29 protein-coding genes and 2 pseudogenes (1 of these 31 only partly in view) are annotated in these 46,967 nt (G+C 55.9%); 16 read left to right on the top strand and 15 right to left on the bottom strand.

The features are described from left to right. Positions 1 to 96: 96 nt before the first annotated feature. The 4 genes and pseudogenes from B5E60_RS07560 to B5E60_RS14480 form a co-directional block, all read right to left on the bottom strand. Positions 97 to 846: pseudogene (locus tag B5E60_RS07560) on the bottom strand (IS256 family transposase); the annotation flags it as partial. Positions 847 to 1,332: 486 nt separating this feature from the next. Beyond that, positions 1,333 to 3,708 (bottom strand): hypothetical protein, encoded by a 2,376-nt coding sequence (locus B5E60_RS07555; protein WP_087310891.1) that lies wholly within the window; start codon positions 3,706 to 3,708, stop codon positions 1,333 to 1,335. Between the two features lie 3 nt (positions 3,709 to 3,711). Continuing rightward, positions 3,712 to 6,174 carry a P-loop NTPase fold protein gene (locus B5E60_RS07550; RefSeq protein ID WP_143260688.1) on the bottom strand — a complete coding sequence of 821 codons (2,463 nt, stop codon included), beginning with the start codon at positions 6,172 to 6,174 and terminating at the stop codon, positions 3,712 to 3,714. Between the two features lie 771 nt (positions 6,175 to 6,945). Then, positions 6,946 to 7,427: pseudogene (locus B5E60_RS14480) on the bottom strand (metallophosphoesterase); the annotation flags it as partial. Positions 7,428 to 8,281: 854 nt separating this feature from the next. Here B5E60_RS14480 and B5E60_RS07540 point away from each other — a divergent pair. Beyond that, positions 8,282 to 8,839: a flavin reductase family protein gene (locus B5E60_RS07540; RefSeq protein WP_087310887.1), complete on the top strand. Its 558-nt coding sequence runs from the start codon at positions 8,282 to 8,284 to the stop codon at positions 8,837 to 8,839. Positions 8,840 to 8,860: 21 nt separating this feature from the next. Then, complete coding sequence (locus tag B5E60_RS07535; RefSeq protein WP_087310885.1) at positions 8,861 to 11,608, top strand: AAA domain-containing protein; 2,748 nt, start codon at positions 8,861 to 8,863, stop codon at positions 11,606 to 11,608. A gap of 451 nt (positions 11,609 to 12,059) precedes the next feature. Here B5E60_RS07535 and B5E60_RS07530 read toward each other — a convergent pair whose 3' ends face one another. Together B5E60_RS07530 and B5E60_RS07525 are read right to left on the bottom strand one after the other, a co-directional pair. Further along, positions 12,060 to 12,629, bottom strand: coding sequence for a 6-carboxytetrahydropterin synthase (locus tag B5E60_RS07530; RefSeq protein WP_087310883.1), 570 nt, complete (start codon positions 12,627 to 12,629; stop codon positions 12,060 to 12,062). Positions 12,630 to 12,648: 19 nt separating this feature from the next. Next, positions 12,649 to 13,056, bottom strand: a complete 408-nt coding sequence (locus B5E60_RS07525; RefSeq protein WP_022307318.1) for a Fur family transcriptional regulator — start codon at positions 13,054 to 13,056, stop codon at positions 12,649 to 12,651. Between the two features lie 307 nt (positions 13,057 to 13,363). Between B5E60_RS07525 and B5E60_RS07520 the strand changes: the two genes are divergently transcribed. The 3 genes from B5E60_RS07520 to B5E60_RS07510 are packed head-to-tail and all read left to right on the top strand — an operon-like array spanning position 13,364 to position 16,503. Next, positions 13,364 to 14,263: a cytochrome c biogenesis protein ResB gene (locus B5E60_RS07520; protein ID WP_087310881.1), complete on the top strand. Its 900-nt coding sequence runs from the start codon at positions 13,364 to 13,366 to the stop codon at positions 14,261 to 14,263. Positions 14,264 to 14,295: 32 nt separating this feature from the next. Next, entirely contained in the window at positions 14,296 to 15,078 is a 783-nt protein-coding gene (locus B5E60_RS07515) for a cytochrome c biogenesis protein (RefSeq protein WP_087310908.1), read from the top strand. 33 nt (positions 15,079 to 15,111) lie between these two features. Further along, entirely contained in the window at positions 15,112 to 16,503 is a 1,392-nt protein-coding gene (locus B5E60_RS07510) for a cytochrome-c peroxidase (RefSeq protein WP_087310880.1), read from the top strand. A 110-nt stretch (positions 16,504 to 16,613) separates the two neighbouring features. Here the strand turns inward: B5E60_RS07510 and B5E60_RS07505 are convergent, their stop codons facing one another. Continuing rightward, a complete protein-coding gene (locus B5E60_RS07505; RefSeq protein ID WP_087310878.1) occupies positions 16,614 to 16,997 on the bottom strand; it encodes a winged helix-turn-helix transcriptional regulator in 384 nt (127 codons plus the stop codon). Between the two features lie 263 nt (positions 16,998 to 17,260). Here B5E60_RS07505 and acgA point away from each other — a divergent pair, with 263 nt between their 5' ends. The 6 genes from acgA to B5E60_RS07475 all read left to right on the top strand — a co-directional run bounded on the left by acgA (position 17,261) and on the right by B5E60_RS07475 (position 24,476). Further along, complete coding sequence (gene acgA / locus B5E60_RS07500; RefSeq protein WP_087310876.1) at positions 17,261 to 17,449, top strand: ACGX-repeat peptide; 189 nt, start codon at positions 17,261 to 17,263, stop codon at positions 17,447 to 17,449. Positions 17,450 to 17,556: 107 nt separating this feature from the next. After that, the gene (locus tag B5E60_RS07495; protein WP_204246451.1) at positions 17,557 to 18,096 is read left to right on the top strand and encodes an ester cyclase; all 540 of its coding nucleotides are present in this window, start codon (positions 17,557 to 17,559) and stop codon (positions 18,094 to 18,096) included. Between the two features lie 9 nt (positions 18,097 to 18,105). Beyond that, positions 18,106 to 19,128 carry a radical SAM/SPASM domain protein, ACGX system gene (acgM, locus tag B5E60_RS07490; RefSeq protein WP_087310874.1) on the top strand — a complete coding sequence of 341 codons (1,023 nt, stop codon included), beginning with the start codon at positions 18,106 to 18,108 and terminating at the stop codon, positions 19,126 to 19,128. A gap of 6 nt (positions 19,129 to 19,134) precedes the next feature. After that, entirely contained in the window at positions 19,135 to 19,713 is a 579-nt protein-coding gene (locus tag B5E60_RS07485) for a nitroreductase family protein (protein WP_087310872.1), read from the top strand. Between the two features lie 430 nt (positions 19,714 to 20,143). After that, positions 20,144 to 21,103: a phosphoribosylaminoimidazolesuccinocarboxamide synthase gene (locus B5E60_RS07480; RefSeq protein ID WP_087310870.1), complete on the top strand. Its 960-nt coding sequence runs from the start codon at positions 20,144 to 20,146 to the stop codon at positions 21,101 to 21,103. Positions 21,104 to 21,359: 256 nt separating this feature from the next. After that, positions 21,360 to 24,476: a glycoside hydrolase family 2 TIM barrel-domain containing protein gene (locus B5E60_RS07475; protein WP_087310868.1), complete on the top strand. Its 3,117-nt coding sequence runs from the start codon at positions 21,360 to 21,362 to the stop codon at positions 24,474 to 24,476. A gap of 160 nt (positions 24,477 to 24,636) precedes the next feature. Here B5E60_RS07475 and B5E60_RS07470 read toward each other — a convergent pair whose 3' ends face one another. From B5E60_RS07470 to B5E60_RS07435, 8 genes are all read right to left on the bottom strand, one after another. Further along, complete coding sequence (locus tag B5E60_RS07470; RefSeq protein WP_162611607.1) at positions 24,637 to 26,901, bottom strand: family 20 glycosylhydrolase; 2,265 nt, start codon at positions 26,899 to 26,901, stop codon at positions 24,637 to 24,639. A 34-nt stretch (positions 26,902 to 26,935) separates the two neighbouring features. Further along, positions 26,936 to 28,516: a sulfatase family protein gene (locus tag B5E60_RS07465; protein ID WP_087310864.1), complete on the bottom strand. Its 1,581-nt coding sequence runs from the start codon at positions 28,514 to 28,516 to the stop codon at positions 26,936 to 26,938. Between the two features lie 92 nt (positions 28,517 to 28,608). Continuing rightward, positions 28,609 to 29,859, bottom strand: a complete 1,251-nt coding sequence (locus tag B5E60_RS07460) for a BT_3987 domain-containing protein (RefSeq protein WP_087310862.1) — start codon at positions 29,857 to 29,859, stop codon at positions 28,609 to 28,611. Between the two features lie 13 nt (positions 29,860 to 29,872). After that, complete coding sequence (locus tag B5E60_RS07455; RefSeq protein ID WP_232009093.1) at positions 29,873 to 31,003, bottom strand: glycoside hydrolase family 18; 1,131 nt, start codon at positions 31,001 to 31,003, stop codon at positions 29,873 to 29,875. Between the two features lie 20 nt (positions 31,004 to 31,023). Further along, positions 31,024 to 32,607 carry a SusD/RagB family nutrient-binding outer membrane lipoprotein gene (locus B5E60_RS07450; protein WP_087310860.1) on the bottom strand — a complete coding sequence of 528 codons (1,584 nt, stop codon included), beginning with the start codon at positions 32,605 to 32,607 and terminating at the stop codon, positions 31,024 to 31,026. 15 nt (positions 32,608 to 32,622) lie between these two features. Beyond that, a complete protein-coding gene (locus tag B5E60_RS07445) occupies positions 32,623 to 35,949 on the bottom strand; it encodes a SusC/RagA family TonB-linked outer membrane protein (RefSeq protein WP_087310858.1) in 3,327 nt (1,108 codons plus the stop codon). 201 nt (positions 35,950 to 36,150) lie between these two features. After that, a complete protein-coding gene (locus B5E60_RS07440) occupies positions 36,151 to 37,110 on the bottom strand; it encodes a FecR family protein (protein WP_087310856.1) in 960 nt (319 codons plus the stop codon). Between the two features lie 95 nt (positions 37,111 to 37,205). Then, the gene (locus tag B5E60_RS07435) at positions 37,206 to 37,799 is read right to left on the bottom strand and encodes an RNA polymerase sigma-70 factor (RefSeq protein WP_087310854.1); all 594 of its coding nucleotides are present in this window, start codon (positions 37,797 to 37,799) and stop codon (positions 37,206 to 37,208) included. Positions 37,800 to 38,105: 306 nt separating this feature from the next. On the opposite strand from B5E60_RS07435, the gene B5E60_RS07430 reads away from it, so the two are divergent. From B5E60_RS07430 to B5E60_RS07410, 5 genes are all read left to right on the top strand, one after another. After that, entirely contained in the window at positions 38,106 to 38,660 is a 555-nt protein-coding gene (locus B5E60_RS07430; RefSeq protein WP_087310852.1) for an RNA polymerase sigma-70 factor, read from the top strand. A gap of 84 nt (positions 38,661 to 38,744) precedes the next feature. Further along, complete coding sequence (locus B5E60_RS07425; RefSeq protein WP_087310850.1) at positions 38,745 to 39,770, top strand: FecR domain-containing protein; 1,026 nt, start codon at positions 38,745 to 38,747, stop codon at positions 39,768 to 39,770. Positions 39,771 to 39,976: 206 nt separating this feature from the next. After that, positions 39,977 to 43,516, top strand: a complete 3,540-nt coding sequence (locus tag B5E60_RS07420; protein ID WP_239403267.1) for a SusC/RagA family TonB-linked outer membrane protein — start codon at positions 39,977 to 39,979, stop codon at positions 43,514 to 43,516. 11 nt (positions 43,517 to 43,527) lie between these two features. Continuing rightward, on the top strand, positions 43,528 to 45,009 hold the full coding sequence (locus B5E60_RS07415; protein ID WP_087310846.1) for a SusD/RagB family nutrient-binding outer membrane lipoprotein: 1,482 nt from the start codon (positions 43,528 to 43,530) through the stop codon (positions 45,007 to 45,009). 27 nt (positions 45,010 to 45,036) lie between these two features. Beyond that, positions 45,037 to 46,967: the 5' portion of a DUF5689 domain-containing protein gene (locus B5E60_RS07410; RefSeq protein WP_087310843.1), read on the top strand. It continues 166 nt past the right edge of the window; 1,931 of the gene's 2,097 nt are visible here — the first part of the coding sequence; the start codon lies at positions 45,037 to 45,039; the stop codon falls past the right edge of the window.

Genomic DNA, 46,967 nt, shown 5'->3' with positions numbered 1-46,967 from the left:
TGCTCCTTGCAGTATTGAACTATCTCTGCGATTCCTTCTCGTGTAAGCATCTTTCCTTTTTGGCGCGAAGTTACCGCTCTTGAAATAAATTCACTATACGCACTTCACCAGTTGCTTACGTTGTAGCGGCGTCCCGGGAAAGACCGCACTGATGACATCCTCCAGACCCTTCAGCCCGTCGGCACACACCAGGCCGATCTTCCGAACGCCTCGTTCCTGCAGTTCTGCGAGCATCTCGCCCCAACCCAGGGCGCTTTCCGTGGGCTTATTGAAGATCCCCAACACCTCGCGCCGCTTGTCTTCTCGCACGGCGAGCACTACATAGAAAGCTTCTGTTTCTACGCTCCGCTTGCGGTGGATCTTCATGTGTACGCAATCGATGAAGACGATCGGGTAATAAGCCTCCAAAGAGCGCGTGAGCCATTGCGAGACATCTTCTCGGAGGTAGTCCAGCATTCGCGAAATGCTCGCCTTGCTGTAGTGCTCGCCATAGATATCCTGGAATACCTCGCCAACTTGTTCCTGCGTAAGTCCTTTCGTGTAAAGTGTTCCGGCAAGACGTTCGCATTCGTCTTCCTGATGGCGAAGGATCGCCAGGATCCGGGGATGAAAGTTCCCGTAGCGATCTCGGGGTATCCGGAACGTCAGCGTACGGCCATGACCGTAACTATGTCCCGGGCGAAAGCCGTTGCATTTATTTCCCGATGCGGAGTTTTCCCGGAGATATTCCCGGCGCTCCGAGACCATCATACTCTCCAACAAGATCTCCAACAGATCCTGAAGGCCATTTTCCCGCTCCGAATGTTTGCATATTAATTCGGAAAGTTGTTCCTTTGTCAACACCATAAGTCTACTCCTTTTTTAGTTTTTGTTGGTTCGTCACTACAAATCTAAAAAATCTGTAGACTTTTTTATTTTACCTTCCTTCAGACACACTCTTTGAAACAGTATCTTTTCGTGTAAGCATTTTTTTGCGCGAAGATACCTCGCGTGGAATAAATTCGCTACACGCACTTCTCCGGTTGTTTACGGATACAAAACAGGGAAAGATTGTCTATCTCGCATTTATGAGAATCTGGTGGAAGTGAACCCAGCCAGTTCAGAATTGAGGTCAGACAGCACGATAACTGGCTATTCTGTTTTCGAACAGGCCCAAGAGCGTATCTTAACAACCTCATTATTTAAAGTTCTTTGGCAATATTGATAACTTAACAAAGGTGTTTTAAGATATTGAAGAACCCCAGGCAGCTCCAACAAATGATTTGACACAGTTTAGTTTACATTACCGTCATTGCTAAATCTAAGAAAGTTTTACTCAAAATTTATTTGTTTTCAACTATCGATAGGTCTCTGTGGCAAAAATCGACTATTTTCGGCATTTTTACGTATTTCTCTAATGTATTTAACAACATCAGTATCACTGACTCCCATAAGCTTTGCTGAATTTGCATACAATGAATATTCGTTGCACAAGGATGTTGAGAATATCCCTTTATCATCCGTGTTGATACTGGCAGCAATACCATTCTTGATGAAATAATGGATAGTATGTTCCTCATATTTATCTATCGGCCCTATTACGACATTGGACGAAGGATTAGTTTCTATTGTAATACCTTTTTCTATCACTATAAATTGCAAGTATACTTGCAATATAGATGCTACCTCAACAATTTCTGGAAGATATGTATAAGTTTCTATTGCATTACCTTTCTCCCATACTTCTTTACTTGTAAAGAATTCATGGCATAATGCAATTGCATTTTTATTCTCTCTCGCTTGTTTACAAGATTGATCTTGACATAGAGATGCACGTCCCCAATAAGAATACTGGCCTATCGGATCAAAATTATCACTTCTGAGCATCATTGACATATAATATGCGTCAATATTGAAAGGAATGTGATAACCAATTTTTTCATAAATATCTGACATCTTTTCTTCTAACTTTTTAGAAAAGTTAGCTGACATTTTTCCTCCATTCAATGCCATAGTTTTGTATATCCAAGCTAATGTATCCAATAGTCTTTGACGTGACATGATAGTTTGATATCCTCTATGCTCATAGTATTTTGAAGCGGAAATCCCCAACGCTATCGCATGTCCCAAACGACTCCCATTGCCTAAGTGTAAAAAACGAATGGCATCATCTATTGCTTTCAAGCCATCACATAGGTCATAAAAATCTTCACCAACATGATAAGTAAAATTTGTTATACCTCTTAAACGAGCATAACGATATATTTGCCCAAATACTGCCGGAGAGCAATCTATTTCTGCCCCTGCAGCATCAATACCTACAATTTTATATACAGGTTGGGGATACGATATAGCATCATAGCGTTTTTGGGCATCATTTAAAATCTTATCTATTTCATTTCGATATTCTTGGCAATAATTATATCTTGAGCCATAATATTTTTTATGTACGACTTGTTCACTCTGTTTAATAAAATGAATGATATATGTTAAATTACTATCGTTTATATCAGAACGAACAGAACCATCAATGCTCTTTCTTACATCTTGCTCAGGAATTTCAATTGGGGTAACACGAGCCTCCATTTTATCTGCAGTATATGGCCGTATTGAGGATTGAATTGCATATAGGGGAAAGATATTTTTGTAATCATCTGAGCAAAATTTGGTTTTTCTAGATTCATACATTTTGAAATTTTCAAATCCGACCAATGGATTAGTCTGAATGAACTCTTTTCGCACTCTTATCTTCAAAGCTATATAGAGAAAGAATAAATCTGCTAATTTGATTACTTGTGATTCCTCCTTGAAATAACGGGAAAAAAAATTATATAACAATTCCCGTTCACCACTATGTATCGCATATATGTTAGAAGAGGGCTTTCTCAAGATAGCATACTCGTGAGTAATGTTAAAAATTTTATTATCATCTGTCTGATAACTTCTAATACGGCTCTCAACTTCGACTAAATACTTGGTCCTACATACATCATCGTCTAATATTTTAAGAGTTTCCGCATTGGACGCTGCAGTTTCCTTTCCATTGAGAGTCTCAAATATATGAAGTCTAAGGATAGCTGCCATCTGCACAATCTTACGAAATTCAACGTTTTGCTGATCTCTGCGGTATTGAATTTGCTTATCTGCCATATATAGAACCTTACGATAATCATCATCCCTATTTAGCAGCCTATTCATAAAATCCATCCATGTCAATTCAAAGACATCTGCCGATGCCTTCAAATGGGCATGTGTATCGCATACCCCCAATTCTAATTCTACATTGATCTTTGAATGGTTATGAGAGATAATGTTTGGCCAATCAAATGATGAGATTGGAGAATTACCTCCCGAATTATGGTTAAATGCCAAGAATGCTGTTGTTAGTAAATCTTCTCCCAACAATAAAGTAAGTTCACGCCAATCTTGAAGCCTATTGAATTTCACAATAGGTATACCTGTATCATTTATTAGACACTTCGTCGCAAATTTATTTAGAAGATTCAGCATATGATGCCATTTCGGGGTTTCCCCACATTGACATTCTTGCTTAATATATTCTTGCAAACATCGTAGTTCACTCTTTGTAAATGCCCTTGCCTTCCATGATGCCAACTCAACAAAATCCCCTGTTATAAAGGAATTAGTATGATTTTTGATATCAGCATACAAACTATTGACATCTAAGTCATAAAACAATGTGCGTATGGCGGGAACAAGTAGTTTCATAACTTAGCGTCTTTGAACTTCCTCTATAACTTCAATTATGTGTGCACGAGAATTACGCTTATCTGGAAACTTCTCCTTCCATTCTTTACGAGAAATCTTTTGGTAGATTTGAGGAAGTGCTTTGCTCAAAGTACCGAGAATTGTACTTTGTGCATAGTCCCTAGCTGTAAAGAGTGATGCTATAATGTTTTCAACTTCGTTCTGACGACCAAAAATTGCCTCAAAAGCGTCGTGGTTACAAGACTCGAGAAAACTGCAAATGACATTCAAAAACTTAAACTGAATCTGATATGGTTCATCCTCCTTACTTTTAGGATATGTACGCATACCTGATTTTGTTATTTTATTATAGAACTCTTTGATACATATCTTATTCTGACTGGAATAACTATCGAAACGACCAACTCGTATACGTTCGGACAATGCATTCAGTACCTCTGCATTACGCAACACTGCATCAGAAAGAAATCCATGCATTTCATTATCATACTCTCGGTCATTATTAGTAATCATTTTAGACAATAGTGACCAATCATGTCGTTTAGCGAAATCATAAATGGATAAATTATCATCGGTCTGGTTGAAATATACATCAAATCGATTATATGTATTCTTTAAGTTCAGCACATTATAAAATGGAGATAATACATCAAATACCAGATTTTTGATAGTTGAATGAAATGGCATCAAATAAGATGGCTCGAACGCATTTCGTTTTAATTCCCACGAGTCAGTTTTCCTTTTAATGTTAGCCAATCTTGATATTGTCAACATAAAAAATTCAACCATTTGAAATCTTTCTTTATAACTATCATCTATCTGATCTTTATTATGACCAAGACTTTGTATCTCTGCAATCAGAATATCTCCATTTATCAATTTACAATCTCTACTCTGATTTTCATCTCCTTGAATGCTCTGGGGAGGGAGCACTTCATCGACTTCAAAAGAAAAGTATCGACCATTAACAAGTTTTTGCATTTTATTTGTGTGTTCAAACATTACATCTGAAGAGTATATTTCACCAACCTTCTCATTGTTCGCCGGTTCTGGATAATGATTATTATTAATATCCTCAGTTACAAAGTCATAACATTCGTACATCTTTATAGAATACAATGAACGCACAAAGAATACAAAAAGCTGAAGCTGCATATCACTCTCATCTTGATCAAGATACTCTAGTATGCGCATAACATCGCCTAATGAGATATTATAAGCATAATTAGAAGGATCAGCGATGAATTTAAACTGATGGCTGTTTTTGAGCACATCAAGTGTCATTAAATTAGCCACTACAGCTTTGTTGAAAGCTAAATCAGATTCTATACTTATAAGTTTATGAGCTATATGTCTATATTCTGCAGACAATTGTTGTGTCCAAGTGTAGAAAAAGTACTGTTTAAACTGTTTCTGGTTTTGTTTATGCTCTGCGAGATGTTCTTTGTCTCGTAAAGGCATTCTATACAGCATATGCAATAGCTGACGTAAGGAACGAAGCGAAGATGGAATAATAAGGGAATTTCGTCCCCGGCTATTATAAAACAAATAACCCGTTTTCCAAAATATTGAATGAGTAACAGCCTCCTTGACAGAATGAAACTCATCATAATCCACTCCATTAGAATTTGTATAAATTAGTTCATTGTCACAATAGTCTTCCAATAACGGCATATTTACACGACTACTAACAGGAATCAGTTTTGTAACGTATTTGACAGCCATTTCGTGTCCTTCTGCACTATCAACATTTTGGCTATTTTCAAGATAGTGTTGAACAGCATCTATCAACTGCTCTACTTTTACGCTCAGCATAATGATGCACCTATCGTTGGTTAAATATTTACGGATATGTTCTGACATTATGTAAGCTCCTTGAATATTCAAATCCAAGTCATCAACAACTATAATGAGATATTTTTTATTAACATATTCCAAAAAGGTTGCAAAAAGTTTCTGTATACTATCTTGAAGAGACAATCCTACTGACAATGCCTCCAATTCTTGAAGGCCATCATAATAATGTTCTTTATCTTCTGGTTTAGCAAGGTATTTCAAATAAATCATAACCTTGTTAAATTGACTAACTAGATTATTACGTTCACTATCAGCGTATTCATCTTTCTTTGCCTCAGAAGATAGTACAGAATACAAGCTACCAACAACAAGCTCAATTATATTATGCGTATCATCAAAGAACGATGGATCAATTTCCTTTAAGAAAAAACAATCATTAAGGTCACGTTCGCATTTTGACTTAAAGCTCATCATGCAAGAGGTTTTGCCCGTTCCACGATCACCACAAAAACTAATTATATTGTTATGTTTTCTTGCTTCAGCATCTGCTAATAAAGCATTAAAAATTTTTTCTGCAAGAACATATTGGTTGCTAAACACAGAGTTTTCCATGTCTTGCGACTCAATTATGGGTTGATTTTCTTTGCCGTCTTGAAATGTTAGTTTCATATCACTATTGGAATAATGTACTTTTATAAACTATAATTGGAATATTTCTTCATAATTAACAAATATAGCGAAAAGATTTGAGCACACAGAAGATTACGACCTTATATATTACCTTTAGTGCAAAATATATTTGATTCAATCAAACAGCAAGAATATCTTCACTTTTACCTATCCTGGATAATTCTACTACAAGGATGAAGTCTCTTCAGTAGAAAGTTGTCAAAAGTCAATTTTTAACCAATTATTGGCACTAATTTAAATAGTGCCAATAATTTGAGTGCTGCTAATATACTGGTAAGTTTATAGTTCTTTTCGATGAAGGCTTATTCTTTTCCCCAGCAACTATTCTGCAATGGAGACAATCACCGAGCATTACACCAGAGCCAGAACCTGATTAGCATCGTCTAAGCATTCGTATTCCCATGTCAGTTCATAGGCCGTACCCTCTCCCATATAATTATGATAAGAATATGATAAGAATCGGAAACCAGCCGTACGTAACTCTCTTCACGCAATATTCTTAGGAGCTTTCGGCTTCGTATATCACGTCGTATACCAGTAGTGGCGCTCCTGCCTTATACAAGACGGCAGCTACTTCGATGGCCAATCTGGCATTGGCAAAATAACTGTTGGGAACGACAATTTTCCACCCCAGCAGCCGTTTATTTGAAACAAAGATGTTCAGGCATAAAAGACCACGTTCGCCATAATGATCTGTAGCGAACAGATGATAAAACGGGTCTGTTCATGGTCTGTGAAACGAAATGTTCATTAAACCCCAATAAACTTGCCCTGATTAAATCCACTCGCAAGTTGTTCGTTCTCGAAACCGTATCCCATCTGGTTACATATTATACGTTATACGAGGCTCGCCAACCACAGTGTCAATGTTGGTATGCAAATGCCCGTGAACCCTGGCATCGATCCTATCACCGGTAATCAAGTCTCCATATTCACTGGCAAGGTGCTCTGTTCAGCATGGCCCTCCTATGATGCGGAACAACCCCCGAAAAGTCGACAGATGGTGCGTAACCTCCACAATATGGGCCGCCGCACTCTCTTTAGACACTTTTCTTGATAAAATTGATACAGGTCCCATGCATCAGTTGAACTCCTCCGTCTGCAGCTGCTTCACGTCGTACTTAATCTGCCGGAAGTCATTCATGCCTTTCCACGAAATATTCGTCATTCGGGTTGATCCGCGGCCATAGCGCACTTAGGCCGAAGTCGGTGTCATCGATGCGGATAACCTGATACCGACTCTTTCTACGGTATCTTTATTGTTATTCAAAACATACACACATCGTCATTTACTTATCTTTTCACGATCATTTGTTACGTAAAAAAATTATAAGTTAGAAGATTGGGGGAATTTCTCTGAATTTAGTTGACAGTTAGGAATTTTACATTTTTACAAACAAATAGCACTTATTATCTCACACTTTTTCCAACGAATCAGCCCCTCTTTAAACTCTTTGCCTTGAAATTAACAACTTTACTTTATCCCCGTATTTATACGCTTAATCAAAGTAAAGGCAAAATATAGGAAGAAAAGAGATGGCTTCGCCATGGAAAATGGTTTCAGCCATTATTCTTTTGGCTGTGAAACTATAAGTGACCCGGGAGTAAAGGCCAGCCTTCCTTCAGTCCGCTTAAGATGACGATCAACAATCCTGAAAATATCTGTGAATTCATCCTCAATTTTACAGCATATTTTGGCGAAATAGGCCCCGATATACCCTAGGTTAGTCGGGGCACCCAAGGGCTGTTTTGGCTTCTTTTCCCCCTGTTTGAAGAGAGCCGATGAAAAAACGTTAAATCTTTGATTTTTCGCAAAAAACAAGTAAATATTTAAGATCTTCTCCTTTTAAACCATTAAATAACCAATAGCAATATAATAGTGCATCGAAAACAAATGAGACAACACCTTGACAAAATAGCTTCAGCCATTTTCTATTTTAATACGAATCCGCCCACAACATCCCAAAATAGTCCATCTTTAGGAGAATAATTTCGTAACATCCGGTTCAAATCAAGATTCGGATTTTGCCAAGTCGTTAAATTCTTGTAATTTTCGTAAAATTTACGACTAATTTCACGAAGCAATATGAAAAAAGACTTTGGATCGAAGAGCTGGCTCTACCCGATGCCCGTATTGATCGTAGCAGCCTACGACGAGCAAGGTGTGCCCAATGTCATGAATGCCGCCTGGGGTGGCATGTTTACCGATGAGACAATCGGAATCTGCCTCTCCGCAGGACATAAAACCACGAAAAATATCCTTGCGACACGTGCCTTCACCGTCAGCATGGCTACGGTCGATCAAGTGGCAGCCTGCGACTATGCGGGTATCGTCTCCGGGAATAAAGTCCCCGACAAATTCGCCCGGGCGGGATTTCATGCTACTCCTTCGGCGCACGTCAATGCCCCGATGATCGACGAACTGCCCATGACGCTCGAGTGCGAACTTCTCTCCTATGACCCCGCAAGCTGCCATCTGACAGGACGTATCGTCAACATTTCGGCCGACGAAAGCATTCTGACCGACGGACAAATCGACCTGCGTAAGTTGCGCCCGATCAGCTTCGACCCCATTCATCTCGAATATATTGAATTAGGGGCTACGGTCGACAAGGCTTTTTCCTGCGGCAAGAAACTAAAATAGCGAGACCTACTGCTATTCAGGATGTACGATCCTCGGGAAAACCGGATTATCATCGACGGAGAGGATAAAACCGACTCCGTCGAACGCTGTTGGTACACCTCAAGGCCCAACCGCTGCCAGGTCATTTTCTGCCATTTCCCGAAGACCTACTCCTATGTCCCAAGTAAAGTGTTGTGGCTGAAGGATCCCGTGGTCTTTGATCCGCAGCATTGCCATCTGCTCCACAAAGGCCGCCGGATAGAGCCTATCTCCTACATCGCCGCTTTCCAACAAGGCTCGCGGCGATTCTGGTATGTGGAATACGCCAACGGCACCGGAGCCCACTACAAGGGATCGGAGGTCGAACTCGTTCGATCGTGCTTGGAGGAACCACCCGCACAGGATCGCTTCGCCTATCTGCGCGACGTGGCGGAACTCAACCCGCTGGAGACCGACGACGGGCAGAAACTGCTGCTGATGCAGTACCAGAAGATCGACTTCGTCTCCGACCGTTCGGCGGCGGCCCTCTACCTGAATCTCGGCAAGGGCTCGCCCCGACAATCCCCCGTTCCACCGCTCATCTACCCTTTCGGGTGCAACGCCAGCCAGCAGAGAGCCATCCAGGCAGCCTTCGGGAATCAGATCAGCATCATCCAGGGCCCTCCGGGAACCGGCAAGACGCAGACGATCCTCAACATCGTGGCCAATCTTGTGGTGCAGGAGAAGACCGTGCTGGTCGTCTCGAACAACAACTCGGCCATCGAAAATGTGGTCGAGAAGCTGGAGAAGCAAGGGCTGGGATTTCTCACTGCCCTGCTGGGCAGCCGTGAGCGAAAGACGGCCTTCGTCGAGACACAGGCCATCGAGAAGTCCATCCCGGCCGAGATCGACTCGTGGTATTCGGCCGAAACCGACTCTCCGGAGTTCCTTCGCACCATCCAGTCCGAGGCTGAATCGTTGCAGACGGTTTTCGAACGACAGGAGCGGCTGGCTCGCGCCCGACAAGAGTTGACGGGACTCCAAATCGAGCAACTCCATTTCGAGCAGGAGACAACGATTGACTCATCCGTCACGCTTCGTCGGCAAATGCCGTCGGCCCGGCTGCTGATGCTGTGGAACGAATTGCAGGCCGCCGTCGAATGGCAGCCGAACGGACTCTTCGACCGATGGCGCGACGCGGTCCGATGGTTTTTGCTCAAACGCCGGATTCGTCGCCTCTTCGACGGATTTCCCCGCCATCCGGAGCGGCAGGATCTCCAGCGGTTGATCCCCCTCCTCCAGCGCAGTTACTACCAGGTTCGGCAGGAGGTGCTCACGGCGGAGATCGACCGGATTGAAAAGCAACTTGCCACGTCGGATGCTCCGGCGATGGTGGCCCGGCTGAGCGACGACTCAATGCGCTACCTGCGCAGCCGACTGGCCGCCCGCTATGGCAAGGGACACAAGCGACCGATTTTCCAGCACATCACCCCCGAGCTGCTCAAGGAGTACCCCGTCGTGTTGAGCACGACCTTCTCTTCGCGGTCGAATTTCCGGGCGGAGACGCTCTTCGACTACGTGATCATGGACGAAGCCTCGCAGGTGTCGTCCGAAACAGGGGCATTGGCGTTGATGTGCGCCCACAATGCGGTGATTGTCGGCGATTCGATGCAGCTGCCCAATGTCATCACCGATGCCGACCGGCTCCGCATACAGGCCATCGCCGCCAAACACGCGATCGATCCCCGCTACGACTGCGCCGCGCTGAGTTTTCTGGAGTCCGTCTGTCGGGTCTTTCCCGAAGCGCCTCAGACGCTGCTGCGCGAACACTACCGCTGCCACCCGAAGATCATCAACTTCTGCAACCAGCGCTTCTACGGCGGGCGCCTGCTGATCATGACCGAGGATCACGGCGAACCCGACGTCATCACGGCGTGGCGGACTGCACCGGGGCATCACGCGCGGGGAGCGTTCAATCCCCGCGAGATCGAGACGATCCGGCGCGAGGTACTGCCGTCACTCCCCTGCGAGCAGACCGAAATCGGCATTATCTCTCCCTACAACGAGCAGGTCAACGCGCTCCATCGTGAGCTGGGCGGAGGCATTGACGTGGCCACGGTCCACAAGTTCCAGGGACGGGAGAAGGAGGCCATCATCCTGTCGACCGTCGACGATCAGATTACCGCCTTCACGGATGATTCCAATCTGCTGAACGTCGCCGTATCGCGGGCCAAGCGGCAATTCACGCTCGTCACCTCGAGCAACGAACAGCCCGACAGCCGCAACATTGCCGATCTGCTGGCCTACATCGACTACAACGGCGGCAAGATCACGGAGAGTGCCATCCATTCGGTTTTCGACCTGCTCTACGAACCCTACGCCGAGGCGCGGCGGGAATTTCTCAAGCGACACCGCCGGATCTCGGAGTTCGACTCCGAGAATCTGACCTATGCCCTGTTGGAGCGGGTGCTGGAGGCCGACCCGGCATTCCGGCATCTGGGTGTCCTCTGCCACCAACCGCTGCGACAACTGATCCGCGACTGGACGCTTCTCGACGACGAGGAGCGCCGCTATGCCTCGAACGGTGCCACACACCTCGACTTCCTGATTTACAACCGGGTGAGCAAACGCCCCGTCCTGGCTGTCGAGACCGACGGCTACCAGTTCCACAAACAAGGGACCCGCCAATCCGAACGCGATCGGATGAAGGATCGCATCCTCAACCGCTACAGCCTTCCGCTGCTGCGCCTCTCAACTACGGGCACCGACGAAGAGTCCAAGATCAAAGATCAACTATCGAAAATTGTTTAATAGATTCAGCAGCAATCTCACTATCAAAACAGAACAACCAACCGACTCATAGAACATTCAACGCAAAGCAATCCGTTCTCCTAACAAGCCCTCTTCAGCCCGCCAAAGTCTGAAGCACACCGCAACCTGCTCCTCTCGTGCGCAACTAATACATTCTGCATCAAATCCAGTTTCGTCCTCAGAGACTTGACTCTCGCCGCAATCTGTATCGTCACCTCACCTGGATTTAAGGCATCAACTGCTAATATGTTATTCATAGATGCCATCTACATCCAACAACGAACAAAATATTATTCTTTATAAAAAATCCATATTCCTCCTGAAATAATATTTTTCCCCAATAGTTGACCACGGCGGAAAGGCCATGACGTCCAGAAAAAATTGCGCCCTGAATAAAAAAGTCGGGTCCCGAAATTCGGAACCCGACTACCCTATCCACAGAGTGTGACGACTACTTCTTCTTGCGATACCCGCACTTCGGACATACACCCTCCTCGTTGAGTGCAACGCCGCACAGCGGGCAGCGGTCGATGTCGTTCTTGGTCACGAACTCAGCCGAGGCCGCATTCACACCGCTCGTGAAGGTGATCTTGGCGATATTGAGCTTATCCTTCAGCAGATCGTAGACAATCTTGATCATCCCCTCAACCGTCAGCGTCTCCTTCGTGACTACCAGACGGCAATCGGGATAGGCCGTGGCCAGCTCCGTCTTGAAGGCCGGACCCTTCATCTTGTTCTGCGGGTGTCCGTTGCGGATGCCCTGCTTCTCGTAGACGTCCAGAACGGCCGGCAGCAGCGGATCATCCTCGCGCAGAACCAGCGCATGATCGAAATTCCGGAGCACGTCCCACGCTACCTTCTGAATCTCGTTGCAGGGGTAAACCATGTTCACACCCGCCTCGATGCTATCCTCCACCTCAATGGTCAACTGTCCCGTGTGGCCGTGGAGATACTGAGCCTCTCCTTGAAAACCGTAGAAACGGTGTGCATACTGCAGATCGAATGTTGTGATACTTCTCATAACAAATTGCGGTTTTAAGTTAGACATTCTTTTTCAGTGTTACCTGTACCTGTACTTTACCGATCTCCTCCGTCGGGAAGTGTTTGCGTTCGAGGTATTCGCGGATCAGTTGCGAAAGCTCCGGGTCCGCATAGTCCTCGATCGACTTGCCGTCGAAGAGGTGATGGTGCTCCGCCACCGTGATGTCGTAGTAGCACTTCCCGGTGTCGGGGTGATAGATGAACGACAAAATGTTTGCCGAACGGAAGCTGTCCAAAATCCGATAGATGGTCGAAACGGTCACCTCCTTGTTGCGGGACTGAACCCGTTCGATGATATCCTCCACCGTGGCGTGGCGCAGCTCCTGCATCGCCTTGTAGACCTCGCGGCGCTGCGGGGTCAGCTTCAGCCCCGCCTCCTTGATTCTTTGCAGTCCTTCGTTGTTCATCGTTTTGTTTCTTTCTCTGGTGCAAACATAATGCAAATAATTCGCAATTGCAAATATTTCGCATTTATATTTTCGGATTTAGGGTAAGATCCCCTTCAGACACACCTACAGCCGCCCTGCGGATTAAGCGCACCAACAGACCATCTTCCCGATTTCGAAGTTTGCCAACTGCCACAATGCTTGTTGCCGCCTGCACGGACAAATTCCTCCAATCGGCAGCCCTTTTATCCTCCGAAACGCACTATTTGGAGTAACCGGGTAAACGATATTTTTTTATATTTGCGCCGATTAGATAGATGACCGACATATGAAATTCGAGGCTAAACATCTGTTCATCCTGCTGTTGCTGCTTTCGGTGGTGATTCAATGCGCGTTCGGCAACTTCCCGTTTGCCTTCTTCGCCTTCCCGCTGGATGCACTCATAGCCCTGCTCTGGATTGCAGGAATGGTGTATGCCTATAAGGAAAACCGCTCGTCGCGCTTCGTTCAGATGTGGCTCTCGCCGCAATGCACCTACTGGACGCTGGGCTGGCTCATAGCCGGGAGTCTGGTCATCGGGCTCTTCCCGCAGCTCTCGGCCGCGGAGGCTGCCGAACGTTCGGGGCTGCTCGCCCGGCTGGGTTGCTACCACTTCACCACCTCCTGGATCTTCGTGGTGGGGCTCTTCGCCCTGCTGACCCATCTGGGGATGATCACCCTGCGGCGAGGCTTCCGCCCGGGGCGCAACCGCTGGCGCTTTATCCTCAACCATGCCGGGCTGTGGCTGGCGCTCTTTGCCGGCGTGGTAGGAAGCGCCGAGGAGCAGACGCTGCGCATCCCGGTCTTCCGCGACCGTCCCAACAACGAGGCCGTCAGCGAAGAGGGGGCCAAGATCTACCTGCCGAAGGAGTTGCAGTTGAACAATTTCACGGTGGAGCACTACGCCAACGGCACCCCGCGCCACTTCTTTGCCGAGATCTCGATCGACGGAAAGCCGGCCCGACTGGAGGTCAACCACCCCTATGCGGCCAACTGGGCGGAGGACTACTACCTGACCTCGTACGACGTGCAGTCGGAGCAGCCGCGCTACTGCGTGGTGCAGATCGTACGGGAGCCGCTGAAATACGTCATGTGGCTGGGCGTGGTCATGATGCTGTGCGGAGGCTGCCTGCTGTTTCTGGCCGGCCCGAACAGACAAAATAAGGAACTTTGTGAAACATCGCGGTGACGAAAGACGTATTGTAAAAATATGCGAGTATGATGTTCACGTGGGATAATTTCGAATGGTTTGCGCTGGTCTCCATCGTGCTGTGGGCAGCCGGCGCTGGGGTGGCGTTGTTCAGCAGGGAACGACGCCGCTGGGCCATTCTGCTGACCGCTCTGGGTATGCTGGTCTTCGCGACATTCATTGCGGGGTTCTGGCTCTACATGCAGCGCCCGCCGCTGCGCACGATGGGGGAGACCCGGCTGTGGTACTCCTTCTTCATGAGCGTATCCGGACTACTGACCTACCTGCGGTGGCGCTACCCCTGGATCCTCAGCTTCTCGACGGTGGTGGCGACGGTCTTCGCCCTCATCAACATCCTGAAACCCGAAATCCACGACCAGACGCTGATGCCCGCCCTGCAAAGCCCGTGGTTCATCCCGCATGTCACGGTCTATATGTTCTCTTACTCGGTATTGGGGTGCGCCTTCATCCTGGGTTGCATGGGGCTCATCAAACGTCGGGCCGACTACCTCGAAGCAACCGACAAGCTGGTCTATACCGGACTGGCCTTTCTAACCGTCGGCATGCTCACCGGTTCGATCTGGGCCAAGGCGGCATGGGGCCACTACTGGAGCTGGGACCCGAAGGAGACCTGGGCCGCGGCGACGTGGGCGGGCTACCTGCTGTATGTCCACCTGCGTCTGTTCCGCAAAAATGCCTCGCGGCCGCTCTACTGGATTCTGATTGTCTCGTTCCTAGCGCTGCAGATGTGCTGGTACGGGGTCAACTACCTCCCGGCGGCCCGGCAGAGTGTTCACATGTATTCACGTTCTTAGTTATATAAACTGTTTAATTTTAATTCATTTGTTATGAAAAAAGGCTCAAAGATTATTCTATCCGTGCTGGTAGTGATAATCGTGCTTTGCGTCGTCTACCGGCTGGTGAACAAGGCACCGTCGGCCGACCTCGAAAGCAATGCGCAAATGGAGCAGATCGTGGCGAGCAGCGGATGTATTTCCTGCCACTCGGCCGATCCGAAGCTGCCTTTCTATGCCAACTTCCCGGTAGCGGGCAAGCTGGTGCAGGAGGATGTGCGGCTGGGCTACCGTTCGTTCGACATGGCCCCGATGATGGAGGCGCTGAAGAACGGTGAGAAGATCAACGAAGTGGACCTGGCGAAGGTCGAGAAGGTGATTGCCGACGGAACGATGCCGCTGGCCAAGTACTACCTGGTACACTGGGGTGCGTCGCTGACGAACAAGGAGACGCAGATGGCGCTTGCATGGGCCAAGTCGCAGCGTGAGGCCTTCTACCCCAACCCGCTGGCCGACCAGGAGTGGGCCAACGAGACGGTGCGCCCGATTCAGGATTCGATTCCGGTGGACATCCGCAAGGTGGAGCTGGGCAACAAGCTCTACTACGATACCCGTCTGTCGGCCGACAACACCATCTCCTGCTCCTCGTGCCACGGTCTGAACACGGGAGGTGTCGACAACAAGGCCTTCTCGGAGGGTGTTGGCGGACAGCTGGGCGGCGTGAACGCCCCGACGGTCTTCAACGCCTACTACAACTTCGTGCAGTTCTGGGACGGACGTGCCGCCACGCTGGCCGATCAGGCTGCCGGACCTCCGGTCAACCCGGTGGAGATGGCCTGCAAGTCGTTCGACGAGATCTGCGAGAAGCTGAAGGCTGACGCCGCATTCAGCAAGGAGTTCACGGAGGTCTATCCCGACGGCATCAACCAGGCCAACATCACCAACGCCATCCAGGAGTTTGAGAAGACGCTGCTGACGCCCAACTCGCGCTTCGACAAGTACCTCAAGGGCGACAAGACGGCCATGAACGCCGACGAGATTGCCGGATACGAACTCTTCAAGAAGTACAACTGCGCCACGTGCCACGTCGGTGAGAACATGGGCGGACAGTCGTATGAGCTGATGGGCATCAAGCGCGACTACTTCGCAGACCGCGGTACGGAGCTCACCATCGAGGACAACGGCCGCTACAAGGAGACCAAGGACGAGCGTGACCGCCACCGCTTCAAGGTGCCCGGACTGCGCAACGTCGCTCTGACGGCCCCCTACTACCACGATGCCACGCAGGCAACGCTGGAGGATGCCGTCGTCTCGATGGCCCGCTACGAGGTGGGCGAGGAGCTGACGCAGCAGGAGGTCGACCGAATGGTAGCCTTCCTGAAGACGCTGACCGGCGAATACCAGGGCAAGCTGCTGACCAACGACAACTTCCCCGAGACGGAATAAGGCACATCGCCTCATTCTCAGCCCGACACGTTCCGACGTGCCGGGCTTTTTTTCTTATCGTAGGATTAGAGGCCCGACGAAGCCCCAGGCTCCCGGTCCGACTCTTGCGGCTATTTGCCGGAGGCCTCCTCCGACTCGAACTGCCTGCGGTGTTCGACGATCTTCTTGATGTTGGTCTGCGCCCACTCGGTCAGCTGCGCAATCAACGGCACCAGGGAGCGCCCCAGCTCCGTAAGCCGGTACTCGACCTTGGGCGGAACGACCGGATAGACGGTGCGCGAAACCAGCGCGTCGGCCTCCAGCGTCTTCAGCGTGCCGGAGAGAACCCGCGACGAGACATCGGGAATCAACCTACACAGTTCGTTGAAACGCACCTTCTCGTGCTCGCTCAACACCAGCACCACCAACAACGCCCATTTGTTGCCGAAACGGGCAATCACGTTACGTACCGGGCAAATCTCAATAATCGAATTTCGTTCCTCCTTGCGCAGCATGGCTTGTAAATAAACAGTTACTTCCAATAACGAAGTTAGTAATAAAAACCGGCATACCGACACGGGTGAAAAAAATATATTTTTTAACACCACCCTAACGGTCTGATCCTCTGCAAAAGCGAGAAAAAGGTTACTATAGGCTGAATTTGTAACCCGTTGTAGAACAACAGACTGCATTGTAACTTTGCACCGGTAAACGCAAGGGATGAGCTGTTCCGAACGGGACACTCCACCTGCGGAATTCACACTTAAAAACAACCGGTATGAAGAGAACATCTGTCAGCGGAGTTTATTCCGCCAGAAGAAGTGCACAGAGCTATCTTTGTGCAAAAGAGGAAACGACGGCTCCGAGCGGAGCGTGCGGCTCGGCCTGCGGCGCAGGCGACGGCGACACCAAGCCCGAACCCAAACCGACGGCCTGCGGTTCGGCCTGCGGGGCCGGGGACAAATAGACGGCCGTTTTAGCAATCTCCTCCGGCGGGCCAACCGGGATTCCGCCGGAGGTTTCCCGACAAACATCCATTCCACCGATAAAACCGATAAAAACAACAGAGAAACCATGAAAAAAGCAATGACCGTGCTGTCCGCCATCGTGGCAGCCATCTGCATGATCTCCTGCGGGAACACCGCCGCCGACCAACAGCACTCCGTAACCGAAGCCAACAAGCAGGTCATGGAGCAGTTTATCCGCTTCATCAACACAGGCGACCGGACCCTCGGAGAGTCCATCATCTCGCCCGACGTGATTTTCTACGCCCCGACCTCCGCCGAACCGCTGCACGGATTCGAGGGTTACATCGCCGTACTGGACATGATGCGCGGCGCCATGCCGGACGTTCAGTGGAAGGCCGAGGAGTTCATTGCCGAGGGTGACAAGGTGATGATTCGCTTTACGATGAGCGGAACGCAGACCCAGCCCTTCATGGGGATGCCCGCAACGGGAAAACCCGTCAAGGTGACGGCGATGAACATCTACGAACTGAAGGAGGGCAAGATCATCCGCGAGCACGGTCTGCCCGATCTGTTCACGATGCTGCAGCAGCTCGGCGCCATTCCGGCCCCCGCACCCCAGCAGAACCAGCAAAACCAGCAGAAATAGCCCTCCGCGATGGAATACTTCGCTTTCCAGTGGCACATCACCGACAGCTGCGACCAGCGCTGTGCGCATTGCTACATCTTCGCGGAGGGGCATCCCCGACTGGTCGAGATGCCGTTGCAGAAGGCCCGGCAGGTCGTGGTGGATTGCGTGGAGATGTGCCGCCGCATGAAGCGCCTGCCCTATTTCTACATCACGGGCGGCGATCCGATTCTGCACAGCCGCTTCTGGGTTATTCTGGCGCTGCTTCGGGAGCGGAGCATTCCCTTCACGATATTGGGCAACCCGTTCCACCTGACCGATGCCGTCTGCGCCCGGCTGAAGGAGTACGGCTGCGACAAGTACCAGCTCTCAATCGACGGACTCCGGGAGACGCACGACGCCATCCGCAAACCCGGCTCGTTCGACGCGACCCTCGACAAGATCGACGTCATCCGCCGGGCGGGCATCCGCTGCGCCGTCATGACCACCGTGTCGGGGACGAATCTGCACGAAATCCCCGGGATCATTGACCTGGTGGTGGCCCGCCGAGTCGACATCTTCGCATTCGGGCGCTACTGCCCCACCTCCTTCGAGAAGAGCACCCACATCGAGCCGCTGGAGTACCGCGATTTTCTGGAGCGCGTCTGGCACCAGTTCGAACAGTACCGGGACAGCGGCACAACCTTCAATCTGAAGGACCACCTCTGGACCCTCTTTCTCTACGAAAAGGGGTTGTTCAAGATACCCGAGGGGCTGGACGCGGACACCATCTACGATGGCTGCCACTGCGCCGACTGCCACATGACCATCCTGCCGACGGGCGAGGTGATGGCCTGCCGCCGTTTCGAGAGTCCGGTGGGCAATCTCTTCCGCAAGCCGCTCTACGACCTCTACAACGGCCCGGAGATGGAGGCCTACCGGCAATACGAGCGGTTCGAGAAGTGCTCCCGCTGCGAGCTGCTGCGCTTCTGCCGGGGCTGCCCGGCCGTTGCCTACGGCTATACGCACAACTTCTACGCCCCCGACCCGCAGTGCTGGAAAGCGATTGAATAAAAGAGCATGGAACTGCTTGAATTGATGAAATACCGCCGGAGCATCCGGCGATATACCGAAAGACAGGTGCCCGAAGAGGCGCTGCTGAAGGTCCTCGAAGCCGGGGCGTATGCCCCCAGCGCCGGAGGCGGGCAGCGCACCCGCTTCGTGGCCTGTCAGAACCGGACGCTCAACGAGGCCCTCGGCAAACTCAATGCGGCCTGCCTCGACCGCTCGCGCCTGGCGGGAACCTTCGTGTCGAAGGAGCAGCCCTCGATCATCGACGACCCCTCCATCCGCTCCGGATTCTACGGTGCACCGACCGTCATCACCATCTTCGGTCCGAAGCACTTTCTCTATGCCGGGGCCGATGCCTTCTGCGCGGCCGAGAACATGGTACTGGAGGCCACGGAGCTCGGCCTGTCGTCGTGCCTGCTGGCGCGCGCCGCGGAGACCTTCTCAACCCCCGAAGGGGAGGCAATCCGCCGGCAGTGGGAGATCCCCGACACGATGGAGGCACAATGCTTCGTCATTCTGGGATACATCGACGGGGAGTACCCTGCCACGAAACCGCGCAAGTCGGGGCGCTACCAGATTGTCCGGTAGCCGCACCCAAACCGCCACCCCCCATCCGAATCTCCAGGCTCCGGCGAAAAAAATCCTTCGCCGGGGCTTGGAGTTCCCGCAAAAATTACTACCTTTGCTCATGGAGTCACACCCCTCCGGCGACCCGCTCCAGCGAGGGAAAAAACCATCCAAAATCGGACTCCGAACCCGAGTTTTACATTTTTCCGAGAATATCGGACACAAGAAATGAAGCGTCAAACAAGGTTTTGCCGCCTCTTTACAGTGCGTCTTTTTGTGCCATCGGCTAACGTCGTAACTGACAGAAAATTAACGAGTTACAAGGCTTTTCTGCATCGGGAAGTTTCTTTTATGCCGATACGGCCTCTCGGGACGGAAACTTTCCACCGCCGAGGAATCCAATTTTCACGCAAAAAACGTATCTTTGCACGCAGATAAACCTGCAAACACCATGAACGCAATCACTCGTACCGATTTCACCTTCGAAGGCCAGAAAAGCAAGTATACGGGAAAAGTCCGCGACGTATACGACATCAACGATGAATATCTGGTCATGGTGGTGACCGACCGGATCTCCGCCTTTGACGTGGTCCTGCCCGAAGGAATCCCCTACAAGGGTCAGGTCCTGAACCAGATCGCCGCCAAATTCCTCGACGCCACGGCCGACATCCTCCCCAACTGGAAACTCGCCGTACCGGATCCGATGGTCACCGTCGGCCGCAAGTGCGAACCCTTCAAGGTCGAGATGGTCATCCGCGGATACCTCTCGGGCCACGCCTGGCGTGAATACAAGGCCGGCAAACGCACCATCTGCGGCGTGGAGATGCCCGACGGCATGGTCGAGAACCAGAAGTTCCCCGAACCGATCATCACCCCCACGTCGAAGGCCGCCGAAGGTCACGACGAGGATATCTCGAAAGAGCAGATCATCGCCTCGGGACTCGTCAGCCGCGAGGAGTACGAACAGCTCGAAAAGTACACGCGCGCCATCTACCGCCGCGGTTGCGAAATCGCCGCAAAAATGGGGCTGATCCTCGTCGATACGAAATATGAATTCGGAAAGAAGGACGGTGTCATCTACCTCATGGACGAGATCCACACGCCCGACTCGTCGCGTTACTTCTACGCCGAGGGGTACGAGGAGCGGCTGGCACGGGGGGAACGGCAGCGCCAGCTCTCGAAGGAGTTCGTCCGCGAATGGCTCATGGCAAACGGATTCCAGGGACAGCCGGGGCAGAAGGTGCCCGAGATGACCCCCGAGATCGTCGCCGGCATCACCAACCGCTATGTCGAACTCTACGAGCAGATCACCGGCGAAAAGTTCATCAAGGCCGAGGCGGCCGATACGCAGACCATCCTGCAGCGGATCGAGAAGAACGTTTCGGAGTGTCTGAAGAGCCTGAACAAATAGCGTACACGCAATAGCGGTCCGATCGACGGACCATTGAGAAGCGGTCAACCAAGGTTGGCCGCTTTTTTATTTTCCGGATCTGCCACCGGGGCCTGCAAGAGGTGAAAGCAGCCAATCCATACACGGGAAGCCGAGATGGTCGCCCGAAACAGTCTCCGATGACGGGAGCGAGGAAGAAGTTTCGTTGCAAAAGCTTGAAATCTTTCGATTTTTTACTATTTTTGTCTCCGATCCTTTTTTTCCAAAACCAACCAAAATGAAAAAACTGTTGTTCATCCTGCTTTTTGCCGCATCGAGCGTCTCGGCAAAGGCTCCCGCAGAGCGATGGCTCGACCCGACCTGCTTCGGAGTCAACCGGGCCCCCATGCGCACGAGCTTCATTGTCTACCCGACCGCCGGGGAGGCCTCGCCCGAAAACACACCCGAACGTTCACCCTTCTACCGTTCGCTCAACGGTGTATGGACCTTCCTGCGTGTTGACCGCCCCGGCGCCGAACCCGAAGGATTCTTCCGTCCCGGATTCGACGACTCGTCGTGGGGCGAGATGCCCGTTCCGGGGCTTTGGGAGATGAACGGATACGGCGATCCGGTCTACACGAACAAACCCTATCCCTGGCACAAGTTCTTCCCGGTGAAGGCTCCGCTGGTCCCCTACGAACAGAACTATACGGGTATCTACCGCCGTACGGTCACCCTTCCCGAGGAGTGGAAGGGCAAGGAGCTCTTCATCCACATCGGGTCGGCCACCTCGAACCTCACCCTCTGGGTCAACGGACACGAGGTCGGATACAGCGAGGACAGCAAACTCGAAGCCGAATGGGAAATCACCCGCTACACGAAACCCGGGCAGGAGAATCTCATCGTGATGCGCATCAACCGCTGGTGCGACGGCTCCTACCTCGAGGATCAGGATTTCTGGCGCATGACCGGCATCGGCCGCGACTGCTACCTCTATGCACGGGACAAGCGACGTCTGGCCGACGTGCGGATCACGCCCGACCTCACGTCGGACTACCGCGACGGAGAGCTGCAGATCCGGATCGCCACCACGCCGGGGATCGGAGCCGTACGGCTCGTCCTGCGCGACGAAGCGGGGGAGGAACTCCTCCGGCGAACCGTCACTCCGCGGCAGAACCGGATCGAAACGTCGTTCGAAGTCAGCAACCCCAGGAAATGGAGCGCCGAGAGTCCCGCCCTCTACACGCTTACGGCCGAGGCCCTCACCCGCGACGGATCAGTGATCGAGGCGGCCGCCTTCCCGGTCGGATTCCGCAAGGTCGAGATCCGCGGCGGGCAGCTGCTCGTCAACGGGCAGCCAATCCTCATCAAGGGGGTCAACCGCCACGAAATGGAGCCCAACACGGGTTATTACGTGACCCGCGAGGAGATGATCCGCGACATCCGCGAGATGAAACGCCTCAACATCAATGCCGTCCGCACGTGTCACTACCCCGACGCCCCCATCTGGTACGATCTCTGCGACCGCTACGGACTCTACGTCGTCGACGAGGCCAACATCGAGTCGCACGGCTACTTCTACCACGACAAGTCGAAGAATCTGGCCGGGAATCCCGACTTTGCCCAGGCTCACCTCGACCGGAACCAGCGCATGGTACACCGGGATTTCAACCACCCGTCGATCATCATCTGGAGCACGGGCAACGAAGCCGGCAACGGCCCCAACTTCGAACGGTGCTACGACTGGATCAAGGCGTTCGACCCCTCGCGTCCGGTCCAGTACGAGCAGGCCTCCTACCACGGCGACTACAACACCGACATCACCTGCCCGATGTATTGGGACTATAACACCTGCCAGCGCTATCTGGACCGGAATCCCGACAAACCGCTCATCCAGTGCGAATACGCCCACGCCATGGGCAACTCGCTGGGCGGATTGAAGGAGTATTGGGAGATGATCCGCCGCGAGCCGCGCTATCAGGGCGGTTTCATCTGGGACTTCGCCGATCAGGCGCTGGCCTGGCGCAGCCCCGAGGGGCGGCTGACGTTCCGCTACGGCGGCGACTACAACGACCGCGACGCCTCGGACAGCACCTTCTGCTGCAACGGCATTCTGGCCAGCGACCGCTCGTGGCATCCCCACGCCTACGAGGTCAAGCACCTCCACCAGCCCGTTCATACCACCCTACGCGATGCGAAAAAGGGCATCGTGGCCCTCTACAACGAGAACTTCTTCACCGATCTCTCGCCCTATCGGCTTCTGTGGGAGGTGTCGGCCGACGGAAAGCCGGTCACAAGCGGCGTGATCGAACGGATCGAGGTTGCTCCCCAGCAGACGAAAGAGATCACACTGGGATACGATCCGGCACGCATCGAGGCCCTCGACGGCGAACTGCTGCTCACGGTCCGCTACCAGCTCCGCGAGACGACCGATCTGCTCGAGGCCGGTTACGAGGTGGCCGCCGATCAGCTGGTGCTTCGGGCCGACGATCCCGCACGGCGCTTTGCCTCGCTCGAAGCAGGCGCATCCCGCGAGAAGCTCCGCCTCGACGGGGACTCCGTCACGGGCGAAGATTTCACGCTGCGTTTCGATCCCGAAACGGGTTGTCTGATCTCGTACCGGCTTCGCGGCGTAGAGCTGCTCTCCGGAGCGCTGCGTCCGAACTTCTATCGGGCCGCCACGGACAATGATCTCGGCGTTCGTCAGGCCGGGAAGGTCCCCGACAGCCGGATCTGGGCCGAGATCACACCCCGACTCGAAAAGTTCGACCTGACGAAGGAGAATCAACAGGTACGGGCCACGGCACACTATCTGCTGCCGCAGGTCGGTGGACGGCTGACACTCAGCTACCGGATTGCCGAAGACGGTACGATCCGCGTCCGGGAGACACTGAAGGCCGATTCGACCCGTACAGGAGTAGCCGATCTGATGCGCTTCGGCATGATGTTCGAGGCGCCGGGGATGTTCAACACCCTCTCCTACTACGGACGCGGTCCGATGGAGAACTACGCGGACCGGGCTTCGGCCGCCTTCGTCGGACGCTACGACCAGCGGGTTGCCGACCAGTTCCACGCCAAATACGCCAGCCCCCAGGAGTCCGGCACGCGCAGTGGCCTGAGGTGGTGGCGGCTGACCGACGAGACGGGCCTCGGCCTGGAAATCTGCTCCGATCGCCACTTCTCAGCCTCGGCCATCCCCTACTCCATTCCGCAGCTCGACAACGGAACGCCGGAGTACCGGCGCCACCCCTCCGAACTGGTCTCCGACGGCCGCACGCATGTCTGCTTCGACCTGATTCAGTCCGGACTGGGATGCGTCAACAGCTGGGGCAAGCAGGCCCGGCCCGAATACCGCATCCCCTACGCAGACCTGCAGTTCGACTTCCTGCTCCGTCCGGTCGGCGTTTCACACTGAGCCGGAGCGCAGCGGCACCGATCGGGGGGGGGCGGAGCATACCGGTTCAAAGTCGAACCGGGGGGGGGCCTCGCGAACGGGGCCACATCTCACTCCCATGAACAAGAGAGGGCGGAGCCTGCAGGCTCCGCCCTCTTTGCATTGAAACAGCGTTGCGGGATCAATCGGCGTCGTGACAGAACCACCCGTCCGAGAAGGGCTGACGCCGGCCCTGCTCATCGACCAGCGCCAGCGTCACACGCCCGCCGTTGTAGTCGAAATAGCGCAGCTCGAAGGGGTGAAGCCCGGCCGAAAGGGCCGCCTGTCCCGTCTTCTCGATCAGCGTATGTTCGCCGTCGTTGTCGATCACCACACGGCCGTCGATGCGCAACAGGCTGCCGTCGTTCGAGGCCAGCGCAAAGGTGTAGATCCGATTCTCCGGCACGCGGATATACCCCCGGAAGAGGATTCCCGTGGCACGGCGCCCCTGCGCCACCTTCGGGAACTGCACCGTATCGACCACACATCCCCCGTCGGCCTTCGCTCCGCCGATGGCATCGCACTTCGGGAAGCGTTTGAAATACCACTCGGCCTGCAGGCCGGGAGCCGTCGCGGCCACCTCGGTCGGAGCCGCAAAGCCGCACTTCTCATAGCGGATCTTCACCCAGTCGCCCGTCCGGCCGTCAGGATGGAAGGCCCTCACCTGCAGCAGGGCATCATCATGGAAGGTAATCGGGCCGGTGTAGATCGGCGAAGAGACGGTCGGCACCGATCCGTCGAGCGTATAGCGCAGCGTGGCGCCCGGCAGCGGGCAGGTCACCGTCGAACGCGTCGAGTCAGTGAAGACGCAGAATTCGTGGAAATTCTCCAGCGAGGGGATGCGGTAGTTGATCCCTTCGGCATCGAGCCGCGCGCAGTAGCGCATCACACGCGGCAGCAGCTCCTCCTCGCTGACCCGCTCCTCGGGGCTCCACCCCTTCTCGGACACGATCAGCAGCCGCGGATAGAAGAGATACTCCGCCCGCGACAACGAAGGCACCTTCTCGGCCCAGACGTTGCCCTGAACACCCAGAATGCGGGCCTTCTGCTCCTGCGGAAGCGAATCGGGAACCAGCCGGAAATTGCACGTGCGCTTCAACGAACCGGCATCCTCCTCGAGCGAGAAGTAGAACCACGTCTGCGGACAAATAATCAGATCGCAACCCTGACGCGTGGCCCTGTCGACCGACTCCGGCACCCACGGGCGCCACCACATGATCGTGGTCGCCGGATCGACCTCGCCCTGCAGGAGTTCGTCCCAGCCGATCATCCGGCGGTCGTGGGCCTCGAAGAAGCGCTGCATGCGGCGGGTGAACCACGCCTGCAGGGCGTGTCCGTCGGCCAACCCCTCCTGGCGCATGCGCGCCTGGCAGCGCGGGCAACGGTTCCAGTTCTTCATGTTGACCTCGTCGCCTCCGATATGGACATACTCATAGGGGAAGAGCTCGAACACCTCCCGCCAGATCTCCTCGCAGAAGGCCAGCGTCTCGTCCTTGCCCAGGCACAACGGGGAGGAGAAGGCCTCGCCGCTCCACGTCTCGGGCTCGAAGCAGGTCATCTCCGGATAGTACTCGATGGCCTGCAGGAAGTGGCCCGGCATGTCGATCTCCGGGATGACATCGATACCCCGTTCGGCGGCATAGGCCACCACCTCGCGGATATCCTCCTGCGTGTAGTAACCGCCGTAGAGCGTATCGGCACCCTCCACGCACAGGTACTTCTCCGGAATCAGGAAATCGGCATTCTTCTCCCGTGCGGCACGTCCCATGCAGATCGTGTCGTGCTTGTTGAAACGGCGCCAGCCGCCCTTGCCGGCCAGATCGGGATAGGCCTTGATCTCGACGCGCCAGCCCTGATCGTCGGTCAGATGCCAGTGGAACTTGTTGAGCTTCAGCCGGGCCATCTGGTCCAGCATGCTGCAGATATCCTCCTTGTCGAAGAAGTGGCGGCTCACGTCGAGCATCACGCCGCGCCAGGCAAACGCCGGGGCATCCTCCACCTCCACATGCGGAATCACCGCTTCAGTCCTCTCGTCCGCGGGCAGCAGCTGCCGCAGCGTAGCGATGCCGTTGACCACGCCGCGCGGCGATCCGCCCGTGATCCGCACGCCCGACCGCGTGACGGCCAGCCGGTAGGCCTCTTCGGCCAGCGATGCGGTATCGAGCTGCAGGCAGATATCACCCTGCGGGGTCTCCGACAGCGAGGCCGAAGTGCAGGGGGCCAGCGCCTGCCTCAGGTAGTCGGCCTGCGGGGTCAGCCGCGGATCGGAGATGCCGATGCGCACCCCGTCCGGAAGGCGGTAGCCGCCCCGTCCCCACTTCACCTGCTGCGGCTGGGGAATCAGCGTGGGGCGCTCCCCGGCCGGTGTCGTCGCACAACCGTCCAGGAACAGAACGGCGGCAAACAAAAACGGTAGGAATCTAAATCGTCTCGTCATGGAATCAGTCTTTGGATTGGAAATCTCCGTTCATGCGCAGGGCCAGCGTATCGTCGTACTGCCGCTGCAGGCGGAGGAGTTCGTCGATCATCCGGGCCCGCTCGCCGGCACACGCCGGATCGTCGTAGCGGTTGTGCAGCTCGTGAGGATCCGTCTTCAGATCGTAGAGCTCCCAGTGGTCGATGTCGTTGTAGAAATGGATGAGCTTCCAGCGGTTGTCGCGCACCCCGTAGTGGCGTTTGACCATGTGTTCGGCCGGATACTCATAGAAGTGGTAATAGAGGGCCGGACGCCAGTCGGCGGACTTTTCGCCCCGCAGCAGCGGCAGCAGCGAACGGCCCTGGATGTCGTCGGGAATCTCCGCACCGGCCAGTTCGAGGAACGTCGGAGCATAGTCGATGTTCTGCACCAACTGATCGATGTCGCCCTGCACGCCGCCCGGGAGCCGCATGACCAGCGGCGTATGCATCGACTCCTCGTACATGAAGCGCTTGTCGAACCAGCCGTGCTCGCCGATGTAGAAGCCCTGGTCCGAGGTATAGACCACCAGCGTATTCCCGGCCAGTCCCGTGCTATCAAGGTAGTCGAGCAGCCGGCCCACGTTGTCGTCCAGCGATTTGAGCGTCTTCAGGTAATCGCGCACATAGCGCTGGAATTTCCACTCGGCACGTTCGCGGCCCTGCGGATTCGTGCGATGGAACTCCGCGATGAGCGGATCGTAGAAACGGTCCCAGGCCGCCCGCTGATCGGGATTCATGCGGCCGATCATCCCCTCGTAGAGCTCCTTCAGCCGGCTCGAATCCGACGTGCGGTACATTTTCAGATCGTAGATCACATCCATGTCGTGGTCCGACGAGATGGACATCTCCTGGGCGGCAGCCGCCGGACGCCCCGCATAATCGTCGTAGAAGGTCTCCGGCAGCGGGAAGGTCCGATCCTCGTAGAGGGTCAGATTGCACGTGTCGGCCATCCAGTTGCGGTGCTGCGCCTTGTGGTGCACGAGCAGGCAGAAGGGCTTCTCGGGATCGCGCTCCGCATCGAGCCACGCCAGCGCCTTGTCCGTGATGAGGTTCGTGATGTAGCCCTCGTTGCGGACCGTGTCGCCCGTCTGCCGGATGAAGTCCGGATTGTAGTAGTCCCCCTGATCGGGGATGATCTCCCAATGGTCGAAGCCCGTCGGGAGGCTCTCCAGATGCCATTTGCCGACGATCGCCGTCTCGTAGCCGGCCTGCTGCAGCAGCTTGGGGAAGGTCTGCTGCGAGCCGTCGAAGACGCACGTCGTATTGTCGTAGAAACCGTTCTTGTGCGAGTGTTTGCCCGTGAGCATGCAGGCCCGGCTCGGACCGCTCAGCGAGTTGGCCACGAAGCTGTTCGTGAAGCGGACTCCTTCCCGGGCTATGCGGTCGAGATTGGGCGTCGAGGCGTAGCGGCGGTCATAGCAGCTCATCATCTGCGCCGTATGGTCGTCGGTCATGATGTAGAGGATGTTCATCGGGCGTGCCGCGGGTTTGCGGTCCGTGCAGCCCGCCAGCGACAGCGTCGCCAATCCGCCCAGGCCCAACAGATAGAGGTCAGTGGTTTTCATGTGATGTTGCGGTATGATTTTCGGAAAAAGGGCGCCGCAGCGCTTCGAACCGCACGGCGGCGCCCTTCGTCATTCGGGATTCGCAGGGACTCCTATTCGTCCATCTTTTCGGAGTTCTCCACCCACTTCAGCCCCGTGGCCGGGCCAGTGAAGGTTTCGGGCCAGGCGGCGTTGCCGATTCCCGAAGCCGTCGAGTATTGGCACGTTCCGAGATGGCCGTTGCCCGTGGCGTCGTTGAACGTGTAGCCCGAGCCCTCGTCCATCTTCCAGTAGCCGAGCAACCCCTCGCTCTTCGGATCGACATTCGTGGCGTTGTTGGCCAGCTGGACCGCCGTACGGGCCACGTTCCACAGGCGCACCTCGCGGAACGAAATCGTCTGCGTAAAGGAGGACGGCTGCGGCAGCAGCGAGAAGTAGCGGAAGTTGATCGAGGGATTGGGGGCATCCTTCGTGGCCACCTCCGTTCCGTCGAGATACAGATGCATCTTGCTGCCGTCGAAGACAATGGCCACGTGCTGCCAGACCTTGGCCTGATTGGGTGTCGAGGCATCGATGGCCGGCTTGACCATCGAGTTGATCTGCATCCACTTCTTCGGGCTGTTGTTCTCGAAGCGCACCCACATGCGGTTGGTCAGCGAGCGCGACGAGCCCTCCAGACCCACGAGCATCTGGTCGCTCGTCGTGGAGAAGTCCTCCATGTACATCATGAACTCGAAGGTATAGGCCGTGAAGTTGATATCCGCATCGCCCATGTCGAACATGATCCGATTCTTCTTCGAACGGTCGCCGGTTTCGACAAACTCCGTATTGAAGAGCGGAACCGGCACGATCCGCTGCCAGTTGCAGATGAGCAGGAACTCCGAAAGGTCATTGAGCAGCCGCATGTTGCCGTCGGTACTGAGCAGCCGCACCGGCAGGGCATAGGTCACACCCGAATCCTTCATCTCCTGGGTATAGGGCAGGATCTCGACCTGCAGCGGAGCCGCCGAGGCCGCACCGGCTGTCACCGATACGGGATCGGCCGGAAGGTTGTAGGCTCCGTCGGGAAGCTGCACGTAGGAGGTGCCGTTCATCTGGTTGTAGCGGGTCAGCACCTCGGGAGCCACCTCGAAGCGGAACGAGCAATCGGCGGCGGCACGATCACCCAGCCGGGCCGTCAGCGTGGTCTGCGCCCCCTCGTCGTTCGAGAACGACAGAAGCTTGCTCGCCGCCCCGTAAGCCTCGGCAATATAGGCGGCATTGTCGATGGGCTGGAATTCGGCGTCGTTGCAACCCGCAACGGCTGCCATCAGAAAACCTGCCATCAGCCCCTTGCAGGCACGATTCATCCATGTCATTTTCATAGGTCGTTGCTTTTTATCGGTTGGTTTGCGCCGGATTCATCGTCGAGATGATCTGACGGTAGTAGTGGTAGCAGTCGTTCTTGAAGTCGTTCTGCATCTTGTAGGCGCCGACTCCCCCCTTGCGCACACCGGTATAGGGCTCCCAGAGGGCCATGCCCTGCAGCGAGTTGACCTTCGTACCGTCGCTGAGCGTCCAGGTGATGCCGCCGGCCGCCGCAATGGAGGCCGATTCGAAATTCTCGGTCACGATCAGCCGCCGGGTGATCTGCTCGGCGGAGAGCGTCCCGTCGAAGGCCGAGACCACACGGCTCAGACCGTTGTCGAGATTCGTCTGGCTGGAGAGCTTATAGGTCTGCAGGATGAAGTAGTCGAAGCAGTCGATCGTCTCGACGGGCATCGAGTGCACCTCACCGTCGACGATCAGCAGTTTGTCGCTGCCCGACTTGGGTCCCAGACGCCGGCTGCACTCCTCGACGAACCAGTTTACGCGCTGGGCGGGAGTCGTTCCGGCATAGATCTCACCCTGCTCCGGGATCCGGTTGTAATCGTTGACGATGTTGCCGGAGTGTCCGGCATAGCTGGGCTCGAAGTCGATGTCCAGGCCGTCGTATCCGCTGGCCAGCACGGCGTCGACCATGGCATTGGCATACTTGCGGATGGCGGTCTCGATCTCGGCGGCCGAGGCGTCGTCCGTCCACCCCCAGTAGAGGCGCCGCAGACGGATAATCTCGTTGTTGGTGGTCGCTCCGGCGGTCACCTCCTCGGGGGTGACGTTCAGACCGATGTCCGTGAGCAGGGTCGTCACGACAACCCGCGTACCCTTCTTCTCGCGAACGGCCCGCATGTCGGCCTTCTGCTCCTCGCTTGGCGTGAAGGGCGACCAGATGGCCACCAGATCCACACTGTCGGGAATTCCCATCAGGCTCATGGCCGTCGAGGCCGAAACCGGATTCCAGCCATCGAACCAGCCGAAGGCGAGCGAATGGTCCGAAGCCTTATAGGCCTTCAGATCGGCGTAATAGGAGTCCGGGAGGGACTGCTTCAGATCCCGGGCCTCGGGTTCCGTCCACTCGCTGCACGCGCAGAACAGGACGACAGCCATGGCCGTCATGGCCGAAAATATGTTTTTACGATTCATTTTCATGGTTTTTCAGGTTTTTCAGGTCAGTTTTTCTTTGCCCACCAGACATCGGTCGAGTGTTCGTCCGTGCCGCCCAGCAGCTGAATGCCGCCCTGGAGATTCTCACGGTTGTTGTCGTACTCCGACTGCGGGTAGTGCAGACGCCGCATGCCGCGATCGCTGTCCACCGTTCCCCACATGCTGCCGGCGCTGAGGTTGTCGACCGCCATGAGCATCTTCGGGAAACCCGTCCGACGGAAATCGGCCCAGGCCTCGTGGCCGATCATGTGGTTGGCGATCCACTTCTGAATGATGATGCGCTCGAGTGCCTGCCCGTCGTCGGCCCAGGCCACCGAGGGGGCCGTACCGAAATCGGACGCATTGTTCCGCCCCAGCGGATCGGTATAGGAGAGCGTGACGGCACCCGTCTGCATGTAGGTGTTGAGCGACGACGAGCAGCCGGCCTCTTCGAACGAGGTCTCGATTCCCTTGTTGTAGAGATTCTCGGCCGTATCGCCCATCGACCAGCCCAGCAGCGCACCCTCGGCGCGCAGGAACCAGCTCTCGGCGGCGTACATCACCGGGACGGGATCCGTCTCGCCGTAGAGCGGATAGGAGAACGCCGTGTAGTCGGTCACGCTCACGTTGTCGATGCCCGAACGGGCTCCGACATAGGGCTGGCCGGCATACCCCGAGGTCGAGAAGTAGGAGCTGCGCCGCGGATCGGAGTAGGCGTTCATGTACATCGTGATGTTGGCATTCGAACGCAGGTCCTGCCACGAGGAGCTGGTTGCCTGGGTATAGAAGGGGTTGCGGCGCGACGTGGAGACGAAGTAGAGCGACTGGGCCGTCGTCTCGATCAGACCGTAGGTCTCGCGGGCGGCCACGGCCTCTTCGGCAATCGTGCGTGCCGAGCTCTCCACACCGCTCATGCGGATGGCCATGCGCAGTTTGAGCGTATTGGCAAAGCGGATCCACAAACGGACATCACCGGCGTAGTTGCTGATGTCGAAATCCGCGAGCAGCGTCGTATTGCCGGCCGAGACGAAGGTGTAGAGCTCCTCCATGGCGGCATCCAGATCGTCGATCATCGCCAGATAGACGTCGCGCTGGCTGTCATAGGGCACCGAGAAGGTTCCGTTCTGCATCTTCGAGTAGGGAATCGGACCGTAGGCGTCGGTCACGCGGAGCATCGAGGCCACGCGGATGATCTGGGCCAGCTGATAGACGGCCCCTTCGCCCCCGGTGCTCGACAGCACCTGGAAGTAGTTGCCGTAGAAATTCGAGAAGGTGTTGTTGAAGAGCGGATCGTTGAACGAATCCGAAGGGTTGTAGGTCGAGATGTTCTGACCCTGGTAGGGTTTCACGGCCGAGCAGTAGCCGCCCAGTTCGTCGCCGATCAGGACATCCTGATACTGCGAGGCATTGACCTGATAGTGGGTCATCCACTCCATCATCGAGGGGAAGAGGATGCCGATACCCACGTTGTCGCCGACGAGATCCTCGTCCGTCGGGCGGTAGGGTTTGGTATTGTACTCTTCAAAGTTACCGGTGCAGGCTGCGGCGGCCAGCAGAGCCACGCCGAGCACCCCGCGTCCGAACAAACGTTTGATTGTATGCTGTTTCATGATTGGTCGGCAGTTTTAGAATTGGAATTTCACGGAGAATCCGATGTTGCGCAGGCTGGGCAGCATGAAGTAGTCCACGCCCTGCAGGAAGTTGTCGGAGGTCGAGGTGGTCAGTTCGGGATCGAACGGCGCCTTGTTGTAGATCATCCACAGGTTGCGGCCCACGAGCGAGACGGTCATCCCCATCTTGTTGCGGAACCACTTGCGCGGCAGCGAGTAGCTCAGCGAGAGCTCCTGCAGACGGACGTTCGTGGCCGAATAGATGTAGTAGGCTCCGGCGCCCGTACCGGCACCGATCGTCTGGTAGTAGTTCCTGGCATCGACCAGCCCGTTGTTGATCCGCACGCCGCCGGCGTCACGCGCCGCGGCCGAACGCTCCGAAACGCCGTAGTAGTCGAGGAAGGCCTCCGTATTCGAGACGACCGATCCGCCCAGCCGGGCCGCAATCATGGCCGACAGCGTTACGCCCTTGTAGGAGAAGCTGTTGCTCCAGCCCAGGTTGCCCTTCGGGAGCAGCGAGGCGACCTTGCGGCGTTCGGTGGTCGTCAGTTCGACCTGATTGGTCGACGGATCGACATAGATGTTGCCGTTGCCGTCGGTGCGCAGTTCGCGGTTGATGTAGAGGTCACCCATCGTTCCGCCCTCGTAGAGGATCACCTGCGGCGAACCCGTGTTGCCGAGGGTTGCCTTCTCCAGATAGGGCATCTCGATCGGCTTGCCGTCGACGGGGCTGATCACGCCGTCGGCCAGACGGATGATCCGGTTGCGGTTGGTCGTGTAGGTGAGGCTCGTATCCCACGAGAAATCCTTCCAGGTGTTGTGATAGCCGAGCAGGAGTTCCAGACCCGTATTGCGGACCTGACCGGCCTGCACCAGCACCGACGAATAGCCCGACGTCGACGAAGGGGTCGACTCGAAGGTCTGGTTGTAGGTGTCCGAACGGTACCACGTGGCATCGAGGTTCAGCTTGCCGCCGAAGAAGCGGGCATTCAGACCCACCTCCCACGATTTGGTCTTCTCGGGTTTGAGGTTGTCGTTCGGGAAGCGGTGGTTCGAGTCCCACTCGTGGTTCTGGGCGCGGTACTCGTAGTAGGGGCTCGTCAGGTAGGCGGCGTACGAGGAGCCGACGGCCGAATAGGAGGCGCGCACCTTCAGGAACGAGAACCAGTCGGGAAGATCGACCATCTCGGAGATCACGCCCGACAGACCCACCGACGGATAGAAGAACGAACTGTATTTCGAGAAGGCCAGCGCCGACTCCCAGTCGTTGCGGCCCGTGACGGTCAGGTAGAGCATGTTCTTCCACCCCACCTCGACGTTGGCGAAGATGCTCTGCGACTGAACCCGCGATCCGTCCTCACGCTCGCGGTAGGAGGTGGTCGAGATGTTGGTGATCGAGAAGAAGTTGGGGATCTTGCGCAGGTCGCCGCCCCAGCCCATCAGATCCATCTGCACGTCCTTGATCGAGGCGCCGACGTTGGCCGTCAGGTGCCAGTCGTCGGAGAAGTAGTGGTCGATGTTGGCGATGACGTCGGCATAGATCTGACGGTCGTTGCGCTTGGTGATGTTGTAGAGACCCTTCTCACCGGCGAAGTTCGTATCCGTACCGGCGTAGCGCTTGTTGGTGATGTCCATGTCCGAGTTGTCGACCTTCACGCGGCCCGTCACGTTGAGCCACTTCGTGATGTCGTACTTCAGACTGGCCGAGAGCAGGTAGCGGCGCTTCTTCGACTCGTTGATCATCTTGTGCATGATCCAGTAGGGGTTCTGGAACGACATGTCGCCCGAACCGTAGGTCCAGTTCGGGACGTAGAGGTTGCGCGACTCGTCCCAGATCTGATACATGCGCACGTTGTCGAAATCCTCGCCGCGCGGGAAGAGGTAGAGCGCCGGCAGCGGGTTGAAGTACTGTCCCGAGGCGATCATGTTCTTGTTGTTCTGCAGGATATAGCTGGCACTCAGGTCGAGCGTCATCCGGTCGTTGAGAAACGAGCTCACGTCCCGCATCGTGAAGTTGTAACGGTTGTAACCGCTGTTGGGCAGGATGTTCCGGGCATTGGTCGTCGCGGCCGAGAAATAGGCCTGGTGACGCTTCGTGCCGGTGGAGAACGAAAACGAATTGCTGACGTTCGAACCCGTATTGAAGAAGCTCGAGGGGTCGAACCGCCGCGACGTCGCAGCGCCCCAGCTCTGATAGGATCCCACCTCGTTGCCGTAGCGGTTCTGGAAGCGCGGCATGACGAACGGCATCGAGAAAGTGGTGCTGTTCGAGACGCTCACCTGCGTCTTGCCCGCCTCCCCCTTCTTGGTGTTGATCAGCACCACGCCGTTGGCGGCATCCGAACCGTAGAGGGCTGCGGCCGAAGGGCCCGTCAGCACCGAAATCGACTCGATGTCGGCGGGGTTGATGTCGGCCACGCCGTCCGAACCGAGGTAGTTGCCCTGCAGGCCGTCGTCCGAGGAGCCGAACGAGACGTTGGTCATCGGCACACCGTCGATCACATAGAGGGCGTTGTTGTCCTTGTAGATGGATTTCGCACCGCGCATCACCACGCGCACCGCACCGCCCACGCCGGCTGCCGAGGAGTTGATCTGCACACCGGCGACCTTGCCGTTGAGCGAGTTCATGAAGTTCGCATCCTGCACGGTCATGATCTCTTCGGCCTTGACCTGCTGCACGTTGTAGGAGAGGGCTTTCTCCTGGCGCTTGATACCGAGGGCCGTCACGACGACGTTCTCCACGGCCACGGCCGACTCCTGCAACGTGATGTCGAACTGCGTCCGCCCGTCGACGGGCACCTCCTGCGACTCGTAGCCCAGATAGTCGAAGAGCAGCACCGGATGGGCCGTTCCTTCGGGAATGCGCAGCGTGAAGCGGCCGTCCACATCGGTGCTCACGCCCAGGGTCGTACCCTTGAGGATCACCGAGGCTCCGATGACCGGCAGGCCGTGGGCATCGACGACCCGTCCGGAGACTTCACCCGGCGCAGCAGCCGATGCAAGGGGGGGGGTCCGCAACTCTCCGGCCGAAAGAATGATGTTCGAGCCCTTGATTTCGTAGGAGATTCCCGTACCGCGGACCATCTGACCGAGGGCCTCCGTCACGGGGAGATTGTCAGCCACAACGCTGACCGTATGGTCGATGTTGAGACTCTTGTCGTAGATGAACAGATAGCGGGTCTGCTTCTCGATTTCGTTCATGACCCGTTCCATTTTGACTTGCCGCAGGTCGATGGTGACGCGTGCGGTCTGAGCCGCGGCCGGACGTGCCCCGAGGCACAGAATCGCCGCGAACAGGAAGATTATCAGGCTTTTCATTTGGCCTGATACTTTTTTCTTCATATCTTTGCAGGTTGGTTAAAGGATAATAATTCAGGTTGTTCCAAGGCTGGGAATAGACCGTTATCCTGACGACCCGGAGTTGTTGGCGCAATTCCGGGTTTTTCTTTCACGAAATGTCCGCAGAGGACCGGATACGGTCGAAAAGAGACGGATTACAGCATCATAGGCAGGCGGAGTTTAAGGTTCGGGAATTCAGGTTTATCAATAGATCGTAATTACGTTGGTCTGGGTATCGTAGGTATATCGGAAGTCGCCGTTGCGCTGCAGGATGCTCAGGGCGTGTTCGATGCCGTCCGAGATGCGGATCTTGCCGATCGACCCGACTTTGGGCAGCTGCTCGAGCCGCACGTCGAAGCGTACGCCGTAACAACTCTCGAAGCGTGCAAGGATCTCCTCGAACGAACAGCCGCCGATCGAGATCTGCCCCTCGGTCCAGAGGTATTCGTTCGGATCGTCGGCAGGTTCGACGCGCAGACGCCCCTCTTCGAGCAGGACCCGCTCGTTGGGGCGGAGCGTTACCTGCTGATGGAGCGAATCGCGGGAGGTGACGCGGACACTGCCACGGAAGAGAGCCGTCGAGAACTCATCGTTCTGCTCGTCGGCACGGACGTTGAATCGGGTGCCGAGCACCTCCACGCGGCAGGCGTAGGTCTCGACGATGAAGGGGCGTTCGGCATTGCCCGTCACATCGAAAAGGGCCGTACCCCGGAGTTTTACCTGGCGTGTCGCACCGGCAAAGAGGGCCGGATATTCGAGCTCCGAACCGGAGTTGAGCCACACCGAGGTGCCGTCCTGCAGCGTAAGGTTGATGCGTTGTCCGGCGGGGACGACGATCCGGTTGGTCAGCTGCTCCCAGTTGCGCTCGCGGTGGGAGATGACCCCCCAGCTGACCCCCACGGCCAGAGCCACCACGGCAGCAATCCGCAGGGCGGGTGCGGCCAGACGCCGGAGGACTCCCGAACGGCGGCCGGGACGCGACGCCGACACGCGGGCACGGGCCTTCGGACGGGGTGCAAAGAGTTGCAGGGCCGTAAACAGGGCCCGTTCGCGGTCGAACGTCCGACGATTCTCCGCATCGGCGTCGAGCCACTCCATGAGGCGGCGCTCCTCCTCGGGGGAGGCTTCACCTCGGAAAAACCGGTACAGGGTCTCTTTTTCCATGCTTCGGCAGCTCGTTTTGGGGTGCATACATCCTAAAAGCACTTCAGCGAAGCGTTTTACCGGAAGAAAATGCATTTTTTTTGAAAAAAGTGATTTCAGGGCCTGGAGAGACGCTCCAGAAGGGCTGCCGCCAGCACGGCCGGCAGATAGTCGTGCAGTCCCCGGCGCAACGCGGTCAGGGCCTTCTCGAGTTCGGTGGCCACGCGGCGTTCAGTGATGCCGAACAGTTCGGCCACCTCGCGGTAGGAACGCCCCCGGAAACGCTGTTCGGTGAAGACGCCGCGCGTCAGCTCGGGCATCTCGTCCAGACTCTCGCGCACGAGCCGCTCGATCTCCCCCTCGAAGAGCTGCCGGGGGTCGCACATCTCCAGCGAACGGATGTTCTCGCGCAGCACACGGTTCTCCAGCGCCTCCATCTCGTTGTGGGCCCGCAGACGGACCAGCCGGGCCCGCAGGTAGTTCAGACACTTGTGGCGCAGCGTCGTGAAGACATAGGCCGCCACGTTGCACGAGGGGTCGATGCGGCCGCGGTTCTCCCAGAAGTAGAGGAACGAATCGGTGACCAGATCCTCGGCCGCGAGCCGGTCCTTGACATATCCGCGGGCGAACTCGATGAAGCGCGGACGGTACTCGTCATAGAGCCGGCCGAAATCATCATCGTCATTCCTGTTGACAGGGGTGTGTTCCACGGAGAAGTTGCATTTGAATTGTACAAATATACTATTTTTTGCAAAAAGTCATCTCCGCAAAAAAATCGCTACCGGGAAGAGGCCGTCTCTTTGAAGGTGGAACAGCAGAAGAGACGATACTGTCGGACGAAGCGGTTCCGGACTGTAAGAAGCCGTTCCGTACCCCGCCGGGAGAGGTTGCATCTTCATGAAAAATCAAATCGGGGCTTCGGTATCTCGCAAATAATTTCTATATTTACCTCACGGCAGGCTCCTCGCCGAAGGCAGCAAAGAACTGATAACCCGAAACATGAACCCTTCAAAGAGATGACGGACACCGAGTTGGCACAGGAGATACGCCAAGACAACCACCTGGCATTCGCGATGGCGTACGACAAATACCACCGGCAACTCTATGCCTTCGCCTACCGATATACCCGCACAGGTTCGGCCGCCGAGGATATCGTCCAGCAGGCCTTCCTCAAGTTGTGGGAAAACCGTTCGCGGCTCGATCCGCAATCCGGACTGGGAGGCTATCTCTTTACCATCTCCAGAAATCTGACACTCAACGTGCTGAGATCCGGAATCCCCACCGACGGAGCCTGGGAACGAATGACAGAGAGGGATTCGGCCGGATTCCTGAATGAGCTCGAACGCCGCGACCTGCTCGACAAGCTCGACCAGGCTATCGGACGCCTCTCCCCGCAGAAGATCGCCGTCTGCCGCATGAAACTCCACGAAGGGCTCTCGAATGCCGAGATCGCCGAACGGCTCCACATCTCGGTCAACACCGTCAAGGTTCTCTACCACCAGTCGATCCAGCAACTGCGCAAGATGATCGGAGCCGGGTGTCTGCTGCTACTCCTGCTGTTGGAAAACTGATCCACAACGGATCGGTCCGAAAAAATCGCTCTCCGGCATAATACTTTTCCCCGCGCCGTGTGTATTTATGATAAAACACGGCCCATGAAACCGACCTCATCCCCCCGACCCGAAACCGACCGCGACCTGTTGCTCGCCTTTTTCGAAGGAAACTGTCCTCCGGAACGCGAGAAGGAGGCTCGCCGGCTGCTGAAGACCCCCGCCGGACAGATGATCGCCGCCAAGGCAATGGATCGGGACATCAAACAGGCACTGAACGATCCCCGCGCCCTGCTTTCGGAGGCCGTGCCGCAACCCTCCGCCGAACTGCGCGAACGGATTCTGAAAGAGATCGGCCGCCGCAGCCGCCGTCACAACCGCCTGCTCAAACTCCGGATGGCCGCGGCCGTCGCCCTGCCGCTCATTCTGCTCAACCTGCTGCTACTCACACAGCTGGAGCCCCGGGACGGAGTGGAGACTGCCAGCCGGAAGATCGTGGTCCCGGCCGGCGAACAGATGCACGTGCTCATGGCCGACGGCACCTCCGTGATGCTCAATTCCGAAACGACTCTCGAATACCCCTCCCGCTTCGACCGCCGGCGGCGCGAGGTGAAACTCCACGGCGAAGCCTTCTTCGACGTGGCCAAGGATGCCAAACGCCCCTTTGTGGTCCAGACCGACGGTCTCTCGATCCGGGTGGTGGGGACACGGTTCAACCTCAACACGGCCTCGCCCGGCATCACCAGCCTCTATCTGCAGGAGGGAAAGGTGAGGGCCCGGGAGCTGGTCTCGGGACGGGAACGCAACTACGAACTGCACCCCGGACAACTGCTCGAACTGAACCGCGAATCGGGTGAAACCCTTCTGAAGAGCAATGCCGACTCGACGCAGCTCATGGGGTGGATGCACAAACGATACTATTTCAAGAATACGCCGCTGTGTGATCTGCTCGCTTTCCTGGAGCGGAACTACGGCGTGGAGTGCCGCGTCTGCGACGAGAGTCTTTACAGGTACACCTATACGATCAACTTCTACAACGAATCCATCGACCAGATTCTCTCGGCTATGGAACGCATTACACCGCTGCGGATCGTGCGGATAAACGATTCGATCACCATCTACCCGCTCTAAAACCAAAAACCATGAAAACCGACCTGAACAAACCTCAAAACTTCCCGCCTATGACCTGACAGCCCCCCAATACCAAAAAAAGTCGGACATGCCCCACATGCCCGACCCGAATGGCAGAATCAGTCCTCTTTTTTCCAATTCTAACCAACCGCAAATGTATGAAAAACAAATTACATTCGGGGGAAGTCGGGTCAAAAAAATACCCATTGGCCCGGATCGCTTTCCTGATTGTCTTTTTCGTGTTTTCGTCGACGACGAACCTGTGGGCCCAGAAAGTCACGTTGATCTTCTCGCAAACCCGGCTTGAACGGGTTCTGGACGAGATCTCCCGCCAGACGCACTATACGTTCGCCTTCAGCCCCGAGGTGGTCGACGTCACACGCAACGTCTCGATCCGCAAGACCAACGCCGATCTGAAGGAGGTTCTCACCGAACTCTTCGCCGGAACACGCATCTCGTACCGCATCGCCGACCGGAAGATCTTCCTGGCCGACCGTGCCACCATGAAGCAGGAACAGACCTGGACCGTCTCGGGAAAGATCTCCGACGAACAGGGCTCCCCGATCGTCGGAGCCACCATCCTGCTGCAGGGCACCACGCGCGGCACCACCTCCAATGCCGACGGTTCCTACCGCATCACCGTCCGTGAGAGCGACCGTTCACCCGTGCTGCTCTTCTCCTTCATCGGGTACGACCTGCAACAGATTCCCGTCTCGCCCACGCGGTCGATCGTCAACGTGACGATGCGCGCCTCGTCGACAGCCATTCAGGATGTCGTGGTCACGGCCCTCGGCATCACCCGTCAGGAGCAGTCGCTCGGTTACGCCGTCTCGAAAGTCGACAACGAAGCGCTGAACACCACCGTCTCGAGCAACTGGCTCAATTCGCTCTCGGGCAAGGTCGCTGGTCTGAACCTCGAAGGCACCTCATCGGGACCCGGCGGCTCGCTGCGCGTGACGCTGCGCGGCGAAGGTTCGCTCTCGCACGACAAAAACACGGCGCTCTTTGTCGTGGACGGCATTCCGATCAGCAGCGACATGACCGCCAGCAGCTCTGCCTCTCAGACCTTCGACACCGACGCCCCGATCGACTACGGCAACGGCGCCAGCGACCTCAACCCCGAGGACATTGAATCGGTATCGGTGCTCAAGGGCCCGGCCGCCACGGCCCTCTACGGATCGCGGGCCGCCAACGGCGCCATCATCATCACCACCAAATCGGGCCGCACGACCAAGGGCATCGGCGTTTCGTTCAACTCGTCGTTCACCTTCGAGCGTGCCGGCTACTGGCCCGACTTCCAAACCGAATACGGTGCCGGAAACGGCAACCTCACCAACGTCATCCAGCAGCGGTACTACAACTACTGGACCGTCCGGGCCGAGGATGCCGAAGACGGTATCGAAGCCCCGACGCGCATCTATTCGCGCATGGGCTTCGGACCGAAATTCGAGGGTCAGATGTTCTACCAGTACGAATCACGCGACTGGGAGACCGGCAAATACCACAAACTTCCCTGGCAATACAACGACAACTGGTACAAGGGACTCTTCCAGACCGGCATCACCTACAATAACAGCGTATCGGTCGAGGGCAGCAACGGCAACGGCACGTCGGTCCGCCTCTCGATCCGCGACTCGCGCAACAACTGGATCGTTCCCAACACGGGATACAACAGCCAGAACATCAGCTTCTCGGTCAGTTCCAAGCTCAACCGCTTCATCTCGCTCAAGGGCAAGGTGACCTACTACCGCAAAAACAGCGACAACCTCCCCATGTCGGGTTACAACCCCGCCGCACCGCTCTATACGCTGCTGTGGAATCCGACGGTCATCGGCGTGGATTCCTACGCCCGGGAGTACTACAACGACCGGATCCGCCAGATGTACGAAGCCGGTACGGAGTATCTGCTCATCAACTCCTCGTACGCCGACAACGTCTACATGCAGCTCTACCAGCAGCTCAACACGCTGGATCGTGACCGCGTCTACGGCAACGTCGCCCTGACGCTCAACCTGCACAAGAACCTCACGCTCGACCTGCGTTCGGGTGTCGACTTCTACAACGACTTCCGCACCCAGCAGAAACCCTGGTACTCGAACGGCTACAAGTACGGCTACTACAAGGAGCAGACTGTGCGCAACTACGAGATGAACAACGACTTTCTGCTCACCTACAAGCGCCGCTTCGGCGACTTCGACCTCACGGCCTCATTCGGCGGCAACAACATGGTCTACAACTACCAGAACGTACAGCTGACGGCCAAGGACGGTCTGCAGGAGTACAACATCTACAAAATCAACAACTCGCGGTCGACGCCGCTCTCCTACGTGCGCCGCAGCAACAAGTCGGTCAACAGTTTCTACGGACTGGTCAACCTCTCGTGGCGTGACATGATCTTCCTGGACATCACCGGCCGCAACGACTGGTCGAGTGCCCTGGCTCGCGGCAACAACTCCTACTTCTACCCCTCGGTGAGCACCAGCATCCTGCTCGATCGGCTGCTCAACCTCGGGGACAGCGCGCCGTGGATCAACATGCTCAAGATCCGGGGATCGTGGGCCAACGTCGGCAACGACACCTCGCCCTACAGCCTGAACCACGTCTACTCGTCGAGCAATTTCGCCAGCGCCTACTACCTCTCGAGCACCATTCAGAATCCCGACATCAAACCCGAAAACGTCGAGAGCTTCGAAGTGGGTACCGAAGTGCACCTCTTCGACAACATCTGGTCCTTCGACGCCACCTACTACCACTCGAGCACCACCGACCAGATCATCGGTGTACCCGTCGACCAGGTCACCGGCGCCACCAGCAAACTTATCAATGCCGGCGAAGTGCGCAACGAGGGTGTCGAACTCTCCACGCGCATCGTCCCCATCCGGACGAAGGACACCCGCTGGGAGATCAACCTCAACTGGAGCAAGAACTGGAACCGACTCGTCAGCCTCGCCCCGGGCGTGGAGGTCTGGCAGATGAACTCAAACATGAACGTCAGTGGCAACATCTACATCAACGCCTATCCGGGAACGGAGCTGGGCCGGCTCTACGGCCGCGGCTACAAACGGGCTCCGCAGGGCGCCTTCTACGTCGACGAGAACGGCGCGAAGATCGACTGCTCGGGACAGGTCATCGTCGACGCTGCGAGCGGTGCTCCGGTCCTCACCGGCACGGAGGACCCGCTGCTCGATCTGGGCAGCATCTACCCCGACTGGAAGGCCGGCATGACCCATACGTTGTCATACAAGAACCTCAAGCTCTCGCTCACCTTCACCGGACAGTGGGGAGGCAACGCCTACTCGGTCACCCACTTCGCACTGGCCTACCAGGGCAAGCTGAAGAACTCGCTGCCGGGCCGTTACGCCGGTCTGATCCACGAGGGCGTCAACCTCAACGACGACGGAACCTACCGCCGGAACACGACCATCACCAAGGATATCGTCGACTACTACAGCACCTATGTCTACGCCCGCGAGAATGCCGAAAACAACACCTTCGACACCTCCTTCCTCAAGTTCAAGGAGCTGCGCCTCGAGTACACCCTTCCGAAACGAATCTGCGAGAAGCTGAAGATCGTCCAGAGCGCCTCGCTGGCCTTCTATGCCACGAACCTCTTCTGCTGGACCAACTTCCCGATCTACGACCCCGAAGCCGGATACATGGTCGGCTCCTCCATCAACCGGGGTATCGAGGCCGGCGCCTATCCGTTGACCCGCACCTACGGTCTGAACCTGAAACTGAACTTCTAATACGCTGAACCATGAAAAAAATCAAATATCTCGCCCTGGTCATCGCCGCGACGCTGGTCTCCGGTTGCGAACACCTGTTCGACGAATACAACACGGACCCCAACAGCATCGAAATGTGGCAGATCCATCCGGAGGGCATGATGGAACAACTGCTCTTCTCGGCAGCCGACGGCCTGATGTACGGCACCTGGCAGCTCAACGGCGAGCTGATGCAGTACACCGTCAGCCTGCAGGCCGAGAACATCCATCGCTACATCATCCGCGACGCCTTCGTACAGACGCCCTGGAGCTACCTTTCGCGTCAGGCGGCCAATGCCGACCACATGCGGCGTCTGGCCATCCTGAAGAACGAGCCCAACTGCGAAGCCATCGCCCTGACCATGCGGGCGCTGATGGTTTCGAACCAGACCGACCTGTTCGGCAGCATCCCCTTCAGCGAAGCCTACAAGGGGCGTGATACGGTAGCCATCACCCAGCCCCGCTACGACACGCAACAGGAGATCTATACACAGCTGCTCGAGGATCTCGAACGGGCCAACTCGCTCTACAACGTCAACAAACCCCTGCAAAGTCCCAACAAGGATCTCCTCTACGGCGGCGACCTGAGCAAATGGCGCAAATTCACCAATTCGCTCCACCTGCGGCTGCTGATGCGTCTGAGCAACCGCGACGAGGAGATGCAGGTCTCGCAGAAGATGCAGGCGATGCTGAACAATCCGTCGACCTACCCGATCTTCACGGACAACAGCGACAACGCCATGTACGTCTACACGAACATCTCGCCCAACATCAACCGCTTCGGCAAATATACCGAGAAGAACTTCTCGTCGAACGTGCGGGTGATGGCCGAATACTTCATCAACCTGCTCAACGAACTGGGCGACCCGCGGCTGCCGCTCTACGCCGTGCTGCAGGGCGACACGTGGCAGGGTCTGCCGAGCGGTTACCCCACCACGGAGACCATCAACAACGGCAGCGCCACCCTCAACAAGGCCATTCTGGGCGACTACACCTCGCCCTACTGCTTCATGCGCTACGACGAGGTGCTCTTCATCCTGGCCGAAGCCACCTACCGCGGCATGATCAAGGGCGGCGAGATCCAGGCCCAACGCTACTACGAACAGGGCATCCTCGCCTCGATCGACTACTGGGACAGCATCAACCCCTCGTCGGTGCACATCAACGAGCTCCAGAAGGAGCAGTACCTCCAGAAGACGACCTACAACAACACCCTGAAGCAGATCATGGAGCAAAAGTACATCGCCCAGTTCTGGTGCGGCTACGAGGCGTGGGCCGACTACCGCCGGACGGGTTATCCAGAGCTGATCATCGGTACGGGCACCGACAACAACGGCGTGCTTCCGACCCGTCTGATGTATCCCCAGCGTTCGCAGCAGACCAACAGCGAGCACTATGCCGAAGCGGTCGAGCAGATGGGCGGCGACAACATGCGCATTCCCGTATGGTGGAGCCTGAAGGCCGTCAACAACTGATTCATTCACACGTAATCCGACTATTTCATGAAAACGATACGATTTCATTCGAATCTTCTGCTGCGCCTGGGGCTGATCTTCGCGCTGGGGCTCTCGGGAAGCGCCTGTTCGCAGGACGAGACGGCAGCGGACGAACCCTACGTACGCTTCGGCGAAGAGATCCGGGAGATCTCCTACGACCGTGCGGGCGGCGCGCAGGATTTCGAAATGTATACCAACATGGGCGACTGGACCATCGAGACCACCTTCGCCGAGGATGAGGAGTGGATCGACATCTGGCCCCGCGAAGGCCACAACAGCGGCCGTTTCACCATCACCGTCGGCGAAAATACCGAAGCCTTCGCGCGTTACGGCACGGTCAACGTGGTGGTCGGCGGCAAATCCGTCAAATCGTTCACCGTTCGCCAGGCATCGGGCGACGTGATCTTCGCCCTCGGCATGGGCAACAACACCCTGAAGGCCTCGGCCCAGGGCAGCGAATTCAACATCGCCCTGCAGACGAACGTCGGCTGGAAGGCCGAAGCCGTCGGTGAAGCCGCCTCGTGGATCGAGTTCGGCGAGGCCACGGACAGCACCCAGATCGTCAGCGTGAAGCCCAACAGCGGCGCCGAACGAAGCGGCGAGATCCGTTTCTTCGCCCTCGGCACCGGACTGGAAGAGTTCTACACCAACGTCATCATCAAGCAGTTCGACCAGGAGCACGACCCCTACAACGGAACGCAGCAGACCATTGCCCAGATCAAGCAGCGCCTCAACAACGGCATCGGACACATCACCGAGAACCTCTGGGTGGAGGCCACCGTGGTCAGCGACGCCTCGCTGCTCAATATCGAAAGCAATCAGATGGTGGTGCAGGACGAGAGCGGGCAGGGCATTCTGATCGAGTTCGCCAACACGAAAGACAACATCTACAAACTGAACGACAAGCTGAAACTCCATCTCTACGAGGCCGAGTTCGTGCAGGATCCCGTGACGATGGGTTCGAAGCTGGCCGCCTTCACGCCCAATGCCATCTTCGACCAGTCGGCGGGCGAGCCGATCCGGCCGGTGGAGGTGACGATCGACCGGCTCGACAACTACGAGAACACGCTGGTCAAGCTGCCGAGCGTCGAGTTCTCCGTGCCGCTGGGCACCCTCTACAACAGCCAGGAGGATCAGTACGACCAGACGTCCGCCGGTTCGGTCAACCTCCAGGCCGAGCCCTACACGGACGGTCACCTGCGCTATGTGCACATCCTGCGCGACGCCACCGGAAACTGGACCAAACTGCTGACCCGCAGCTATTTCCTCGAGCGCTACAACCGGATCGTGCCGCAGGGCGCCTGCTCGGTCACGGGCATCGTGATGAAATACACGAAGAACAACCTGACGGAGAATACGCTCCGCGTCCGCACGATCGGCGACATCGAGGGTTCCGACGACGAATCGACCCGTCTGACCCGTACGCTCGTGCAGTTCGGACCCTTCGACTGGAACGCCATCCCGCTGGAGAAGGTGACGCCGGTCGTCGGTTCAGGCGAGATCAAGACCACGGCCTTCAAGGGGCTGCAGTCAACACAGAGCATCGCTCTTGAGCTCGGCTACAGCCATACGCGCAACATCCCGGGAGTCCTCACCGTCGGAGCGAACGGCAAACAAACCGTCACCCCGCCCGAAAACGGCCAGGAGAACACCTATCCCTACATTCTCGCCCGTGACTTCTGGAATCACACCGGTTCGTCGATGAACCGCTTAGGCAGCACCGATCCCGACTACAAGGGCGAGGCCTGGGTCTTCAACGTCACCGACTTTGCCCCCTCGGGCGGCGATCTGTGGCTGACCTTCACGATCGCCAGCAGCTGGTACGGCCCGCTGGAAATGTGCATCGAATGGGCCGACAACGAAGATGCCCCGCTGAACGAGTATCACCCCATTGAGGAGTTCGTCAGCCCGCTGTGGAACGAAGGCGGAGCTTTCCA

The sequence above is a fragment of the Alistipes sp. An116 genome (genome assembly GCF_002161005.1).
Lineage (GTDB): Bacteria > Bacteroidota > Bacteroidia > Bacteroidales > Rikenellaceae > Alistipes > Alistipes megaguti.
The sequence above is the reverse complement of the archived record's forward strand: the minus strand, read 5'-3'. Positions and strand labels throughout refer to the sequence as shown.

Bases quoted from the DNA above. Each gene is read 5' to 3' on its own strand.
- B5E60_RS07555 (WP_087310891.1), bottom strand. From the start codon at position 3,708: ATGAAACTACTTGTTCCCGCCATACGCACATTGTTTTATGACTTAGAT.
- B5E60_RS07550 (WP_143260688.1), bottom strand. From the start codon at position 6,174: ATGAAACTAACATTTCAAGACGGCAAAGAAAATCAACCCATAATTGAG.
- B5E60_RS07540 (WP_087310887.1), top strand. From the start codon at position 8,282: ATGAAAAAAGACTTTGGATCGAAGAGCTGGCTCTACCCGATGCCCGTA.
- B5E60_RS07535 (WP_087310885.1), top strand. From the start codon at position 8,861: ATGTACGATCCTCGGGAAAACCGGATTATCATCGACGGAGAGGATAAA.
- B5E60_RS07530 (WP_087310883.1), bottom strand. From the start codon at position 12,629: ATGAGAAGTATCACAACATTCGATCTGCAGTATGCACACCGTTTCTAC.
- B5E60_RS07525 (WP_022307318.1), bottom strand. From the start codon at position 13,056: ATGAACAACGAAGGACTGCAAAGAATCAAGGAGGCGGGGCTGAAGCTG.
- B5E60_RS07520 (WP_087310881.1), top strand. From the start codon at position 13,364: ATGAAATTCGAGGCTAAACATCTGTTCATCCTGCTGTTGCTGCTTTCG.
- B5E60_RS07515 (WP_087310908.1), top strand. From the start codon at position 14,296: ATGTTCACGTGGGATAATTTCGAATGGTTTGCGCTGGTCTCCATCGTG.
- B5E60_RS07510 (WP_087310880.1), top strand. From the start codon at position 15,112: ATGAAAAAAGGCTCAAAGATTATTCTATCCGTGCTGGTAGTGATAATC.
- B5E60_RS07505 (WP_087310878.1), bottom strand. From the start codon at position 16,997: ATGCTGCGCAAGGAGGAACGAAATTCGATTATTGAGATTTGCCCGGTA.
- acgA (WP_087310876.1), top strand. From the start codon at position 17,261: ATGAAGAGAACATCTGTCAGCGGAGTTTATTCCGCCAGAAGAAGTGCA.
- B5E60_RS07495 (WP_204246451.1), top strand. From the start codon at position 17,557: ATGAAAAAAGCAATGACCGTGCTGTCCGCCATCGTGGCAGCCATCTGC.
- acgM (WP_087310874.1), top strand. From the start codon at position 18,106: ATGGAATACTTCGCTTTCCAGTGGCACATCACCGACAGCTGCGACCAG.
- B5E60_RS07485 (WP_087310872.1), top strand. From the start codon at position 19,135: ATGGAACTGCTTGAATTGATGAAATACCGCCGGAGCATCCGGCGATAT.
- B5E60_RS07480 (WP_087310870.1), top strand. From the start codon at position 20,144: ATGAACGCAATCACTCGTACCGATTTCACCTTCGAAGGCCAGAAAAGC.
- B5E60_RS07475 (WP_087310868.1), top strand. From the start codon at position 21,360: ATGAAAAAACTGTTGTTCATCCTGCTTTTTGCCGCATCGAGCGTCTCG.
- B5E60_RS07465 (WP_087310864.1), bottom strand. From the start codon at position 28,516: ATGAAAACCACTGACCTCTATCTGTTGGGCCTGGGCGGATTGGCGACG.
- B5E60_RS07460 (WP_087310862.1), bottom strand. From the start codon at position 29,859: ATGAAAATGACATGGATGAATCGTGCCTGCAAGGGGCTGATGGCAGGT.
- B5E60_RS07455 (WP_232009093.1), bottom strand. From the start codon at position 31,003: ATGAAAATGAATCGTAAAAACATATTTTCGGCCATGACGGCCATGGCT.
- B5E60_RS07450 (WP_087310860.1), bottom strand. From the start codon at position 32,607: ATGAAACAGCATACAATCAAACGTTTGTTCGGACGCGGGGTGCTCGGC.
- B5E60_RS07445 (WP_087310858.1), bottom strand. From the start codon at position 35,949: ATGAAGAAAAAAGTATCAGGCCAAATGAAAAGCCTGATAATCTTCCTG.
- B5E60_RS07440 (WP_087310856.1), bottom strand. From the start codon at position 37,110: ATGGAAAAAGAGACCCTGTACCGGTTTTTCCGAGGTGAAGCCTCCCCC.
- B5E60_RS07430 (WP_087310852.1), top strand. From the start codon at position 38,106: ATGACGGACACCGAGTTGGCACAGGAGATACGCCAAGACAACCACCTG.
- B5E60_RS07425 (WP_087310850.1), top strand. From the start codon at position 38,745: ATGAAACCGACCTCATCCCCCCGACCCGAAACCGACCGCGACCTGTTG.
- B5E60_RS07415 (WP_087310846.1), top strand. From the start codon at position 43,528: ATGAAAAAAATCAAATATCTCGCCCTGGTCATCGCCGCGACGCTGGTC.